Here is a 55,636-nt window from a genome sequence, read left to right on the forward strand (position 1 = left end):
CACCGTCTCGGCGGCAGTCCAGCAGCTGGAAAGCGGCGTCGGCACACGCCTGCTGCACCGCACCACACGCCGGGTCAGCCTGACCGCCGACGGCCTGCAACTGCTCGAACGCGCGCGCCAGCTGTTGCAGGAGTACGACGAGGTCGACCAGCTGTTCCAGACCCACCCGCAGCAGGTCAGCGGCCGCCTGGATGTCGACGTGCCCAGCCGCATCGCCCGGCGTCTGTTGATTCCCGCACTGCCGGAGTTCCTCCGCCAGTACCCCCGCCTGCAGCTCGGGCTGGGTTCCACCGACCGGCTCATCGACCCGGTGGGCGAAGGCGTGGATTGCGTGATCCGCTTCGGCCGGCTGAGCAACAGCAGCCTGGTGGTCAGGCCGCTGGGGCAAGTGTTGCTGGTGAACTGCGCAAGCCCCGCGTACCTCGCCGAGTACGGCCATCCGCAGCGCCCCGAAGAGCTGCACAACGGCCACCTGTGCATCGGCTACACGCCGCTGCCCGGCGGCCAGGCGCTGCCCTGGGAATACACCGCCGAAGGTCGCGAGCAGAGCTGCCAGCTGCCCAGCCGGGTCATCGTCAACAACGTGGAAAGCTATATCGCCAGCTGCTGCGCGGGGCTGGGGCTGATCCAGGTGCCACTGTTCGACGTGCAGCACCTGCTCGACGCCGGCGCGCTGGTGGAAGTGCTCGCCGAGCACCGCCCGGCGCCAATGCCGGTGTCGCTGCTCTACCCCAGCCGCCGCCAGCGCTCGCGACGCCTGGCGGTGTTCCTCGACTGGTTCACCGCGCAGATCGGGCCCTATCTGGCGCAGTGAGCCCGTAAAGGCGATGATCGCCAACCACGCCTGCCCTTCGGAGCCTCCCATGCCGTTGACCTTGCTGCTGCGCTGCCACGACCTGGACCTGACACGCGAGCACTACCGCGACACCCTCGGCTTCAGCGTCAGCGACTCCGCCGAAGGCACGCTGACCGTGCAACTGCAGGACTGCCGCCTGCTGTTCACCGCCCACGATCTATGGTCCGCCGCAGTCGGCAGCTCCGGCACGCTGTACTTCCAGATCGTCGACGTCGAAGGCTACTTCGAGCAGGTGAAGGACCACGCGCAGATCGCCTGGCCGCTGCAGGACATGCCCTACGGCTCCCGCGAGTTCGGCGTGCGCGACTGCAACGGCTACCACCTGGCGTTCGCCCAACTCGCCAACGCCTGAACCAACGCCACGCATTACTGCACTCCGTGCAGCGATGTCCTGCATCAGCCCCGGCTGGTGCACTGGAATCATGTCCCTAGACTGGTTGGCACCATCACCAGTCAGGGGACAACCATGATCGACCGCATATCCATCGAAGCCTTCGGCGGCCCGCAGGTGCTGCGCCTCGAACAGGCCGAGGTGCAACAGCCGGGGCCCGGCGAAGTGTGGCTGGAGCAGGCCGCCATCGGCGTCAATCCACTGGACCTGAGCCAGCGCTCCGGGGCAGTGAAGGTCACGCTGCCCTCCTCCCTCGGCCTGGAGGGTGCCGGCACGGTGGCCGCCATCGGCGCCGGGGTGAGCAACGTGCAGGTCGGCGACCGCGTCGCCTACGCCACCGGGCCTCTCGGCGCCTATGCCAGCGCGCGGCTCTACCCGGCGGAGCGCCTGGTCAGGCTGGCGGATTCGGTGAGCTTCGAAGACGCCGCCGCCGTGCTGTTCAAGGGCATTACCGCGCAATACCTGCTCAAGACCACCTGGCCGGTCGGGCCTGGCTCCCGCGTGCTGATCTATGGAGCCGCCGGCGCGTTGGGGCAGCTCATGGTGCCCTGGGCCAGGCACCTGGGCGCCTTCGTCATCGGCGTAGTGTCGAAGGCGCAGAGCGTCGAACGCGCCCGTGCAGCGGGCTGCAATGAAGTGCTGGTGTTCGATGCCGCGATGCTGGCCGAGCAGGTCCGAGAAATTACCGGCGGGGCGAAGGTCGACGTGGTCTACGACCCCATCGGCCGCGCGTCCTTCGAGGCCTCGCTGGACTGCCTGCGCCCGCGCGGCCTGCTGGTCAGCTTCGGCATGGCCTCCGGCGCGCCGCCGGCCGTGGAAGTCGCCACGCTCAACGCCAAGGGCTCGCTGTTCCTCACCCGCCCGTCGCTGGCCGCGCACACCGCCACGGCGGAGGAATACCAGCAGCGCGCGCAGGACGTCCTTCAAGCCGTCGCAAACGGTATCATCCAGCCTCGCATGTGGCGCCGTTACCCGCTGGCAGAGGTCGCCCAGGCCCACACCGATCTGCAGGAAGGCCGCTCCGAAGGGGCCATCGTCCTCACACCATGAATGATCCCCGCCGCCACGGCGGATTCGCCGAACCGGGAGCCCTATGGATCTGTTCGATAGTCGCCAGGCCGACGAACTCGCCACCCTCCTGGGGCTGGCCGAGCACGGCTCCTTCGCCGCCGCCGGGCGGGCGCTGCAACGCCACCCCTCGGTGCTGTCCAAGCGCCTCGGCGCCCTGGAACAGCGCCTGGGCGTGCGGCTGGTAGAGCGCACCACGCGCCAGCTGCGCTTCACCGACGAGGGCCAGCGGCTGGTGGAGCGGCTGCGCCAGGCCGCCGGCCTGATCGCCGAAGCGCAGGCCGAGGCAACCCGCAGCGCCGCCCAGGTGCAGGGGCGCCTGCGCATCGCGCTGCCGGCTGCCATGGGCCGCCAGTGGCTGAGCCCGATCCTCGCGCGCTTCGCCCTGGCGCATCCGCAGGTGACGCTGGAAGTGGAGTACGCCGAACGCTTCGTCGACATCGTCGCCGAAGGCTTCGATGCCGCCATCCGCATCGGCGAACTGGCCGACAGCCGCCTGCTCGCCCGGCGCCTATGCGACCTGCGGCGCATCCTCTGCGCGGCCCCGGATTACCTGGAGCGCCACGGCACGCCGCAGACCCCAGCGCAGCTCGCCGAACACAACTGCCTGGGCTTCACCGGCCTGCACTCCTGGCCCGACTGGAAGCTTGCGCGCAACGGCCGCCAGCACACGGTACGGGTGCGCGGCAGCCTCATCAGCAACGACAACGAGGCACTGCTCTGCGCCGCACGCCTGGGTGTGGGCATCCTCGCCGGCGGCGAGTGGCTGATGCGCCACGACCTCGACAGCGGCCGGCTGGTGCGGGTGCTGCCGGAGTGGCAACTGGACGCCGCCGGCGGCATCTACTTCGTCCGCCCTTCCGCCCGCCACGGTTCGGCCACCAGCGCAGCGTTCAAGGCCTGGATCGAAGAAGCGTTCGCCAGCGGTGCGCCCTGGGAGACCGAGGCACACAAGCTGGCCTGACCTCCACAACAAAGCTTTTCTATGCCGGGTGCGAAGATTTAATCGGTCGCGACCCTGCCCGCCCCTGTCGATCATGGCTCCTGCGCCGGCCTTGCGCCGGCTTCCCACTCGACAGGAGACTTCCATGCTCAACGGCAAGACGGCCCTCATCACCGGCGGCAACTCCGGCATCGGCCTGGCCACCGCCCGGCTGTTCCTCGAACACGGCGCCCGCGTCGTCATCACCGGCCGCGATGCTGCACGACTGGAGATCGCCCGCCAGGAACTTGGCCCGGAACTGCACACTCTGGTCTGCGACGTGCGCTCAAGCGAACAGCTACAGAACATGGCCGATGCAGTTCGCGAGCGCTTCGGCGCGCTGGACATCCTCTTCGCCAATGCCGGCGTCGCCTATGGAACTCCGCTGGCGAGCACCACCGAGGAGCAGTACGACGGGCTGATGGATATCAACGTCAAAGGCCTGTTCTTCTCCGTGCAGGCGGTCGAGCCGATCCTGCGCGACGGCGCCTCGATCATCCTCAACACCTCCTGGCTCAACCAGGTCGGTGCGCCCGGCCGCGCGCTGCTCTCGGCCTCCAAGGCAGCGGTGCGCTCCTTCGCCCGCACCTTGTCGGCGGAACTGCTGGAGCGGCGCATCCGCGTCAACGCGGTCAGCCCCGGCGCCATCGAAACGCCGATCCACCGCAGCCCCGGCCAGAGCGAAGCGGAGTTCCGCGCCTACGCCGAGCGGGTCGGCAAGCAGGCGCCCATCGGCCGCATGGGCCGCCCCGAGGAAATCGCCGCCGCGGTGCTGTTCCTCGCCAGCGACGCTTCCAGCTACATGCTCGGCGCAGAAGTAGTCGTCGATGGCGGCAGGGCCGAGCTGTGATTGTCGAACGGCTCAACGATGACCTCGGGCAACCGGCCATCCGCCATGGCGCCGCCCTGCCCTGGGTCGCCTCCCCGCAACCCGGCGTGGATCGCTTGCCGCTGTACCGCGTCGGCGGCGAGCACGCCCGCGCCACCAGCCTGGTGCGCTACGCACCGGGCAGCCGCTTCACGGCCCACGTCCACCCCGGCGGCGAGGAATTCCTGGTGCTGCAAGGCACCTTCGAGGACGAGCACGGCCGCTACCCGGCCGGCACCTACGTGCGCAATCCGCCCGGCAGCCGCCACACGCCGGGTTCGGCCGAGGGCTGCGTGATCTTCGTCCGGCTACGCCAGTTTCCCGAGCATGACCGCCAGCAGGTCGTCGTGCCGGCACTGCCAGCGGACGGCCAGCCGCTGTTCGAAAACACTGACGAGAAGGTCTGGCTGCAGGCCATCGAACCCGGCGGCCATTGGCGCCAGGCCAATCCGCGCGGGCTGGAAGTACTGGTGCTGCAGGGCTGGCTGACGCTGCAGGAGCAGCGCCTGCATCCCCTGAGCTGGTTGCGCCTGCCGCCCGGCACGCAGCTGAGCGGCGTGGCGGGCACACGGGGCGCCCGCCTGTGGGTCAAGGACGCGTCACCCGACCTGGGCTTCTGATCCCACCGCCCCGGCCTCGTCCAGCAGCCAGTCGCGGAACGCCCGCACCTTCGGCAGCTCGCCGCACTCGGGGCGATAGACCACGTAGTAGGCCTGGGTCAGCGGGCAATCCAGGCCCTTGTCGGCGAACGGGCGAATCAGCCGCCCGGCCGCCAGGTCATCGCGCACCATCACGCTGCGCGCCAGCGCCAGCCCCTGCCCGTCCATCGCCGCCTGCAGCACCGCCGCCGAGTTGTTGATGCGCAGGCCGTGGCTGGCCTTGATCTGCGGGTAGCCCGAAGCATCCAGCCACATGCGCCAGGTCGGGTAGTCCGGCTCGCTGGCCATCGACAGGTCATGGATCAGCGTGCAGCGCTCCAGCGCCTTGGCCGTCAACCTGCCGCCCTTGAGCAGCGGGAAGTCCGGCGCACACACCGGGAACATTACCTCGTCCATCAGCCGCACCGCCGTCAGCCCCGGCCATTTCCCGCCGCCATAGCGCACGCCGACATCGATGCGCTCGGCCTGGAAGTCCACCGAACGCGCGTTGGTGTCCAGCAGCACATCCAGCTCCGGATAGGCCTGCTGGAAGCGCTCGATGCGCGGCAACAGCCACTTGGCGGCAAAGGCCGGGCTCACGGTGACGGTCAGCCCGGCCTGCACGCCAGCGTCTTTCAGCCGCGCCAGCCCCACCGTCAGCCGCTCGAAGCCTTCGCGGATATCCGGTAATGCCGCGCGCGCCGCATCGGTCAGCACCAGCCGCGCGTTGCCGCTGCTGGCACGGGAGAACAGCGCGATGCCCAGCCAGGATTCGAGATTGCGCACCTGCTGGCCGACCGCCGCCGGGGTGACGTTCAGCTCCGCCGCCGCGGCGGAGAAGCTCTGGTGCCGCGCTGCCGCATCGAAGGCGCGCAGCGCGTTGAGATAGGCCGGAGTGGTCATGGATAGTTTTTCTATTCCGCCAGCGAAGAACATCTGCGTTGTTGGCGCCTCGGCCCGGTTCGACAATGCGCACCAGCCCAGGGCCATATTCAAGCCTGAAAGATAGCAGATACGCCACTTCAGGAAAGGCCCGGACGATCAACGACCGTTCTCATCCAAGAGAACAAGAGGACTCCCACCATGAATAGTTTTTCTAACAAGGTAGCGATCATCACCGGCGGCGGCTCGGGCATCGGCAAGGAAGTCGCGCGGCGACTGGTCGAAGCCGGCGCCAGCGTCGTCATCGGCGGCCGTGACGGCGCCAAGCTGCTCGAAGCCGCTGGCGAGATCGACCCCAGCGGCCAGCACGTGCGCACCCTCGCCGGCAGCATCGCCGACCCGGCCACCGCCCAGGCCCTGGTCGACCTGGCGCAGCGCGAGTTCGGCGGCGTCGACATCCTCATCAACAACGCCGGCATCTTCACGCCCAAGCCGTTCCTGGAAGTCAGCCCGCAGGAGTACGACGCCTTCCTCGATACCATCCTCAAGGGCAAGTTCTTCATGGCCCAGGCAGCGGCCAAGGCCATGCTGCAACGCGGCGGCGGCGCCATCGTGCAGACCGGTTCGCTGTGGGCCATCCAGGCCATCGGCGCCACCCCGTCGGCGGCCTACTCCGCCGCCAATGCCGGCGTACATGCGCTGACACGCAACCTGGCCATCGAGCTGGCCGGCTCGAACATCCGCATCAACACCGTGGCCCCGGCCGTGGTGGAGACCCCTGTCTACGGCACCTTCATGGATGCCGAGCAGGTCAAGCAGGTGCTGCCGACCTTCAACGCCTTCCACCCGCTGGGCCGCAACGGCCAGCCGGGCGACGTAGCGGCGGCGATTCTGTTCCTCGCCTCCGATGAGGCCTCGTGGATTACCGGCACCGTGCTGCCGGTGGATGGCGGCGTGACCGCCGGACGTCAGTGAAAAAAAGGAGCAACCACCATGATGAACTGGAACGACTACTTCACCAGCCTGATCGAGCGCGTCGGCGAGTTCGCCGGCCTGGCCCCGGCGGCCATGCGCGGCCTGAACACCCTGGGTAACCTGCCAGCCACCCACCTGGAGCCCAAGGTGCATGAGCTGATCGCCCTGTCGGTGGCCATCACCACCCGCTGCGATGGCTGCATCGCCACCCACGTGCAGGCGGCGCTCAAGCACGGTGCAACCCGCGAGGAGATCGCCGAAGCACTGGGTGTGGCCATCGCGCTGAACGCCGGCGCTGCGCTGACCTACACGGCGCGGGTGTTCGATGCCGTGGCGGCGTTCGACAAGCCCTGAAAATGCACCGGGCGCCGCCAGGCGCCCGGTCATCCATCGTCATATAGCGGAGAGCCCTGATGTCCTCGCGCAAGATCGCCATCGTCGGTGGCGGGCTGGCCGGCCTGTACGCCGCCTATCGCCTGCAACAGCTGGGTATCGACTGGGAGCTGTTCGAGGCGCGTGCGCGCCTGGGTGGGCGCATCCTGTCGACGCCTGCCGGCGGCATCGACCTCGGTCCGACCTGGTTCTGGCCCGACTGCCAGCCGCGCCTGCAGGCCCTGGCGGCCGAGCTTGGGCTGCCAACCTTCGCCCAGTACGAAGACGGTGATGCGCTGGTCGAGCGTTGGGGCGCCCCGGCGATCCGCCGCCCTGGCTATACCTCCGGCAACCTTTCGCTGCGCATCGAGGGCGGCACCGAACGCCTGGTTCAGGCACTGGCCGAGCGCTTGCCGGCGCAACATATTTTCCTGCAGAGCGAACTGCAACGGATCGAGCTGGATAATGGCGGCGCACATCTGCAATTTGCCGGCTCAGGCCCCCTGCCGCGTGGCTTTCGCGCCGTCTGGCTCGCCGTTCCACCGCGTCTGGTGGCGCGCGTGAATTTCGCTCCGGCATTGCCAGCGGAGGTGATGAAGCAGCTTGCCGAGGTACCGACCTGGATGGCCTCCCACGCCAAGTACGTGGCCCGCTATGCGCGGCCGTTCTGGCGTGAGTCGGGGCTCTCCGGTGATGCCTTCAGCGGCATCGGCCCGCTGGCCGAGGTGCATGACGCCGGCCACCTGGGTGGCGCAGCGCTGTTCGGCTTCCTCGGCCTGAGTGCCGCACAGCGTCGCGCGCTGGATGGCCCGGCGCTCATGGCGGCCTGCCGTGCGCAACTGGTCCGGCTGTTCGGCGAAGCGGCTGCGCATCCCCTCGATGAAAGCCTGCAGGACTGGGCGGCAGAACCACTGACCGCCACCGAGGACGACCAGATTCCGCCGCGCTGGCACGGCCAGCAGGACCTGGCCGGCCTGTTCGACGGCCATGCACAGCAACGCCTGCGCCTGATCGGCAGCGAAGCCGGCGGCGAGCAGGCCGGCTACATGGAAGGCGCGCTGCTGGCCGTCGAGCGTGCCGTCCAGGCGCTGCCGCCGGACTGATCGGCTCAGACGGTGACGACTATCTTGCCCACCTGCTGGTTGGCTTCGAGGAAGCGGTGCGCGTCCTGAATCCGCTCCAGCGGGAAGGTCCGCGCGATGATCGGGCTCAGCGCGCCGGACTCCAGGCCCTTGACGATGAACGCCTTGGCGCGCTCCAGCGCGGCCGGGTCGGCGACGATCTCGGCGTACAGGTAACCCTTCAGCGTCAGGCACTTGCCCAGCACGGTGAACAGCGGGAAAGGTGTCGGCTCCGGGCTCAGCGCGCCGTATTCGAGGAGAATGCCGCCACGCGCCATGGCCTGGGTGAGCACCTCGAAGCCGGGGCCGCCGATAGGGTCGAACACCACGCGGGCGCCCTGCCCGACGGTCAGCGCCATCACCTTCTCGACGATGTCCTCGTCGTCGCTGACGATCACGTGGGCGGCACCGGCATCGAGCAGCGCCTGTTTCTTCGCCTGGGTGCGGGTCACGGCGATGGCAGTGGCGCCGACCATGCGGGCAATCTGGAAGGCCGCCAGACCGACGCTGCTGGACGCCGCAGTGACCAGCACGAAGTCGCCCTTGGCCAGCTTGGCCTGCTCCACCAGCGCGCCCCAGGCGGTGACGTACTGCATCCAGGACGCGGCAGCCTGTTCGAAGCTGAGATTCTGCGGGTGCTTCACCACCAGGTAGGCCGGCACGTTGGCCACTTCGCCGTAGGTGCCCCAGCGGGCGATATCCAGCGGCGGGATCAGGCTCACCGCATCGCCGACCGCAACGCTCTTCACTGCACTGCCCACTGCGCTGACCACGCCGGAAGCTTCATAGCCCAGGCGACTGGGGAACTCGGCTTCCTGCAGGTAGGCGTGGCTGCGGAACATCACTTCGGCGCGATTCAGGCCGATGGCCCTGACCGCGATCTGCACCTCGTCCGCCGCCGGGGCGGGCACGTCCACCGCCTCCAGCTTCAGGACGCTGGCGTCACCGTATTCGTGGATTCTGACAATGCGGGCCATGGAAACCTCTCTTCGAAGCAAGAGCCAACGTGAAAGCGCTGGCCGGAATGGGAGTGTAGAAAGTCTTGCCGACGGTGCTCGACCGTCCGCGCCATGCAGGGCAATCCAGGCGCTGGCCAGACTGGCATCTGACGCCGGCCTCAAACAGGTCGACCCGCTTCTGCCGGGAGAACTGCCCACGCACGCTGGCCAGCCACCTCACGGGACGGCAGACTGGCCCCACAGAATCAAGGACCTCGCCATGGATTGCCCCATCCTGCGCACTGCGCGCCTGTTGCTGACGCCGATCGAGCTGGCAGACGCCGAACTCATCCAGCGCCTGTTCCCGCACTGGGAAGTGGTGCGCTACCTCGACCGCCGCGTGCCCTGGCCGTACCCGGACGACGGCGCGCTGGTCTATGTGCGCGACAGGGTGCTGCCGGCCATGGCCCGTGGCGAGGAATGGCACTGGATGATCCGCCTCGCCAGCGCCCCGGAGGACGCCATCGGCAACATCTCGCTGTTCGATCAGCCGGGCAATCATCGGGGCTTCTGGCTGGCGCCCGCGTGGCAGGGGTGCGGTTACATGAGCGAGGCCTGCGAGGCGGTCAGCCGCTTCTGGTTCGAAACGCTGCAGAAGCCGCTGATGCAGGTGCCCAAGGCTGTGCCCAACCAGGGTTCGCGGCGCATTTCCGAACGCGAAGGCATGCGCCTGGTGGGCCGCGACCAAGGCCACTTCGTCAGCGGCGTGCTGCCACGGGAAACCTGGGAGCTGACCCGCGAAGAGTGGCTGGCGCGCCATGCAGCCAACTGAGCAGGCCTGGCAGGGCGAGCTCTGGCTCGGCGCGGACTTCTGCCTGATCGCCGGTACCACCGGCCACGCGCGCGCCCACGCTCATTACGCACACCAATTGTTGATGGCCTGCGCAGGCGAGGTGAAAGCGCTGATCGACGAACAGCAACAGCAGGGTTCATTGCTGGTGATCGCCTCAAATCAGCGCCACGCGATCCTCGACAGTGATCAGCGCGTCGTCACCCTGTTTGCTGAACCGCTGGCGTTCGAGCTGGGCGATCTTGAGCGGCTCTGCCGGGAGGTCGGACCGGACCTGCAGAGCCTCGCATCGGGCCTGCGCGCGCTGCCACGCCGGCAGCTCGATCCGCGCCTGGAGAGAGCCCTGCAACGCATCCGCGCGCTGAACGACGGCGCCCTGCCCGCCCAGGCGTTGGCCGAGGCAGCCTCGCTATCGTTGAGCCAGCTGGAACGCTTGTTCAGCGGCACCCTTGGCCTGTCGGTGCGCCGCCTGGTGCTCTGGCAACGGCTGCGCCAGGCGCTGCGGCTGGCCATGGCCGGCGACAGCCTGACCAGCGCCGCCATCGCCGCGGGCTTTGCCGATTCCGCGCATTTCTCGCGGAGTGTGCGCAGTCAGTTCGGGATTCGGGCGGATCTGACGTTGCGTCAGCTGAAACTTCGACTGCTCGATTAGTTGAGATATCGGTGCCGGTGCGTGCGCACGCGCGGAAACATTCCGTAGGAGCGGACTCTGTCCGCGATGGGTTTCAGCGTGATGCGGGCCTATCGCGGACGAAGTCCGCTCCTACGCTCCCTTTCCACTCTACTGCCGGGTGATCAGCGCACACCAACGCCCGCGCGGCGAAGCGCCACCGGCAACGGCGCCGGCGGATGCACCACCTCCACACGACGGAACGGCTCGGCCAACTGATCGAAATACGCCAGCGGATAGTCGGGGCGATCGCCAATCCCCAGGTCATCCTCCGCCAGCACGTAGTCCGGCAGATACAGCGCAGTCCCCAGCAGACGGTCCCAGAAGCTGAAGAACAGCGCGAAATTCACATCCCCCGCCGTGCCGTACTTCAGGTGATGCAGGCGATGCAGCGGTGCCCAGGCGAACAGGTGGCGCAGCGCGCCGATGCGCATGTCGACGTTGCTGTGTTGCAGCAACAACTGGATGGCAATGGCGAACGCCAGCAGCGCGGCGACCTCCACCGGAATCCCCAGCAACAGCAACGGCAGAGTTCCGCCGAGGGCTTCGAGCATCTGGTGCAACGGATGCTTCATCAGCCCGTTGAAGCCATACATGCGGGTAACGCTGTGGTGCACCGCATGCAGGCGCCACAACAGCGCAGAGCGGTGGCTGGCGTAATGCACCAGGGTGATGCCGAGATCGGCGATCAGCAGCGCCGCCAGCAGTTGCAGCGCCAGCGGCCAATCGCTTGGCCACAGCCCGAAATGCGGCAGCCACAGGGCCAGCAGCGGAATCGCAGCGATGCCCAGCGCATTCAACGCCTCGTTGACCAAAGCATGGATGAAGTCGCGGGCGCCATCGCCGTGGCCGTCATTCCAGCCCGCGCGATAGGGCCAGAGTCGCTCGGCGAGGAAAGCCAGCAGGATCGCCAGCGGCAGCAGCGCCGGCAGGCACAACAGCGATACGCCTGCACCGACCAGGTACAGGGCCAGGCCGATGAAGCCGAAGGAGAACGCGGGGGCGTAGAGGTGTCGCATGGGGCAGCTCCAGTGCAGGAAGAGCCGCCAGTGTTCCCGCCGAGCCGTCAGTCGCGCTTGAACAATCCGCGCATTCAGCCCCGACATCGCGCGCGGATTTCCGCGCCCTCACGGAGAGCCTCAGCGACTCTTTGCAATCACCCCGACCATGTACTGGTTCAGGTCGCGCAGGTCATCGATGCTCCAGGCATGCGGCGGTATCTTCACACCGTTCTCGCGCAGGGTCCGGGGGATCAGGCTGCCGTTGGGGCGCAGCACCACCGAGGACACGATGACGCCTGGATACTCGCTCAGGCGCTTCCTGAACGCAGGCGTCGTGAGGTCGGGCGTGGGTGGGTTGCTCTTGCGCGCCAGCGGCCCGGTCGCCTTGATGTCCGCGCCGTGGCAGACCGCGCAGCGCTGGGTAAAGAGGGTCTTGCCGTTGAGGTTATCCGCGAGGGCCGGCGCTATCTGCGCCAGCGAGAGAATCCCGCTCAGAGCGATGAACAATGCTTTCACTTTCCTGCTTCCTTGCCGTGCCAATCAGTCCTGATTCAGTCAACGTCGCCAGGCACAGCCCAGCGCGCTGAGCGCCAGTATCGCAGCCGCGCCGGCATAGGCCCAGAGCGCCGGCACCTGCGGCAGCAGAACACCGGCCAGGATCGGCCCGAGCCCCGCGCCGATATCGCGCCACACCGCGTTGCCCGCCAGCGCCTGGATGCGCGCCTGCGGGTTGCGCTGCGCCACCAGCGTGACCACCAGCGGCAGTTGCAGCGCACGCAGCACCAGCACGAAGAAGGCACCGACGAACAGCCAGTAGCTGCCGAACATCAGCAGCGCCAGCGAGGTGGCCAGCGACAGCACGACCAGCATGCGCAACGCGCCGAAGCGGTCGGCCAGACGTCCGCCGAAGGGGCTGAAGAGCATCTCGCTGAGATACCGCACCGCCATCAGCACGCCCGCCACCAGCACGCCGGTGCCGCCCAGGTGGGTCTGCGCGTAGAGCGACAGGCCGAAGATGAACAGGCCGTCGAGGGTCACACCCTCGATGAAGGACCAGGTGGCAATGCTGTCCGGCAGGCGCAGGCGGCGGCCGCTGTTGCTGGGGATGTCGTGGCCCTTGTCCGGCAGCGCGCGGGCCCGCCAGAGGCCGCACAGGGCGCTGACGCAGAGGACGAAGAAGATGCTGCGCGGCCCCAGCGCCTGGGCCATCACCGCGCCCAGCGGGAGGAACAGCATCGGCCCGATGGACAGCGTCGCCCGCGAGCGCCCGGCACGCCGCGCTGCGCCCTGCGCCTCGGCGGTGGCGAGGGTCTGGGTACTCAGGTTGAACGTGGCGAAGCACAGGCCCCAGACCAGGCGCAGCACCAGCAGCGCGGCAAAGCCGGAAAGAGTCGCGTTGCCCAGCGCGCAGGCTGCCGCCGCGAAGGCCGCAAGGCTGCACGCGGCGCGGTCGCCGTGGCGGCCGTAGAAGCGCACCACCCAGCCGTAGCCGACGATGCGCACCAGCCGGTTGGCCGCCAGCAGGATGCCGGCTTCCACCAGGGTCACGCCGAAATCGGCGGCGTACATCGGCAGCAGCAGGTACAGCAGCACGTCGCTGGGCAGGCACAGGCTGAGCACCTGGGCGGAGTTGCGCGAATCTCGGTCGGCTCGCTGCAGGGCAGGCGCGGAAGCGGACGACATGACAGCCTCGTGACAACGACGGGGGCCGCAGGATAACCCGCGCCCCGCCCCGCAGGACAAGCCTTACGCCAGTGCCGGCAGCTGTGCTATTGCGCGAGCGAGCGCAGGAAGGAGGCGATCACCTGGCTGCTGCGGCGCTCGGCGAGGTAGTACAGGTAGGTCTCGGTGCACACCGGGTCGCCGCTGATGCGGATGGTCTTCAGGCGCGGGTCGGCGATGTATTCCGCCTCGGACACCACGCCGATGCCGATGCCGCGGATCGCCGCCTCGCGCAGGGCTTCGCGGCTGCCGATCTCCATGGCGATGCGCGGCGTGACGTCGGCCTTGTCCAGCTCGCGCTCCAGCGCCACGCGGGTGGTCGAGCCCTGTTCGCGGCGCAGCAACGGCTGGCCCTGCAAGGCTTGCAGGCGGACTTCGGCGTGGCGCGCGAACGGGTGGTCGACATGGGCGAAGAGGATCACCGGGTGCCGCGCGTACAACTGCGCGACGAACGCCGGGTCGTCATGCAGGCCGGCCAGCACGCCGACATCGGTGACGTAGTTTTCCAGGTCGGCGAGCACCGACGCGGAGTTGCCGATGCGGATCGCCACATCGATCTGCGGGTAGTCGCGGCGGTACAGGTCGACCATCTCGATCACATGGAACGGCCCCACCGCGCCGACCTTCAGCTGCCCGCGGTTGAGCTGGCCGGAATCGCGCAGCAGGTTGGTCGCCTCGGATTCGAGCATCGACATCTGCTGGGCGATGGGCAGCAACGCGCGGCCCACGGCGGTCAGCTCGATGCGCCGGCCGCGGCGGTGGAACAGCTCGACGTTGAACTCGCGCTCCAGGCCCTGGATCTGCGTGGTCGCGGTCGGCTGGCTGAGGCCGATGGCCCTGGCCCCGGCGCTGAAGCTGGCGTGGCGCGCCACGGCGAGGAAGGTGCGCAGGCGGGCGGTGGACATCCATAGCTCCTGTCAATGGATTAGTGCTTTAACCCATATTGATTTGATGGCGTGACTGTCACATGACAGCCCTAGCTTTGGCGCTACCGAACACAACCTCCGGGTAACGCCATGACTTCGCTGACCAGACTGTTCCGCTTCGCCGTGCTGCCGCTCGCCTTCGCCTCTGCCCTGGCCTCCACCGCCCAGGCGCAGGATGCCCTCACCGTCGGCCTGATCCCCTCCGAGGATTCCCAGGCCATGATCAAGAGCAGCCAACTGGTCCTCGACCAGCTGCAGGAACGCCTGGGCATGCCGGTGAAGCCCTTCGTGGCCACCGACTACAACGGCGTGATCGAAGCACTGCGCGCCGGCAAGCTCGACGTTGCCTACCTCGGCCCGTTCTCCTACGTGCTGGCGCACCAGGTGGCCGGCGCCGACGCCTTTGCCGTGGCGGTGACCAAGAAGACCGGCACCAGCGCCTACCACAGCCTGATCATCGCCCGTCAGGACAGCGGCATCCGCAGCCTGGACGACCTCAAGGGCCACACCTTCGCCTTCGTCGACCCCAGCTCGGCCTCCGGCCATCTGTTCCCCAAGGCTGGCCTGGAGCAGTCCGGGCATGACCCGAAGGCGCTGTTCTCGCGGGTGATCTTCTCCGGCTCCCACGACGCCAGCATCCTCGCCGTGGCGAACCGCAAGGTGGACGCTGCCGCCGTGGCCGACCGCATCCTCGCCGGTGCGATCAGCACGGGCCAGGTCAAGCAGGACGATATCCAGGTCGTGTGGAAGTCCGACGACATCCCCGAATCGCCCATGGTCTGGCGCAAGAACCTCGACCCGGAACTGCAGCAGAAACTGGTCGCCGCGTTCGCCTCGATCAAGGACGTACCGTGGGGCGACCAGGGCCTGCTCAATGGCTTCCAGCCCACCAACGACGCCGCCTACAACGTCGTGCGCGACACCGCCAAGGTGCTCGATCTCGACCTGCGGAGCCTGAAATGATCCGTGTCACCCAGCTGACCAAGGGCTACGGCGACAATCCGGTGCTGCGCGGGATCGACCTGCGCATCGAAGCCGGCGAGTTCGTGGTGATCCTCGGTCAGTCCGGCGCCGGCAAGTCCACCCTGCTGCGCTGCATGAACCGCCTGGCCCAGGCCGACGGCGGCGAATTGCAGGTGGCCGGCGTCGACGCCATGCAGGCGCGCGACCAGCGCGAACTGCGCCGGCGGGTGGCGATGATCTTCCAGCACCACAACGTGGTGCCGCGCCTGTCGGTGCTGAAGAACGTACTCACCGGGCGCCTGGGCTGCGTCGGCACCCTCGCCTCGGTGCTGCAGCTGTTCAGCCGCGACGACGTCGCCCTGGCCCGCGAATGCCTGCGCCGGGTGGAGCTGGAGCACAAGGCCGAGGCGCGCACCGATTCGCTCTCCGGTGGGCAGATGCAGCGCGTCGGCATCGCCCGCGCGCTGGCCCAGCGGCCGCAGGTGATCCTCGCCGACGAACCGGTGGCCAGCCTCGATCCGAAGACCGCGCAACTGGTCATGCACTACCTGCGCGAAGCCACCCGCAAGCTGGGCATCACCGTGGTGTGCAACCTGCACCAGGTGGACCTGGCGCGGGAATTCGGCGACCGCATCGTCGGCCTGGCCAACGGCCGCCTGGTGTTCGACGGCAGCCGCGAACAACTGGATGACGCTGCCCTGCAGCGCATCTACCAGCAACGCCCGAACAGCGAGGCAACCGCCTACCAGGCAGCCGCCCGCGCGGTCTACGCCAGCGAAACAGGAGCCGGAGCATGAACCTGCGCAGCCACCACTGGATGGTCGAAACCCCGCAAACCAAGCGCGGCTGGCTGACCACCGGCGCCGCCGTGCTGGCGGTGCTCTACCTGCTGCACTGGAGCGCCGAGGGCGCACAACTGAGCTGGAGCGAACTGGCCAGCGGCCTGCCGCAGATCGGCGACTTCCTCAGCCGCTCGCTGCCACCCGACATGAGCATCCTGCCGAGCCTCTGGGGCCCGGCGCTGGAAACCTTGCAGATCGCCCTCTGGGGCACCCTGCTGGGCATCGTGCTGGCCGTGCCGCTGGGCTTTCTCGCTGCGCGCAACCTGCACGGCAACCGCTGGCTGTACCTCGCCACGCGCCAGTTGCTCAATGTCATCCGCAGCATCAACGAACTGATCCTTGCCCTGGTGTTCGTTTCCGCCGTGGGCCTGGGCCCCTTCCCCGGCGTGCTGGCCCTGGCGCTGCACGGCGTGGGCATGCTCGGCAAGTTCTTCGCCGAGAGCATCGAGGAGATCGACCAGGGCCCCATCGAGGCGCTGCAGGCCACCGGTGCGCGGCCGTTGCAGGTGATCGTCTTCGGCGTGCTGCCGCAGGTGATCACCGCGTGGATCGCCGTGGTGCTCTACCGCTTCGAGGTCAACCTGCGCTCGGCCACCGTGCTCGGCATGGTCGGTGCCGGCGGCCTGGGCTTCGAGCTGGTCAGCAGCCTGAAGCTGTTCAAGTACCAGGAGACCGCCACCTGCATCGTCGTCATCACCGTCATGGTGGTGCTCGCCGACCTGCTCTCCAACCGCTTGCGCCACGCCATCCAGGGCAACGGGCGGCACTGACCGCTCACGCCCCAACCTTCTTTCCTTCTGCCCCAACCTCCTGCCGCGTGTGCCTTCCGGGTGCGCGCCGGGCAGGCGCACGCCCGGATTTTGCCCAAGATGCCCGCACCCGCCGTTATCGGTCTGGCCGATGCCCACCTGCGATCAATCGATTGGAACGAAACCGACGAGGCCCCGAGCATGGCCGCAAGTTCAAACAACAACAAGGAACTGCCCATGCCTGCCCGATTCCATAATCCGGTCGCCACCGTTTTCGGCGGCGGCAGCCTGGACCGCATCGCCGACCTGTGCGAAGGCAAGGTCGCCCTGGTGACCTTCCCCGAAGCCGCGCAACTGGGGCTGATCGACCGCGTCCGCAGCCTGCTCGGCGAGCGCCTCGCCTACGTCATCGACGACGTGCAGCCCAACCCCGACGTGGCCTGGCTGCGCGATGTGCATGAGCGCTTCTGGCGCGAAGCGGCCGACTGCAGCACCGTCTTCGCCCTGGGCGGCGGCAGCGCCATCGACACCGCCAAGGCGCTGATCGTCGGCACCGCTTCCGGGCACTTCGACGAACTGCTCGACCTGCTGGCCGCCGGCAAACCCTTCGCTCCGGCGCGCAGCAAGACGCTGATCGCCGCGCCGACCACCGCCGGCACCGGCAGCGAAGTCACGCCCTGGGCGACCATCTGGGACGCACAACAGCAGAAGAAGTATTCCCTGCACCTGGACTGCACCTGGCCCAAGATCGCGCTGATCGACCCGGACCTGATGCTCAGCGTGCCCGCCGGGGTGACAGTTTCCACCGGGCTGGACGCCCTGTCCCACGCGCTGGAATCGATCTGGAACCACAACGCCAACCCGATCTCCGACACCTTCGCCCTCTCCGCCATCGAGGACATCCTCGACTGCCTGCCCCGCCTGCAGCAGGACCTTTCCAACCGCGAGTTGCGCTCGCGCATGGCGCTGGCTGCACTGAAGGCCGGCATGGCCTTCTCCAACACCAAGACCGCGCTGGCCCACTCCATCTCCTACGAGATGACCCTGCGCCACGGCCTGCCCCACGGCATCGCCTGCTCCTTCACCCTGCCGCTGGTGCTGGGCCTGGCCTGGGGCCGCGACGCCGACCGCGACCGCACCCTGCAACGGGTGTTCGGCAGCGATCTGGCCGGCGCGCAGAAGCAGTTGCGTGAATTCCTCCATCGCCTCGGGGTCAAGACCGAGTTCGGCGACTACGGCGTGACTGCCGCCGAAGCCGAAGCGATGATCGACTTCGCCATGCAGGGTGCCCGCGGCCGCAACTTCATCGGCTCGCAGGCTGCCTGACGCCGCTCCTCACCGGGCGGCCCTGGCGGTCGCCTTTTCCTGTTGCACCGAAGAAGAGTGCCGACACGCCGAGCCTTGCGCCGGCGCGAGCGAACAAGAAGGAAAACCACCATGAACCGTGCCCAAACTCTGTCTGGCTCAGTTTCCACCGTTACCCCCTTCCGAATGGCCCAGTGGCGCATGCTGCTGGCCGCGATGTTCTGCTACCTGTTCTTCTACACCGGTCGCCAGACCTTCGGCTTCGCCATCCCCGGCATCCAGGCCGAATTCGGCCTGAGCAAGGAAACCCTCGGCTGGGCCTCCAGCGCCATGCTGTGGATGTACGCCATCGGCCAGGCCATCAACGGCAACCTCGCCGACAAGTTCGGCGGCCGGCGCATCATGAGCCTCGGCGCGGCGCTGTCCTGCGCGGCCAACTGGGTCACCAGCTTCGCCGGCGGCTTCGGCAGCCTGATCCTGCCGTGGGGCATCAACGGCTACTTCCAGGCCCTGGGCTGGGCGCCGGGCAGCCGCCTGCTGTCGAACTGGTGGAGCGCCGCCGAGCGCGGCAAGGTCTACGGCTTCTACGTGTTCGCCGCCGGCTGCGCGTCGGTGCTGTCCTACGTCACCTCGGTGATAGTGATCGACGTGATGCACCTGGAGTGGCGCTGGATCTTCCGCCTGCCGGTACTGCTGATGCTCGCCGGTGGCATCGTGTTCTACCTGGTGGCCCGCGAGCGCCCGCAGGACATGGGCTTCGAGCCACTGGCCGACACCGGCGTGGCCAACGCCGAGGACCGCGCCAGCGAAGCCGCCCACGGCGAGGAAGAAACCTCGACGCAGCGTTATCTCGCCGTACTGAAGAACCCGCGCCTGCTGGTGGCGGCGCTGTCGCTGGGCTTCCAGAACGCCGCGCGCTACGGGCTGATTGTCTGGGTGCCGGTGCACTTCCTCGGCGCCGACTGGCAGAAGGGCCAGAGCTTCATCGACCCGAAGTGGATCACCATCGCCCTGCCGGTCGGCATGGCCGTGGGCGCGCTGAGCAACGGCTGGGTCTCCGACCGCCTGTTCGGCAGCAAGCGCTACCGCGCGATCATGCTCTACATGGTACTGGGCGCCCTCACCAGCCTGTGGATGTGGAGCTTGCCAGCACACAGCGGCATCGGCCTGCTCGCGCTGTTCCTCTGCGGCTTCTTCGTCTACGGCCCGGCGTCGAGCTTCTGGGCGCTCTGCCCGGACCTGGTAGGCGCCCGTCGCGCCGGCACCGCCACCGGGATCATGAACTTCTCCTCCTACCTCTTTGCGGGTCTGGCCGAACCCCTGATCGGTCGCATGCTGGATACGACCGGCAATACTTCACTGATCTTCATCGTGGTCACCACGGCCTGCGTATGCAGCGCGGTGGTCGCCCTGTTCGTCCGCCGCTGAGGGCACGGCCATGCGGCAAGCCCTCGTGCCAGACGCCTCCCATAAAAAGAGAAGCCATGTACCAGTACCACAAGTGGTTGCGCTCCTTTCACGCCGTGGCCCGCACCGGCAGCTTCACCCAGGCCGCGGCGCTGCTGAGCGTCGGCCAGCCGACCATCAGCGAGCAGGTCAGCGGCCTGGAGAAGCGCTTCTCGGTCGAGCTGTTCCACCGGCGCGGCCGCTTCATCGAGCTGAGCCCGGCCGGGGAGCAGCTCTACGCCATCACCCAGGGCCTGTTCGGCCAGGAGGACGAAGCCTTGCAACTGCTGCAGAGCTTCCAGCAGCGCAAGCAGGGCATGTTGCGCATCGGCGCGGTGTCGCCGCCGATTGCCATGAGCCTGACCTACTCGCTGATGCAGCGTTACCCGCACATCGATCTGGAGACCTCGTTCACCAGCGAGGCCGGCACCCTGGAGCGGCTGTACAACTTCGACATCGACGTGGCGATCCTTGCCCTCTCCGAGTTCGACCAACGCCTGAGCACGCAGCTCTACCGCACTTGCCCGATCCTCGCGGTGGTGCGCGACGACCACCCCTGGGCGCAGCAGGAATCGGTCAGCGTGCAGGAGATCGCCAAAGAGCGCGTAGTGCTACGCGAGCCGGCCTCGCGTACTCGCCAACTGGTCGAGGAAGGCTGCCGCCGGCACGGCGTGGAGCTGGACTGCGCGATGCAGCTGAACAGCCGCGAGGCCATCGTCCACGCGGTGGTGCACGGCATCGGCGTGGGCTTCGTCTCCTCGGTGGAATACGCCGACCGACCGGGCACGCGCTCCATCGCCTTCGCCGAGGATCCGTTCCACATCAGCTACTTCCTGTGCTGCCTGGGCATTCGCCGCAAGCGGCCGATCATCGCCGAGTTGTTCGACTCCACGGCCTGATCCTCACCCCTAACAACCCCTGACACCGCGAGCCTGCCACCACGCCGGGCGGGCCGCGCTCATCTTCGATTCCACAAATAATCCCCTTACAGGAGCACCACCATGCACTACCAGCAACCCAAGCAACTGCAAGCCGCCATCCTCGACTGGGCCGGCACCGTGGTCGACTTCGGCTCCTTCGCGCCGACGCAGATCTTCGTCGAGGCCTTCGCCGAGTTCGGCGTGCAAGTCAGCCTGGAAGAAGCCCGCGGCCCGATGGGCATGGGCAAGTGGGACCACATCCGCACCCTGTGCGACCTCCCCGCCATCGGCGAACGCTACCGCGCCGCCTTCGGCCACCTGCCTACCGACGACGACGTCACTGCCATCTACGAGCGCTTCATGCCGCTGCAGATCGAGAAGATCGCCGAGCATTCGGCGCTGATTCCCGGTGCACTGGAGGCCATCGCCACCCTGCGCAAGGGTGGCCTGAAGATCGGCTCCTGCTCCGGCTATCCGGCGGTGGTGATGGAGAAGGTCGTGGCACTGGCCAAGACCAACGGCTATGTCGCCGACCATGTGGTGGCGACCGATGAAGTGCCGAACGGCCGCCCGCACCCGGCACAAGCCCTCGCCAACGTTATCGCCCTGGGAATCAACGACGTCGCCGCCTGCGTGAAGGTCGACGACACCTGGCCGGGCATCCTCGAAGGCCGCAGCGCCGGCATGTGGACCGTGGCGCTGACCTGCTCGGGCAACGCCCTCGGCCTGACCTATGAACAGTACCAGGCACTGCCGGCCGCGAAGCTGGACCAGGAACGCCGCCGCATCGGCCAGATGCTCGAAGGCTCCCGCCCGCACTACCTGATCGACACCATCGCCGAACTGCCGGCAGTGATCGCCGATATCAATGCGCGCCTCGCGCGCGGAGAAATGCCCCAGGCCAGCTGATCAATCACCAACTGACCTCGACGTAGGATGGCGTGGAGCGCAGCGATACCCATCACACCCGTGCACCATCGCCAGCATGGGTATCGCTCCGCTCCACCCATCCTACAGGGCGCTTCCCGGTCATCATCGGCGCGCTGATCAACAACCGGCCGCCCCCGACGCAGGATGGCGTGGAGCGCAGTCCGTAGGGCGCATAACGCGCCAGCGTTATCCGCCGCCGTCGCATCGGCGGATAACCCGTTCCGGGTTATGCGCCCTACGTAACTGGTGGGACTCCCTGTAGGAGCGGAGCTTCTCCGCGAAATCCCGGCGCAGCCGGGACAGCCAGCGCAAGGAGCACCGGCCTGGCGGCCGGATCGCGGACAAGGTCCGCTCCTACCTGGAAAATCCTGTGCCGACCTCAGCCCTCTCCCTCGCCCTGGCTGCGCGCCCCGCTCCGAAGGGAGAGGGAGCCGCCCGGTATGGCCGGGAGGCACGGAGTTCCGCCTGATGCCGTACAGTCCCCTCTCCCTTCAGGGAGAGGGTTAGGGAGAGGGAACCCCCCGGCAAGGATTTTCAGAAGAAGACAGTTGCTCCTACAGGGACGTGCCTCGCGCGATGCGATGGTGCCGACTGAAGCTGCAGCCCCCTCTCCCGCTTGAGGAGCGGCGCGTGCAGCCAGGGTCAGGGGCACCGGCTCTAATGCCGCGAATACGGCGGATATTTATCCCCTGGCACACGCCGCTGGCCCTGCGGATCGGGGCCATCCGTGGGGATGTGTGGCGGATGCGGCGGGTCGATCTGCGGGTCGGCGAGATCCGGGGAGTCCGGATCGAAACCCAGCTCCGGGTCGATCTGCCGCGAACCACCCAGCGGCCCCTGGCGCTGCGGGTAGCCGGGCAACCCGCGCTTGTCACCGGGGCCGGAGCGATTCGGCCAGCGCTCCGGCGCGATGGTCGGGCGCTGTCTGATTTCACCGTGGCCTTTCATGCTCACCTCCAGCGGTTTTATCCATGACCTGGCGGTGGACGCACAACCACCGTGAAGGTTTCAGTCGATCGCCAGACGGTGCTGCCCTCCCGCCGATGCCAGCCAACATCAGCCAACGCGGCACATGGATGCGGCGCGTCTGATCTTCAGCTTCAACTTTTCCCAATCCTGACGCCTGACGTTTCCTTCAGCCCCAATCACCGGCTACCCCGAATACAAGGAAGAACCTCGGCGGAAAGATGGAGCGACCTTTCTGATTTCCGTCAGACAAGCCGCGAACTTGAGCATTCCCACGTAAGAATCAGTAGTTGCCGACTGACCTGGGCGAACCACGACTGCCAGCATCCCCTCCCTGCACAGCCGGAATCTGCCGGCCTCCCCGAGTCCGGGCCACGAGCCCGCCGCCATCGAGCCCGGCTCGACGCGCCGGGGAGCGAGCAAGGAGATCTTTCATGCTGGACCTCAACGACCTGTACTACTTCTCCACCCTCGCCGAGCGCGGCAGCGTGACCGGCGCTGCTCAATCCCTGGGTATCCCCAAGGGCACTCTCAGCCGTCGCCTCAAGGCCCTGGAAACCCAACTGAACCTGCGCCTGATCGACCGCACCACACGACGCTTCGCCCTCACCGAGGCCGGCCGCAGCCTGGTCGGCTATGCACAGAGCGTCGTCGAGCAGGCCACCAATGCCGAATCCCACCTGCGCAGCCTCGGCGAACGGCCCTGCGGCGTAGTGCGCATGACCTGCCCGCAAGGCGTGCTGCGCATACTGCTGACCTCCCTGCTGCCCGAGTTCCTGGCGCGATTCCCGCAGGTCAGCGTCGAGGTGGTCGCCAGCGGGCGTCATAGCGAACTGATCGCCGAGGGGTTCGATATCGGCCTGCGCTCCCACGAACACGAGCTGGAAGACTCGTCGCTGGTCGCCCGGCGCCTGGCCACCCTGCCCATCGTCCTGGTAGCTCGGCCCGGCTATATCGACGCCACGACGGTGCTCGGGCCCGCTGAAATCCAGGGGCTGGACGGCCTGTGCCTGCAAACCCATGACGGGCCGTCCGTCTGGACGCTGCACAGCCAGAGCGGCGAGCGCACGACTCTGCAGCTGAACCCACGGCTCACCTCGGATGACTCCGCTCTGCTCAAGGAGGCCGCCATTGCCGGCCAGGGCGTCGCGGTGCTGCCACTCTTCACCTGCCTCGCGGAACTGGAGCTGGGGCAGCTGGAGCGCGTGCTGCCCGACTGGCACCTGGCACGCCGCTCGCTCAGCCTGATATTGCCCTCCTCGCGCGGCCTGATGCCCGCCGTCCGCGCGCTCGCCGACTTCCTTATCGAGCGCATCCCCAGCGCCATCCACTGTGCCCCCGGCTCGACCCACTGAGCCTGCGCTGATCCTCCCAGTGGCCTCGGCGCTCGCCAAAGCCACTCGCGCACTCGGATAAAAGCGAAGCCCCGGCGCAGAGAGTTTCGTTCGCGAAACTCTGCATTCCACAGCCTCCTCTTCTCCGCCCCGCCCGGCCCCAGCACAGTCAGCGCTCCCGTTTCAGGAGCAGCACCCGATGACCACTCCCCTGCAGGGCGACAAGGCCCGTCCACGCATCGACGTCCATGCACACCTCTGGTACGACGACTACCTCGACCTGGTGGAGCAATACGGCAACGTCGCCGCCGTGAAGACCAACCGCGCCTCCGGCGCAGGCCCGGCCCCGGAGCAGCTCGCCAGGCGTTTCGCGCAGATGGACGAGGCCGGCATCGACCTGCAGGTATTGTCCGTCACCCCGTCGGCGCCCCACTTCGCCCACCGCGAGAAGGCCATCGAAGCCGCGCGCCTGGCCAATGACCATTACGCCCGCCTCGTGGCCGAGTATCCGCAGCGCTTCCGCGCCTTCGCCGCCGTGCCCCTGCCGCATATCCAGGACGCCATCGCCGAAACCACCCGCGCCCTGGACGAGCTGGGCCTGTGCGGCGTCGCCATCACCACCAGCATTCTCGGCATGGGCCTGGACGACCCGCGGCTGGAACCCTTCTACGCCGAACTCGACCGTCGCGGCACGCTGCTCTACGTGCACTCTGCCGGGGTCTGCTGCGGCTCCGAGCTGATCAGCGGCAGCCGCATGGCCTGGAGCGTCGGCGCGCCCATCGAGGACACCGTGGCGCTGGTCCAGCTGATCCTCAAGGGCATCCCTAGCCGCTACCCGAACATCCGCATCATTGCCTCACACCTGGGCGGCGCCCTGCCGATGTTCCTGCCCCGGCTGGACCACAAGTACCAGGTGGAATCGCCCGACACCCCGGAACTGCCCAGCAAGGCCGCCCGGCGCCTGTGGTACGACACCGTCTCCCACGACAGCCCCACGGCGCTGCGCGCAGCCGCCGAAGCGCTGGGCGCCGACCGGCTGCTGCTGGGCTCCGACTACCCCTACCAGAGCGGCGACTACCTGAACCGCGCCGTGGCCTACATCCCCGAGACCCTGCCAGCCGCGCAGGCCGAAGCGGTGCTCCACGACAACGCCGCACGGCTGCTGCGCATGAAGCCCTGAGCAAGCGCCGCCGGAGCCCGTCACAGACAGGTTCCGGCGGCGTTTCCGCGATGAAACATTGCATTCCACAAGCGTGGCTTCTCCCTCCCCGGACCCGACAGCAGACTGCGCTCTCAATTTCTGGAGCTACCCCATGATCCGCAAACTGATTCGCCCATGCGCCATCGCGCTGGCCGTCGCCGCACTGAACATCGGTGCAATCACTCCCGCCATCGCTGTCGAGGCCGCCATGATTCCAGCTCAAGTTGCTGCCACCAAAATGCTCGACCGCAAGGACACCGTCCTGCTGCTGGTCGACCACCAGATGGGCCTGTTCACCGGCGTCCGCGACATCCAGGTCGACGAACTCAAGCGCAACGTCGTGACCCTGGCCAAGGCGGCACAGGCACTCGACATCCCCATCGTGATCACCAACACCATGCCCGATGGCGCCTGGGGCCCGGCCATCCCGGAACTGCGCGCGGCGCTGCCGAACGCCAAGATCATCGTCCGCACGGAAATCAACGCCTGGGACAACAAGGAAGTCGCCGAGGCCGTCCGCAAGACCGGCCGCAAGCAGGTCCTGGTCGCCGGTGTCTCCACCGAAGTCTGCGCCGCCTTCCCGGCGCTCTCGGCCAAGGCCGAAGGCTTCGACACCCGCGTCGTGCTGGATGCCTCCGGCACCTTCAACGACACCAAGCGCACCGTCGCCCTGAGCCGCCTGGCCATGGCCGGCGTACCGATCACCGACGTCGCCACCTCGGCGGTGGAACTGCTGCACAGCAACACTGACCCCAAGGCCGGTGAGGTCTACGGCATCCTCAACATTCCGTTCGCCACCCTGCTGTACCAGCTCGAAGGCGCCAAGGCCGAACAGGTCAAGGCCGAGCTGAGCAAGGCCAAGTAAGACGGCAACCACCTCCTGCCGGACAGGAAAAGGGCGACCCACGGGTCGCCCTTTTTCTATTTCCCTGGCGGACAACTGAAAAGGCCACCCAAAAGGGTGGCCTTTGCAAATCGGGCGTGACGATCAGCCCGGCATCTCCAGGGTTCCGAACTCACCGTTGCGGTAGGCCTCAATACGCTCCGCCATCTGTTCCTGGGTGTTCATCACGAACGGCCCGTATTTCACCAGCGGCTCCTTCAATGCCTCGCCGGCGAGCAGGGCGAAGTGCGCATCGCCACGCGCCTCGCTCATCAACCGCGCGGCTGCCTCGGCGCCACAACCCAGCGACTGCCCCGCCTGCAGCACCACTTCGCGCTCCCCCTGGCGCACCACGAGGCTGCCCGAGACCACGCAGATCATCGCGTTCCAGCCCGCCGCCAGGTCATGGCTGAGGTGCTGGCCGGCATCAAGGTAAGCATCCAGCAGGGTGAATGGACGCGGCAGCAGGGCGGGCGAACGCAGCCCGTGGGTTTCGCCAGCCACCACACGGACGCGGCAGCCCTCGGTGCGCAGTTCAGGCATGTCCTCGGCGTTCACATGCACCGCATAGGGCTCGTCGAACTTCATCGCCGCCGGCAGGTTCACGAAAATCTGCAGGGCGTGCACATGGGGGCTGTCGTCGCCCTCGGGCTGCTCGGTATGCACCGCACCGCGCCCGGCAGCGAACCAGTGCAGGTCGCCGGGGCGGATCGGCCCGAAGTTGCCCAGCGAGTCGTAGTTGTAGTGCACGCCACGGGTGTCCTCGAAGACGTAGGTCACCGCCGAGATGCCCGCGTGGGGGTGCGGCTCGAAGGTCGGCGAGGTCATGTGGAAATGATCGACCATCACCACCGGGTCGATCAGGCCGCTGAACTTGTCCTCGCTGAAATGCCGGGCGGTGAAGCCCTTGCCGAGCTTCATGGGACGGCCTTCGACGGCGGCCGAAAGGGTGGCCGCCGAGCTTGGCTGTCGGTCGCTGCCGGGCTGTGTGGAATTCATGGATCGCCTCCGGGGCTGAACAGATGCATAGGGTGGATTCCGGGCCGGGCATACGCTCGGCGCAATCTTCGTCGGCGACCCTATGCCGCCCGAGCACCGGCCGATAGCCAGGAAAACGCGCCACAGTGTTGCGCTGCGGAAACGGCGGCGGCCGCCCTGCGAGGAAATGAAGGTGCGCCGCGGAAAACACCCGACCGGTTCACGAAGTCGCCAGAAAGGACGGTCAGTGCGGGTGGCGGAGAAACGATATTTCCCACTCCCCATTAGCCTTGCGGGCCTACAAGCGCCGTCTCTAGCCTTTGTCTGCCGCAGTGCATCGCGGATGGGTGTAGGAACCCAGTTTTTAGAGCTAGAACAGCGGTAGCACTGTGGTCACGATTCACAGCAGTTGTCTGGTGAACTCGTGTTTCTATGGCGGCCGTGTAAGGAGGCTTCGGCCTGCCCGTTTTGGCTCTTGATGGGTTTCCTACCCTTGCACGGTCCGCCTCTCTACCTGTAGGAAGGTCGATTGGCGGCTACTTGGTCAATGGAACAAGAGAGCCGATATGCACTACCCCCCTTTCTCCCCCGAGCACCACCCTTTATCACGCCACTCTTCAGCCCTCCCCACGGAGGTGCCCCATGCGTGAATTCCTCCCCGTCCCCCTCACCGGCCAGTTCGGCGAGGAAGTCCTCTTCATCAACTCCCTGGCTCCGGCCGAACACCTGCGCGAAGCCGCCCTGCGCCGCCTGACGGCGGTCGAGGACTTGCTCCAACTGATCGAAGACGACCACGACAGCGGCCTGATCCGCGCGACCGCGCGCCTCGCCTCCGCCCTCGCCCCGCTGGTCAGCGAAGCGCGCCAGCTCTATGAACTGGCGCTGGAGCGGCCCGGCTACAAGGCGGGGCCGACCGAACGATGAACATCGACCAGGCGCTCGTTCACTACGACGCCGCGATGCGCGCCATCGAGTCGATGCGCCCGCTGCTGCGGCAACACCACGATCCCCTGCTGCTGAGCCTGCTGGCCAACGTGCAGGACAACCTGGAGAACGGCTTCTGGCTGGCCCACCTGCGGGTGCTGAGCAACATCCGGGAAATCCCGGCGACGCCCTATTGCCGGCGCATCCCGCTGACCCGCATGCAAGCCGGCAATCTCGACCTGCTGCGCGCCGGCATGCTCGAAGCGCAGAACAGCCTGGCTCCGGACGATCGCTCGGCCCCCTGGAATGCCCTGTTCAATGCCCGCCAGCGGCGTAGCGTGGGTGCCGAGCGGCAGTGCTTCGAGGCGGGCTACCTGATCCGTTTCTTCCAGTTGCTGCAGGAGGCTCGGCACGGCGTGCCGCAATGGTCGTTCGGCGCCCGCTGGATCACCCCGAGCCGCCGCCGGCACGGCTTTGGACCATGATTCGCCGGGCCGGCACACGGGGCCGGCCCGGCGAGCGCCACGCTACTTCTTCGCGGTCAGGGTGCTGTAGCTGGTGATCAGGTTGCGGTAGTCGGGGATGTGGTTGGAGAACAGCGCGGCGAGGCCTTCGATGTCGTTGCGCCAGTCGCGGTGCAGCTCACAGGCCACGCCGAACCAGGTCATCATCTGCGCCCCGGCGGCTTCCATGCGGCGCCAGGCAGCGTCGCGGGTGACCTCGTTGAAGGTGCCGGAGGCGTCGGCGACCACGAACACATCGAAACCCTCCTCCAGCGCCGACAACGCCGGGAAGGCCACGCAGACCTCGGTGACCACGCCGGCGAGGATCAGCTGCTTCTTGCCGGTGGCCTTGACCGCCTTGACGAAGTCCTCGTTGTCCCAGGCGTTGATGTTGCCGGGCCGGGCGATGTAGGGCGCGTCGGGGAACAGGTCTTTCAGCTCGGGCACCAGCGGGCCGTTGGGGCCGCTCTCGAAGCTGGTGGTGAGGATGGTGGGCAGCTTGAAGTACTTGGCCAGATCGGCCAGGGCGAGGACGTTGTTCTTGAACTTGTCCGGTTCGATGTCGCGGACCAGCGAGAGCAGGCCGGCCTGGTGGTCGACCAGCAGCACGGCGGCCTGGGTCTTGTCGAGACGGACGTAGGGCTTCCTCATGGCGCTTTCTCCTTGGATTGGCTCCTGTGGAAGGCTCCCAGGGCAGGAAGCCCGAAGGTGGCGCCCGGCACATGGCACCGGGCCGCTGCTGAGTCAGCGTGACTGCGCGCTCGCTCCCGTAGCGTCCGCCCTGCTGAAAAGGTCGAACGAAACGGCAGGAATCAAGCGTAGGCCATGGAAGCAGGTACGCCCGTACAGAAACTTCGCACTTACTCCGCAGGCACCGGTCCACCCTGCAGCACTTTCGAGTCGGGAACGAGTCGGGAAGATGACGGCCGATTCCTCAGAAATCCCCTACATACCTTTCCGCGACCGATCCTTACCATTTGTCGACAAAGTTTCAGTAACCAGTTCATCTGGTTGGGAATCTTCACGTAATGTCTAAGCTGAAATCTGTTGGAAGAACGTCGAGGAGCCACACCCATGGCTAAGAACCTGAAAGAGCGTGCAACGGTCATCTGCCGCCTCGACGACAAGATCCTCTTCGTGCGCAAGCCCAAGTCGAAATGGAACCTCCCCGGCGGCCGCATCGAGGCCGACGAACGCCCCGGCCAGGCCGCCACCCGCGAGCTGATCGAGGAAACCGGGCTGGCCATTGAGCAGATGAACTACGTGGCGCCGCTGGAGCTGTACCAGACGCTGCACTACGTGTTCGAGACGCCGGTCGACCCGGCGCAGCAACCCACCCCGCTGAACGAGATCGCCGATTGCCGCTGGTTCGCTCTGGAAGACATCGAGCGCCGCCGGATCAACAAGTCGGCGCGCCGCCTGCTGCGCAACTGCCTCCCCAAGGCAGGATGAACAAGGCAGGCTGACGCCGGTCGTCGATGCAGGTATCTTCAGCGCCTTCTGACTGAAAGCTCCTACATGAGTCCTTTTCCCATGCTTCGCACCGCGCTGCTTTTCTCCCTCACGCTCTGCTCCAGCCTTGCCCTCGCCCAGGTCGAGGTGAAACAGGTACAGAGCGCCAAGGTCGGCGCGGTACTGGCAGTGAAGATCAACGAGGACATCGCACCGGGCGACTACGAGCGGCTGTTCAAGGGCCTGCTGGCCAACCCCGGCAAATACGCACGCAAGGTGGCGCTGCTGGACAGCATCGGCGGCAGCGCGGCGGAAGCGATCAAGATGGGGCGTCTGCTGCGTGAATCCGGCTTCGAGACGCTGGTGCCGACCAACAATGTCTGCCAGGGCTCCTGCGTCTACCTGCTGGCGGCCGGCAAGCGCAAGACGGTGCGCGGCTATGTCGGCCTGCATCGGCCCTACTACCCTGCCGGCGATTCCTCGCAGGCCAGTGGCGGTTACGACGCACGCCGTTACCTGCGGGAAATGAATGTGCCGGTTGAACTGGCCGACACCATGCAGAGCATCGATCCACGCAGCATGCGCGTTCTCACTCCGGCGGAACTGCAGCGCTACGGTTTGTCCGCCGCGACGGCGCAGGTCAGCCCGCGTACTACCGCGTCGGCCAGCGATCCGCGTCCAGATAGCCCAGCAACTGAGTTGCAGTTCTACCGTCGCTGAGCACGAACAGCGAGGAGGCGTAGTCGGGGGTGGCCGGGTCGGTCACGCTCACCGAGTGCTCCAGGTCCTCGATGCATTCGCTGTGGGTCACCAGGATCAGGTTGCGGTGCGCAACCTTGTGCTCCAGCGCCTTCTGCAACATCGCCCCCTGACAGTCATACAGCCACGGCTGCTCCACCGGCGTCTGGTCGAACATCGACTCGGCCGTCTGCGCCGCACGCAGCTGATCGCTGCTGAGAACGTCGGCGTTGCCCAGACCGAGGGCGGCAAAGCCCTGACCCAGCTCATGCGCGCTCCGGCTGCCACGCACGGTGATGCCTTCGGCGGACGCCAGGCAGGGTGAGCTGGAGCGGTCGCAACGTTCGGCGTGGCGCACCAGCACGATCAGGTCGCCCTGCTGCCAGTGTTCGCGCAGCTGTTGCTGGAGCGCCGTATTGCCCTGCAGGTTCTCGGGGCGCGAGGAGTCCAGCGGCAGGAAACCACTGAGCAGGCCGATCAGGGGCAGGATCGCTACCAGTGGCAAGAGGCGCCGGGACATCGAGCTGAGGGACTGGGGAATCGGCATGGGGCTCCGCCGTACTGCAATGGAATACATCGTTCGTCCATTCCTGGCCTGCGCGGGGCAGGAGGCCCGACCCATCCCTGGGGTTTCCATCGCACTGCGGGTTGTCAGATGGCGGGCGAGCAAACCCTATCGCCAGAATCGTGAAGATCCCGTTATGAATTGCTGAAGAATCCGTACAAGGCGGATTGACCGTCCGTCGCCCTGTCGCACCGGAGTCGCGAGTTGGCGCATCGCTGCGGACTTTGCGTCATCGGACTGTGGTAGAAACAAGGCACAGTGCCATCAGGGGTCAGTCATGCCGTACGACACCGTCAGCGAAAATCCCGTCTACCAGACCTTGCTCGAATCCACCCGCGCCATCCCGTGGAAGATCGACTGGAAAACCATGACCTTCGCCTACATCGGCCCGCAGATCGAAGAGCTGCTGGGCTGGAGCCAGGCCAGTTGGGTCAGCGCCAACGACTGGGCGGACCGCATGCACGCGGAAGACCGCGAGCGGGTGGTGAACTTCTGCATCTCGCAGTCCCGCGAGGGCACCGACCACGAGGCGGATTACCGCGCGCTGACCACCACCGGCGAGTACGTGTGGATCCGCGATGTGGTGCACGTGGTGCGCGACGACAAGGGCGAGGTGGATTCGCTGGTGGGCTTCATGTTCGACATCAGCGAACGCAAGCGCGCCGAGGAGCAGCTGATCATGCTGCAGCGCCAGCTGGAGGAGTACTCCTACAAGGACGGCCTGACCGGCGTGGCCAACCGGCGCATGTTCGATTCGGTGCTGGATACCGAATGGGGCAGCGCCCAGCGCAGCGGTCAGCCGCTGTCCCTGGTGCTGCTGGATATCGACTATTTCAAGCAGTTCAACGACCACTATGGGCACATCCGTGGCGACGATTGCCTGCGCATCGTCGGCAAGGCCCTGGCGTTTGCCCTGCACCGCCCGCGGGACTTCATCGCGCGCTTTGGCGGCGAGGAGTTCGTGCTGGTGCTGCCGGAAACCGACAGCGAGGCCGCCCAGCAGATCGCCGAGCGTTGCCGCGACGCGCTGCGCGAGCAACGCATCGTCCATGAGAAGTCCGGGGTTTCCGACCTTCTGACCATCAGCCTGGGGGTCGGTACTGCCGTGCCCTCCTCCAACGACCGCCCGCTGGACTTCGTCGCCGCGGTGGACCGCCTGCTCTACCGGGCCAAGCAGGCCGGCCGCGACCGCCTGGTGGCGGCGCAGTGGCAGCGGGGGGATGACTTGCGACGTGACGCAGTGCGATGAACGAAAGTTAAATCGGTGGCCGGGCATGGAAGCCCAGGTAAAGCCCCTTCAATTGCTGCGGTAGGCAATTCCAATAGGGATGCGCCAGCTCACCGGGGACCTGCCAGAAAAGATTCTCCACCAGGGAAACATCGATGCAGTTGCGGACTTCATCACTGCCCAACTCGAACTGCACATCGACGTAATTGAACAGTTCAGAGCAACGTTCGAGAAGTTGGTGGCGTTGCATCAAGGCACAGAGGCTATTCGCGAGACTGCCAAACCATGAGTAGGCGAAGGCGATATCCACCTCCCCCCACAGTCGAACATGCTCTCGATCGGCGCGCTCTGCCAGATCGGGAAACCGCCGCCGAATCTCGACGTAAAACGCCTCTACTGTTTGCATCGCCTTGTCGTCCCCTTCGATCAAGAGCTGGATCTTAGTGTTGTTTTAGTTCAGCTGCGACGTCCTGACTCGACCAACCGGGCAGGCACGGGCGCCAGAGCTGTCTAAGCTCTATAGCCACACGCGCGTGCCGGCGGCAGCGCGGCGGCCTCACAAGGGTTGCCGCCCGCTGCGCCAACCCCATGGAACACCTGGCCCGGAGCCGGCATTGCGTAGAGCCGACCCCGTAACCAGGACCCCTGACCATGCACGATATCGACCCCGTCGAAACCCAGGAATGGCTGGACGCGCTGGAATCCGTACTGGAAAAAGAAGGCGAAGAGCGCGCCCACTACCTGATGACTCGCTTAGGCGAGCTGGCCAGTCGTACCGGCACGCAGCTGCCCTACGCCATCACCACGCCCTACCGCAACACCATCCCCGTCAGCCATGAGGCGCGCATGCCGGGCGACCTGTTCATGGAGCGGCGCATCCGCTCGCTGGTGCGCTGGAATGCGCTGGCGATGGTGATGCGCGCCAACCACAAGGACCCGTCGCTGGGCGGGCACATCTCCACCTTCGCTTCCTCGGCAACGCTCTACGACATCGGCTTCAACTACTTCTTCAACGGCCCGACCGAGGAGCACGCCGGCGACCTGATCTACTTCCAGGGCCATGCCTCGCCGGGCTTCTATGCCCGCGCCTACATCGAGGGCCTGCTCACCGACGAGCAACTGGAGAACTTCCGCCAGGAGGTGGACGGCAAGGGCATCTCCTCCTACCCGCACCCGCGCCTGATGCCGAAGTTCTGGCAGTTCCCCACCGTGTCCATGGGCCTGGGGCCGATCCAGGCGATCTACCAGGCGCGCTTCATGAAGTACCTGGAGAGCCGCGGCTTCATTCCCGCCGGCAAGCAGAAGGTCTGGTGCTTCCTGGGCGACGGCGAGACCGACGAGCCGGAGTCCCTGGGCGCGATTTCCCTGGCCGGGCGCGAGAAGCTCGACAACCTGATCTTCGTGGTGAACTGCAACCTGCAGCGCCTGGACGGCCCGGTGCGCGGCAACGGCAAGATCATCCAGGAGCTGGAGGGCGTGTTCCGCGGCGCCAACTGGAACGTGATCAAGGTGATCTGGGGGCGCATGTGGGACCCGCTGTTCGCCAAGGATACCGCCGGCCTGATGCAGGCGCGGATGGACGAGGCGGTGGACGGCGACTACCAGAACTACAAGGCCAAGGACGGTGCCTTCGTCCGCGAGCACTTCTTCGGCGCACGGCCCGAGCTGCTGGAGATGGTCAAGGACCTCTCCGACGAGGAAATCTGGAAGCTCAACCGTGGCGGCCACGATCCGTACAAGGTCTATGCCGCCTACCACGCAGCGGTGAACCACAGCGGCCAGCCCAGCGTGGTGCTGGCCAAGACCATCAAGGGCTACGGCACCGGCACCGGCGAGGCGAAGAACATCGCCCATAACATCCACGAGATCGACGTCGACAGCCTGCGCGCCTTCCGCGACCGCTTCGACATCCCGATCAAGGACGCGGACCTGGCCAAGCTGCCCTTCTACCGCCCCGACGAGGGCAGCGCCGAGGCGCGCTACCTGAAGGAACGGCGCGCCGCCCTGGGCGGCTTCATGCCCCATCGCCACGGCAACAGCCAGCGCATCCCGGCACCGCCGCTGGAGGCGCTGAAGGCGTTGCTGGACGGCTCCGGCGACCGCGAGATTTCCACCACCATGGCCTTCGTGCGGATCATCTCGCAGCTGGTCAAGGACAAGGAGCTGGGCCAGCGCATCGTGCCGATCATCCCCGACGAGGCACGCACCTTCGGCATGGAAGGCATGTTCCGCCAGCTCGGCATCTATTCCTCGGTGGGCCAGCTGTACGAGCCGGTCGACAAGGAACAGCTGATGTTCTATCGCGAGGACAAGAAGGGCCAGATCCTCGAAGAGGGCATCACCGAGGCCGGCGCCATGTCGTCGTTCATCGCCGCCGGCACGGCGTACAGCAACTACCGCCAGCCGATGCTGCCGTTCTACATCTTCTATTCGATGTTCGGCTTCCAGCGCATCGGCGACCTGGCCTGGGCAGCCGGTGACAGCCTGACGCGCGGCTTCATGCTCGGTGGCACCGCCGGGCGCACCACGCTCAATGGCGAGGGCCTGCAGCACGAAGACGGCCACAGCCACGTGCTGGCCTCGGTCATCCCCAACTGCCGCACCTACGACCCGACCTACTCCTACGAACTGGCGGTGATCATCCAGGAAGGCGTGCGGCAGATGATGGAAGAGCAGCAGGAGGTCTTCTACTACATCACCGTGATGAACGAGAACTACCCTCACCCGCCGCTGCCCAAGGGCGTCGAGGCGGGCATCATCAAGGGCATGTACCTGCTCGACGAGGACAAGAAGGCGGCTGCGCACCATGTGCAGCTGCTCGGCTCGGGGACCATCCTGCGCGAGGTGGAAGCGGCGGCGAAAATCCTCCGTGAGGACTTCTCCATCGGCGCGGATATCTGGTCGGTACCCAGCTTCAACGAACTGCGCCGCGACGGCCTCGCGGTGGAGCGCTGGAACCGCCTGCATCCGGGGCAGAAGCCACGGCCCAGCTACGTCGAGCAGTGCCTGGGCGGACGGCGCGGGCCGGTGATCGCTTCCACCGACTACATGAAGGTCTACGCCGACCAGATTCGCCAGTGGGTGCCGACCAAGGAATACAAGGTGCTGGGCACCGACGGCTTCGGCCGCAGCGACACCCGCGCCAAGCTGCGCCACTTCTTCGAGGTGGACCGCCACTGGGTGGTGCTCGCCGCGCTGGAGGCCCTGGCCGATCGCGGTGACATCGAGCCGAAGGTGGTGGCCGAGGCCATCGCCAGGTTCGGCCTCGACCCGGAAAAACCCAACCCGCTGGACTGCTGAGGAGAGGCACCGTGAGCGAGACCATTCGCGTACCCGACATCGGCAACGGCCAGGGCGAAGTCATCGAACTGCTGGTCAAGGTCGGCGACCGTATCGAAGCCGAGCAGAGCCTGCTGACCCTGGAATCCGACAAGGCCAGCATGGAGATTCCCGCACCCAAGGCCGGCGTGGTGAAAGCCATCAAGGTGAAGGTCGGCGACACCCTCAAGGAAGGTGACGAAATCCTTGAGCTGGAGGCCGAGGGCGGCGCTGCCGAGCCCAAGGCCGAAGCCAAGGCCGAGGAGCCCGCCAAGCCTGTTGCCGAAGCGCCCAAGACGGCTGCCGCGCCGGCGCCTTCCGGTGGCGGCGGCGTGGAAACCATCAAGGTGCCGGACATCGGCAATGGCCAGGGCGAGATCATCGAGCTGATGGTCAAGGTCGGCGACCGCATCGAGGCCGACCAGAGCCTGCTGACGCTGGAGTCCGACAAGGCCAGCATGGAGATTCCCGCGCCCAAGGCGGGCGTGGTGAAGGCGATCAAGGTGAAGATCGGCGACACCCTCAAGGAAGGTGACGACATCCTTGAACTGGAAACCGAGGGCGGTACTGCGCCGGCCAGCACGCCAGTCGCGGCGGCGCCCGCCTCCTCTCCGGCTCCTGCGAAGGAAGAGAAGCCAGCGCCCGCCCCGGCTGCCAGCGGCGGCGTCGAGACCATCCGCGTGCCGGATATCGGCAACGGCCAGGGCAACGTCATCGAACTGATGGTCAAGGTGGGTGACTCCATCGAGGCCGACCAGAGCCTGCTGACGCTGGAATCCGACAAGGCCAGCATGGAGATTCCCGCGCCCAAGGCCGGGGTGGTGAAGGCTATCAAGGTGAAGATCGGCGACACCCTCAAGGAAGGCGACGAGATACTCGACCTGGAAGTCGCCGGCACGGCTCCTGCACCGGCCGCCGCCAAGGAGTCAGCCCCTGCGCCGGCGGCGAAAGCCGAACCGGAAAAAGCGCCGGAAGCAGCCCCGGTCGGGGCACCCAGCCGCGACGGCACCAAGGTACATGCCGGCCCCGCCGTGCGCATGGTCGCCCGCGAGTTCGGCGTCGATCTCGCCCAGGTCACCGGCACCGGGCCGAAGGGCCGCATCCTCAAGGAAGACGTGCAGGCCTTCGTGAAGGAGCAGCTGCAACGCAGCAAGTCCGGCGCGGGTGCAACTGGCGGCGCCGGCATCCCGCCGATCCCGGAAATCGACTTCAGCAAGTTCGGCGACGTGGAAGAAGTGGCGATGACCCGGCTGATGCAGGTCGGCGCCAGCAACCTGCACCGCAGCTGGCTGAACGTGCCCCACGTGACGCAGTTCGAGTCCGCCGACATCACCGAGGCCGAAGCCTTCCGCATCGCGCAGAAGGCGGCGGCGGAAAAGGCCGGGACCAAGCTGACCATCCTGCCGATCCTGCTCAAGGCCTGCGCCCACCTGCTGCGCGAGCTGCCGGACTTCAACAGCTCGCTGGCCCCCAGCGGCAAGGCGCTGATCCGCAAGCAGTACGTGCACATCGGCTTCGCCGTGGACACGCCGGACGGCCTGCTGGTGCCGGTGATCCGCGACGTCGACAAGAAGGGTCTGCTGCAACTGGCCCTGGAAGCCGCCGAGCTGGCGGAGAAGGCGCGCACCAAGAAGCTTTCTGCCGATGCGATGCAGGGTGCCTGCTTCACCATCTCCAGCCTCGGGCACATCGGTGGCACCGGCTTCACGCCGATCGTCAATGCGCCGGAAGTGGCGATCCTCGGCGTGAGCAAGGCGGCGATACAGCCGGTGTGGGACGGCAAGGCCTTCCAGCCACGGCTGATGCTGCCGTTGTCATTGTCCTATGACCACCGGGTGATCAACGGGGCGGCGGCGGCGCGCTTTACCCGCAGGCTGGGTGAGGTGCTGGGGGATATTCGAAGTCTGTTGCTCTGAGAAACCAACACTCCGCTTGCCTCAACTGCCCCGCCATCCCGGCGGGGTTCTTTTATCCGCACCATGTCATCCACAACGTCGAAACAACAGTGCGCAAGAAGATAAATATCTTGATCAAAATCAATTGATTAGAAAAGAAATAAAATAGGAAAAAACGCATCTGCAGATGCCTGGAGACTGCTTATTTTTCTGGAGTCACTCCCAAAGAATCCCGGCGTTCTTTTTCAAGAGAGCGCGCTGCCGCTCCTGTGGCAACGCCTGCCAACACACTCTTTGGGATCCATCACCAGAAATGAAAAACAAACAGAAGTTCTTCAGGAACAGAATCTCCCTCGCCATCTCCATGGCTGCAGCTCTGCCTTGCCTGCAATTGATGGCAGAGGACACACGCACGGCTTCGAACTCTCAGGGCCTACCGATCTTCCAGGTCAATTTCTTCGACACGACCGATGGTCAATTCATGCCAGGTGATAGCGATAGTGCTGCGGGAATGACGTCCACCTGGAACCTGGACGAACAGCAGAAGAGCCAGGTGATGGATGCCATGAAGTACTGGGCAAATGTCATTACCCCTGCTCCCGGTATCAGGCCTGCAATATTGAACGTGGGGACCTTCAATACCGACGATAACGCCGCAGGTTCCAGCGGCGATGGCCCGGATGTCGGTGGCCACATCATCACGCAACTCGAAGCAGCCCTGACCGGCCGAGATCCCGGCGCGCTTAAATTCGGCGCCGACGGCTACTTCGTCCTGGGCAAGATGGGGTTCAGTACTCAGGCCTCCATTCCCTCGCAGATTCCCCTGCATGCAGAGCCCGACCTGACAGCCACCGCACTGCACGAACTGGCCCACGGCCTGGGGCTAACCAACACGACCCACGAAATCACGGAAAGCACCGATCCTTCCAACCCCACCTATACCCCCCAGTTCGACGACAAACTCAATGCCTGGGCCATCGGGCTGCGAGACGACAATGGCAACCCGGCGCACGCCGGGCAGACCATCCTTTGCACGGGCTGCGCGAATCCGTACAGCGCAGATGCCTTCGATGTTCGCAAGGACCAGGGCTATTTCACCGGCGAACACGTCAGCGAAGTCCTGGCCGGCGCCATGCCCGGCGTGCCGGTGAAGATCCTCGGCACAGACGGTAGCGTCGATGACGACTACATGAGCCACAGCGAGCTGAAGAACAGCCTGATGAGCCACCAGCAAATCCGCAACTATGTCACCTTCATGGAAGCGGAGCTGGCGGTACTGCAGGACCTGGGTTTCACCATCGACCGGCGCAATTTCTTCGGCTATTCGGTGTATGGCGACAACCTGACCCTGGTCAACCAGAACGGTTATTTCCAGCGCAACGCCGAGGGCACTGCCTACCTGGCAGGTCAGGCCAACACCACGACCCAAGGCCTGGGCCTCCACGTCTACGGGAGCCATAACCAGATCCACCAGGCAGCGGATCTTCTGGCCAACGGTGCGGGCGCCGCTGGCATTCGGGTGGACGGCGTCGGCAACACCCTGACCATCGATCCGAGTACCACGGTCCATGCTGATGGCCTGAACGGCCGTGGCGTGCTGTTCACCTACGGCAGCAATCACAACTTCGTGCAGCGCGGTGAAGTACAGGCATTGGGCGAAGGCGGTATCGGCGCCGAATTCAATTTCGGCAACAACCTCCTGGGTAACGACTCCGGCTTCTACTCCTCCTTCAATGCAGCGTATGCGGACCTGCAAGGAGCATTAGTCAACAACGTCGATATCAGCGGCCGTCTGGCAGGCGCCGACGCAGCTATTTCCATTGCCAGCAACGCCGCCGTGAGAAACATCAACTTCCTCAACGGCGCCAAGGTGCATGGCGACATCCGCTCCGACTACGTTATCAACTATGGGGACGGAACCCCCTTCCTGACCCAGCTCACCTTCGGCAACCTGGCCGACGATAATGGCCGCGCCCTCGCTGCTGCCGATCCGAACTTCAAGTTCAGCTTCGACGACGACATCGACGGCGTCGCCAGCTTCGCCATCAAAGCCGTAGGTGGCACGACTACGCTGAATGGTTCGAACACCATCTACAGCGTGGACGTGGCCGAAGGCGCCACCCTCGGCGGCAGCGGTAACTTCACCCTGAACAAGGCCGGTACCTTCGTGAACGCCGGCACCGTCGCCCCCGACGGCACCATGGCCATCAAGGGCGATTACACCCAGGCCGCCAGCGGCAAGCTGCTGATCGATGTCGATGCCAAGGGCCAGCACGACACCCTTACCGTCAGCGGCAAGGCCAAGCTCGATGGCCAACTGAGCGTGACGCCGGAGCGCGGCTGGTATGCCCCAAGCTGGAAGCTCAACACCGCCAGCCTGCTGAAAGCCGGTTCCACCGAAGGCGCCTTCAGCCAGGTCAATGCCGACTTCGATTCGCCGACCCTGACACTGCTCAGCACCCCCCTCGCCAACGGCAGCTACAACCTGAGCCTGACCCGCGCCGCCGACGCCTACAGCCAATATGCGCAGGACCGCAACGGCGAGCGTGTGGGCGAGGCCCTGTCGAGCATCGCCCCGCTCGCCGGCAGCGACCTGCACAAGCTCTACACCACCCTGGACTTCTCCGCCGCCGACGGCAGCACCATCGCCACGGCGCTGGACCAGCTCTCGCCGTCCGCCTACAGCGCTATGGTCGCCAGTTCCGTGCAACGCGAGCAGCAGGTGGCCGATGCGATCAGCAAGCGTGAACCGGGCAAACTCGCCCTGGGCCAGTGGCAGACCTTCATCCAGCCCTTCGGCGGCAACACCCGGCAGAACGGCGACAGCCACAGCGTCGGTTACACCGGCAACAGCTACGGTGTGATCTTCGGTGCCGAAACCGTGGCCTCCGCCGAAGGCGCCCTGGTGGTCGGCCTGCACGGTGCCGCCAGCAAGCAGACGGTCAGCCTCAAGGACCCGCTGAGTGGCGATGGCAACACCACCGCCCTGGAGCTGGGCGTGCACGCGCGCTACGCGCTGGACCCGATGGTCGGCCCCTACATGCTCGGCAGTGCCCGCGTTGGCTACGAAGAAGGCGAGCTCAAGCGCAAGCTGAACTTCGCTGACTACTCGACGCAGAACAAGGCCGACTGGAACGGCACCAGCGCATCGGTCGTCGGTGGCGGCGGTTATCGCTTCATGGTGAACGAGAACGTCAGCGTCGGCCCGATCGCCACCCTGACCTACACCAGCCTGTGGCGCGACAGCACCCACGAAAAAGGCGCCGACGGCACCACCCTGAAGCTGGATTCGCAGCAGTTCGATTCGCTGCGTTCGAGCATCGGCCTCAGCAGCGCCATGGCCTTCCCGCTGGGCGCTGGCCAGGCGATCAAGGCCGAGGCGCAGATCACCTGGAACCACGAGTTGCTGGATACCGATGTGCTGCAGGACGCGACCTTCGCCAACTACCCGGCGACCGGTTTCAACAGCAAGAACACTGCATTCGGCCGCGACTCCATGGGCCTGGGCGGCAGCGTGCGCTACCAGTTGAGCAAGGACATCGACATCGGCGCGGGCGTCTCCAGCGACCTGTTCCGCACCGGCTACAACGCGGTGTCGGGCAACCTGTCGCTGGACTGGCGTTTCTGATCCACCCTCCCCGCACCCTGGTGCGGGGAACACAGTTCCTTTGGTGTTTTGCCGCCCTTTTCGGGCGGCATTTTTTATTCCGCCCGTTTACATCCGATCCAGCGGAATCCGCAGGTAACGCACGCCGTTGGCCTCGGCTGGCGGCAACTCGCCGCCGCGCATGTTCACCTGGATAGACGGCCAGATCAGCGCCGGCGCGTTGAGCGAGGCATCGCGCTCGTTGCGCATGCTGACGAAGGCGTCTTCCCCTACCCCGTCATGCACGTGAATGTTGGTCTCGCGCTCACGGGCCACGGTCGTCTCGTGCTGATGCTCGTCCCGCCCAGGCGCCAGGTAGTCATGGCACATGAACAGCCGCGTCTGCCCCGGCAGAGTGAAGAGCCGCTGAATGGAGCGGAACAGCTGGCGCGCATCGCCGCCGGGGAAGTCGCAGCGCGCCGTGCCGTAGTCAGGCATGAATAGGGTATCGCCGACGAACGCGGCATCGCCGATCAGGTAGGTCATGCAGGCCGGCGTATGGCCGGGCGTATGCAGCGCCTGGGCCGGCAGTTCGCCGATGCTGAAGTGCTCGCCGTCTTCGAACAGGTGGTCGAACTGGCTGCCGTCGCAGGGGAACTCCTCGCCCAGGTTGAACAGACCGGCAAAGGTGCGCTGCACCTGGGCGATGCTCGCGCCGATGGCCAGCTTGCCGCCCAGCTCGCCCTTGAGCCAGGCGGACGCAGACAGGTGATCGGCATGCAGGTGAGTCTCCAGCAGCCACTCTACCGTCAGCGCCTGCTCGCGCACGTAGTCGAGGATGCGCCGGGCGCTGGCATTGCCGATGCGGCCGGCCGCGGCATCGTAGTCCAGTACCGGGTCGACGATGGCGCAGCGCCCGGTGCTGTGGTCCGCCACCACGTAGCTGTAGGTGGACGTGGCCGGGTCGAAGAAGTGCTGGATCTGTGCAGTCATGCCGGGCTCCCTTCTGCTGCCCCGACGCCGATGGTTTTCTCGTAGCGCCAGGCGTCGCTGCCATCCTCGTAGAAGCCGGCGGACCGGCCGAAACACCGGTAGCCGCGCCGCTCGTACAGGCCGATGGCGACCGCGTTGTCGATGCGGACTTCCAGCCGCAGCCGCGTGCAATCTCGCTGGACGGCCAGCGCCTCGATGTGCTCCAGCAATCCGCTGCCCACGCCCTGACCTCGTGCCTGCGCGGAAATCGCCAGGGAGTATAGGCGCGCGACAGCGGCACCCCGGCGCAACAGCAGCAGGGCGTAGCCCAGCAAGGCTCCGTTGCGCTCGGCGACCAGCAATGCGGCACTGGGAGCCGCGAGCAACTGGCGAAAGCTGCGTTCGCTCATGCGGTCCTGCGCGAAGCACTCCTCTTCCAGGTGCAACAGGGCCGGCAAATCGGTGCGCTCGGCAAGGCGGTATAACAACGACATGGGTTCTCCGTAAAACTTTCGTAATGGTTCGGGACATTCCGGAAAGTTGCTGCTTAATAGAAACACGGCAACTTTCAAACAGGTCCGTCAGCAATGTCTTCGTTACACACTAACTTCCATGAAAAGTTCAGCGCAAGTTCCCTCCAGCCCATCACCGAGCCCGCTGCGGAGCTACCTTCAGCCCACTCCAGCCAGGTCCTGATCATTGTCGAGCGCAAGGAAGACTGGGCTTCGTATATCCCCAGCGAGGATATGCTGAGCGCACGGGAATATCTGGAGGACTCACGCCAGTTCGATGCGGGAAAACGCTTTCAGGTAATCAACCTGTGCCGAAATTACAAATACCTCGGCCATGGTTATTACTGTTCCCTGCTTGCCGAAGCGCGCGGGCACAAGGTGATTCCTTCGGTGCGTACCATCAGCGAACTGGCGAAGAAATCCCTCTATGGGCTGGCTCTGGACGGCCTGGAGAAGACCCTGGAAAAAGCCCTCGACCAGCACCCCTGCGCCAGCACCGACGGCTTCACCCTGCGCCTGTACTTCGGCCGCACCGACCTTGAGCCGCTGCAGCCCATCGCCCGCCAGCTGTTCGAGGCCTTCCCCTGTCCGATCCTGCTGGTGGACTTCCGCCGCACCGATGCCTGGCACATCGCTGGCGTGCGCCCCGGCGCGCTGCACAAGCTGCGGGAGAACCAGGAGGACCAGTTCGCCGACGCCCTCGACCGCTTCAGCCGCCGCGTCTGGCGCCAGCCCAACTCGCGGCGCCTGGCGCGCTACGACCTGGCCATCCTGCACAACCCGACCGAGAGCCTGCCGCCGTCCAACGCCCGCGCGCTGGAGAACTTCGTCCGCGTCGGCCGGCAACTGGGCATCGACGTCGAGCTGATCGAGAAGAAGGACTACGCACGGCTGGCGGAGTACGACGCGCTGCTGATCCGCGAGACCACCAGTGTCGACGACCACACCTACCGCTTCGCCAAGAAGGCCGAGAGCGAGGGGCTGATCGTGATGGACGACCCGGCGTCGATCCTTCGCTGCACCAACAAGGTCTACCTGACCGACCTGCTGCGCGGCCAGGGCCTGGGCATGCCGGACACGGAAATCCTCTACAAGGACAACCCCCAGGAGCTGGAGCGCGTCGGCGCGCGGCTGGGCTTCCCGCTGGTGCTGAAGATTCCCGACGGCTGCTTCTCCCGCGGCGTCTACAAGGTCGAGGACGCCCAGCAACTGCGCAGTGTCAGCGCCGAGCTGTTCGAGCATTCGGTACTGCTGCTCGCCCAGGAGTACCTCTACACCGAGTACGACTGGCGCATCGGCATCCTCAACCGCAAGCCGGTGTTCGCCTGCCAGTACTTCATGTCTCGCGGGCACTGGCAGATCGTCGAGCACAAGGCCGGCGGCGAGGTGATCGGCGAGTGCCGCACGCTGCCGGTGGAAAGCGCGCCGCCCGCCGTGGTGGAACTGGCGCTGAAGACCGCCAGCCTGATCGGCGACGGCCTGTATGGCGTGGACCTCAAGGAGGCGAACGGCGAGGTGGTGGTGATCGAAGTGAACGACAACCCCAACCTCGACGCCGGCATCGAAGACGCCTGCCTCAAGGACGACCTCTACCGCCAGGTGCTGGAGGAATTCATCCGCCGCCTGGAACTCAAGCGGCGCGGCCAGGCGCTGTGATCCGCCCCCTCAAGGAGAACCCCATGGAAGCCACCCACATCGGCCTGAGCATCCTGATCGCCATCGTCGTGTTCGGCACCGCGATCAACTACTTCGACCGCCGCATGAAGCCGCGCGAGGTGCGCGAGCAGGCCCGGCGCAAGGCTCAGCCGAAGCGCACGCAGTAGATCGGCGGCAGGTTCATCGACAGGCACTGCCAATGGTCACCGCCGTTCTCCGACAGCCATAGCCCACCGGTGGTGGAGCCCATCGCCAGGCAGGCGCCATCGTCGTCCACCGCCAGGCCGTGGCGATACACCAGGTCGAAAGCCGCGCCCTGGGGCAAGCCGCTGTCGAGCACCTCGAAACTGGCGCCACCGTCGCGGGTGCGGGTGACAACGAAACGGGCGTCCACCGGAATCCGGCAGATGTCCTTCACGGCGGGGACGAACCAGGCGGTGTCCGGCCGGGTCGGGTGGACAGCGACGGCGAAACCGAAGCTCGACGGCTCGACCTGCACATCGCTCCAGCGCGCGCCGCCGTCGGTGGAGGTGAAGATGCCATTGTGGTGCTGCACCCACAGGCGCTGCGGCTGCGCGGGGCACTGCACCAGGCGGTGCGGGTCCTGGATGGCGCCCTCCTCACGCAGCTCCGGCGGCATGTAGTCGGCGTACATGCCGCTGGTGGTAACGCGCCAGTTGGCCCCGCCATCGTCGCTCTGCCACACGCCGCCGCAGGACACGGCGACGGTCAGGTGCTGGCTGTCGCGCGGGTCGACGCTGACCGAGTGGATGCCCGGCCAGTCGTAGCCACCGCCCATCCAGCGCGAGCGCTCGGGGCGGTCCCAGAGCGGGCGATTGAGCTCCCAGCTATCGCCGCCATCCTCGCTGCGGAACAGGCCGCCGGGGATGGTCCCGGCCCAGAGTACGCCGGGCTCGGCAGCGCCACCGGTCTCCAGGCACCAGATCTGCTGCAGGACCCAGGGCGCCGACGGGGCTTCCCCCTCCTGGGGCGCGGGCAGCGGGTCAGGCTGCGGCGGGTAGGTCGGCACGGCGATCTCCTGCCAGTCTTCACCGCTGCGCTGGCGCCACAACTTGCAGCCGAAGTGGCCGAGGTTGAGGGCGGCGTAGAGGGTCTCGTCGCGCGGGTCGGCAAGCACCGTGCTCAGCGGTTCACCGATGAAATCACGGCGGGTTTCCTGCCAGCCGTCCGCGCCACGCTGAAAGGTGAAAAGCCCCTTGCGGGTCGCCACCAGCAATCGATCATCCATCCTGCTCTCCTGAAATACCGCTTGCTGCTCATCCGCCGCTCAGGGCCTGGACCACGTAGACCTCGCTGTCCGCCGCCAGCGCATCGCTGAGGCGCGCCCGGTCACGCAGGCGCAGGCCGTCGATGAAGATCGTCAGGTGCCGGCGCAGCCCACCCTGGTCGTCGAGCAGGTAGCCGCGCAGTTTCGGCGCTTCGACGAATACCGCTTCCAGCGCGCCGGCGAGGGTCACGGCAGGCAATTCCCGCTCCTCGATGGGAACGTGACGCTGGATCGACGGGGCGAAGACGATGCGGCACATGGACGGGCCCGTGACGGACGCTGATTGCACCAGTCTAGGGCAGACACGGCAGGCGCTCCGGGCGCTTCGACGAGGTGCGCGAACCAGAACGAAAAGGCTCTGGGACGGCCTTCGCGATGATCGTCAGCGGGCATTCAGTTTCGAATTGGCAAAACCAAACGTCGTGAAAATCACATTTAACAAACCCATACGCCGTGCGAGTCTGCGGTAATCGTCAGCCAAAACCTTCGACATGCACCTGCTCGTTTCGCCCGCACCGCTGGAACCCGTCGCCGCCCGCAAGGCCGGCAGCGTCGTCCGCCTGCCGCGCAAACATGCCCGCTGGCTCGAACTGCAACCGCTGACCCTGCCTCTGGAACTGGCCTTCTGGGCGCTCTGGCATTGCCGCCACGCGCGCCCGCCGGACTCCATCTCTCGCTGATCGGGCGCCATCGCCCGGATTCCTTCGACGGAACTACGCTCAGGAGTGGCATACGCCACTCTCGAACAAGACGTAGCCCGTTGCATCGCTTGCCTGCCTTCAATCCCGTGCCCTTCGGCGCGGCCCTGGCCTGCAGGTCGTCAGCGCATCCGCGTGGATGCTAACGAGAGCCCCATGAATTTCGCCTCCGTGCAAGAAGCCCAGGATTTCCTGGCCCAGAACTCCGATATCGAGATGGTCGAGCTGTTCATCCTCGACGCCAACGGCGTGCCACGCGGCAAGCTGCTGCACCGCGAGGAGCTGCTCGCCGTGTACCAGTCCGGCCGGCCGCTGCCCAGCACCATCCTCGGCCTCACCGTGCACGGCGAGGATGTGGAGGATTCCGGGCTTGTCTGGGACGTCGGCGATATCGACTGCCGCGCCTATCCGCTGCCCGGCAGCCTGGTACGCCTGCCCTGGCGGCAGATTCCCACGGCGGCAGTGCAGGTCAGCATGCACCCTGAAGAGGGCAAGCCGGCGGATATCGCCGACCCGCGCCACGTGCTGATCCGGGTGATCGACGGGCTCAAGGCCGATGGCTTCCATCCGGTGATGGCCTGCGAGCTGGAGTTCTACCTGCTGGACGCCAAGCGCGACGCCAACGGCCGCCCGCAACCGGCGCTGGACTCCGACGGCGGCCGTCCGCGTGCTACCCAGGTGTACGGCCTGCGCGAACTGGAGCAGATCGAGCCCTTCCTCGCCGACCTTTATGCCGCGTGCAAGGCCCAGGGCATTCCGGCGCGCACGGCCATCTCCGAATACGCGCCGGGCCAGGTGGAAATCACCCTGGAGCACGGCGACGCGCTGGTCGCCATGGACCAGGCCGTGCGCTACAAGCGCCTGGTCAAAGGCGTGGCGCACAAGCACGGCATGCAGGCGTGCTTCATGGCCAAGCCGTTCGACGACCTGGCCGGCACCGGCATGCACATGCACGTGTCGCTGGCCGATGCCGAAGGCAACAATCTGTTCGCCAGTGAAGACCCGGCGGGCACCCCGCTGCTGCGCCAGTCCGTGGGTGGCATGCTGAAAAGCCTGCTCGACTCGCTGCTGCTGTTCTGCCCCAACGCCAACTCCTACCGCCGTTTCCAGGCCAACAGCTACGCACCGCTGGCGCCGACCTGGGGCTGCGACAACCGCACCGTGAGCCTGCGCGTACCCGGAGGTCCGGCCAATACCCGCCACGTGGAGCACCGTATCTGCGGCGCCGACGCCAACCCCTATCTCGCCGCCGCGGCCATCCTCGCCGGCATCCATCGCGGTATCCGCGAGGAGATCGACCCGGGCGCACCGGTGGAAGGCAACGGCTATGCCCAGGCCAAGGAACTGCTGCCCACCGACTGGCTTACTTCGCTGCGCGCGCTGGAACGTTCCAGCTGGGCGCGCGATGCCCTGGGCCACGAATTCCTCGGCGTCTACCTGAAGGTCAAGCAGGCCGAGTACCGCCAGTTCATGGGCGAGGTCGGCGAGCAGGACTGGCGCTGGTATCTGACGCAGGCGTGAGGGCGCTCTGTTGAGTCGTGGACTCACGAGCCCCTCACCCCAGCCCTCTCCCAGAGGGAGAGGGAGCCGAATGTGCCGAGATGAGCTTTTCGCTCACTGAGGCACCCGGCGACAACCAGACATCAAGGCTTGCTCCGATCAGCCTCCTCTCCCTCTGGGAGAGGGTGAGGGAAGCAGGCGAAACGAACGAACAAGGAAGGAACACCGTAATGAACGCCGCTGTTAACCCCGCCACTCCCGCCCCCGAGCGCGCGAAGTCCTACTACTCCGCGAGCCTCAACGAAGAGACCAGCTACCCCACGCTGCAAGGCGAGGTGAACGTCGACATCGCCATCATCGGCGGCGGCTTCACCGGCGTCGCCACCGCCGTGGAGCTGGCCGAGCGCGGCTACAAGGTCGCCATCGTCGAGACCAACAAGGTCGGCTGGGGCGCCAGCGGGCGCAACGGCGGGCAGGTTACCGGCAGCCTCTCCGGCGACTCCGCCATGGAGAAGCAGATGCGCCAGTGGCTGGGCGACGATGTCGACGACTTCATCTGGCACCTGCGCTGGCGCGGCCACGAGATCATCAAGAGCCGCGTGGAGAAGTACGGCATCCCGTGCGACCTGAAATTCGGCCACCTGCACGCGGCGATGAAGCAGTCGCACATGGACGAGCTGAAGGCCACCTTCGACGACGCCAAGCGCCGTGGCATGGGCGATGAGATCAGCCTGCTGGACGGCGCCGGCGTGCGCGCGCACCTGGAGAGCGACCTCTACTGCGGCGCCATCAAGAACACCCGCAACATGCACCTGCACCCGCTCAACCTGTGCATCGGCGAAGCCAAGGCCGCCGCCAGCCTGGGCGCGCTGATCTTCGAGCACTCCGAGGTGCTCGACATCATCCACGGCCCGCGTCCGGCAGTGGTCACTTCGGGTGGGCGGATCAACGCAGCCCAGGTGATGCTGGCCGGCGACGTCTACCACAAGCTGGAGCGCAAGCAGCTCAAGGGCATGATCTTCCCGGCCATGGGCGGCATCGTCACCACCAAGCCGCTGGGCGAACTGGCCAAGCGCATCAACCCGCAGGACCTGGCGGTCTACGATTGTCGCTTCGTGCTCGACTACTACCGCATGACCGGCGACGGCCGCCTGCTGTTCGGCGGCGGCGCCAACTATTCGGGCCGCGATTCGCGCGACATCGCCGGCGAGCTGCGCCCGTGCATCGAGCGCACCTTCCCGGCGCTCAAGGGCGTGGACATCGAGTTCCAGTGGAGCTGCGCCATGGGTATCGTGATGAACCGCATCCCGCAGCTGGGCAAGCTGTCGGAGAACGTCTGGTACTGCCAGGGCTACTCCGGCCACGGCGTGGCGACCACCCACATCATGGGCGAGATCATGGCCACGGCGATGAGCGGCGACCTGGAGAAGTTCGACACCTTCGCCCAGTGCAAGCACATCCGCGTGCCCATGGGCGACGTGTTCGGCAACCCGATGCTGGCGGCGGGCATGTGGTACTACCAGATGATGGAGAAGCTGCGCTGATAACCAGCGCTCCCCTGTAGGAGCGGGCCATGCCCGCGATCCGCCGGCAGGGCCGGCGTTCAAGACGGTTTTCAACCTGGCTGGAAACTCCGGCACCAGCCTGTAGGAGCGCCCCATGGGCGCCATCGCGGGCATGGCCCGCTCCTACACGACAACTCTGGCGATGGGCGGTTCGCGAGCAAGTTCGCTCCTACAGACGGTGCTATAGCGTGGCTACGGAGTACGCCGCGGGGGATTTCGCGGACAAGGTCCGCTCCTACGCAAAGCCACGCCTCGCCGCTCTTGTCTCGTTTCTAGCTCTAAAGACTTCCACGGAAACATCCGAGCACTCCGACTGCCCCGTTCAGGAGGCCTCGTTGAAGCGGAGTTTCAGGGGTTGAGCGACATGGATGTCGCGAGAGCTGCGATGGGCCAGGGACGGCCCTTCGCAGCGTGCCCCTGAAACTGCGCTTCAACGAGGGAATTTTTCGCCTAAGCGAAAAACCGGATGTCCGGGGCAAGACCTTTGCCTCCTTTGGGTCGTTTGCCAAAGGAGGTCGCCCGAGGGGGCGAAACAGGAAGTCCAGGCGCCCACCGAAGCGACGCGGAAATACGCGAGCTGACGCAGCACGGAGCAAAGGTCAAACGTCGGCCCTGCCGACGGATCGCGGGCATGGCCCGCTCCTACAGGGGACTTCGGCGATCWAGGGGAACGCCCATCCTCCGCCCGTACCCGCAGCCACTCGACACCACCGCCCCGCTCAGGGATAAAGGCTCCACTTCGAAAATGGAGTGAGCCATGCGTTTCCCCTCGATGACCGCCCTGCGCGTGCTGGACGCCGTCGCCCGCCTGGGCAGCCTGTCCGGCGCCGCCAGCGAGCTGAGCCTGACCCGCAGCGCCGTCAGCCACCAGCTGCACAGCCTCGAAGACTGCCTGGGCATCCCGCTCACCGAGCGGGTCGGCCGCGGCATCGCGCTGACCTACCACGGCGAATGCTTCGCCCGCGAGACCCAGCGCGCCCTGGCGATCCTCAACGAGGCGCGGCGCTTCGCCAATGCCGAGGAAGTCTCCGGGCGCCTGTGCGTGAGCTGCACGCCGGGCTTCGCCACCTACTGGCTGTGCCACCAGATCGGCAAGTTCCAGCGCGCCCACCCGCAGGTGGAACTGAACCTCGTCTCGCCACGAGTGCCCGACGACGTCAGCGACCGCGACGTCGACCTGTTCATTGCCTACGGCGTGGGTGACTGGACCGACCTGCATGTGGACCTGATCGCCACCCTGGACACCTTCCCGGTATGCAGCCCGTCGCTGATCAACTCGGTGGGCGGCCTCGATTCGCCGGAAGACCTCGCCAGCCTGCCCTTCCTGCACATGGTCGACCACTCCGACTGGCTGCTGTGGACGGCCGCCGCCGGGGTGAAGAACCTCAACGTACGCAACGGCATCGTCTTCTCCGACGCCCACCTGGTGCAGTCGGCGGCCATCGCCGGCCAGGGCGTGGCCATGGGCGATGCGCTGGTCAGCGGCGATGCCATGGCCAAGGGGCAACTGGTGCGGCTGTTCAACGTCGCCATCGAGCCACCCAACCGCTACTACTTCGTTACCGACCCGGCCAAGTCCGAACGCCCCGACGTACGGGCCTTCAAGGCCTGGATGAAGGCCGAACTGCGGATGTCCGAGCAGTTCCGCCACAGCGGCCGCAGCGCCGTCATTGGTGAATGATTTCGAACAATGAGGGCGAAAAAACGCGATTGAAGCGGAGAGAGATTTGACAATACTGCATTAAAAAAAGGCCGCTGATTTTTACCCCGATCCTCACCCGGCGGCCGCTCGAACAAGAACAAGAAATCGAGGTAAGTGCAGTGGAGCGACAGCCCCAACTACGTGCCATCGGCATCGGCAAGAGCTACGGCAGTTTCAACGCGCTGGACAACGTGTCCATCGACATCCAGCAGGGCGAGTTCCTCACCCTCCTCGGGCCTTCGGGCTCCGGCAAGACCACCTTCCTGATGATCCTCGCCGGCTTCCAGGACCCGTCCCGCGGCAAGCTCGAAGAGGGCGGCGCCGACATCACCCGACGCCCCGCCGAGAAGCGCAACTTCGGCATGGTGTTCCAGGGCTACGCCCTGTTCCCGCACATGAGCATCGAGGACAACGTCGCCTTCCCGCTGAAGATCCGTGGGGTGAAGGCCGAGGAACGCAACCGCCGCGTACGCCACATGCTCGACGTGGTCGGCCTCGGCGAGCACCTGGGCAAGCGCCCCGGCGAGCTTTCCGGCGGCCAGCAGCAACGCGTGGCCATCGCCCGCGCGCTGGTGTTCGAGCCGGACATGCTGCTGCTCGACGAACCCCTCTCGGCGCTGGACAAGAACCTGCGCGAGCAGCTGCAGGCCGAACTGCAGCGTATCCATCGCCAGGTCGGCACCACCTTCGTCTTCGTCACCCACGACCAGAACGAAGCCCTCGCCCTGTCCACCCGCATCGCCATCTTCAACCGCGGCCAACTGGCCCAGGTCGACGACCCGCAGACCATCTACAACCAGCCCAGCAACCGCTTCGTCGCCGAATTCCTCGGCAAGATGAACCTGTTCCCGCTGAGCCAGGTGGGCCGCGCCGGCGAACTGGCCTGCGGGCGCTTCGGCGAGGCCGAGCTGCGCGCCAGCTACTCCAACGCCATGCAGGCCGAGGCGCCGCTGCTGGCGGTGCGCCCGGAACACATGCAGCTGCACAGCGCACCGCCGCAGGTCAGCGGCCACAACGTGGTGCAGGCGGTACTCACCGCCAAGACCTACCAGGGCGCCAGCACCGAGCTGTGCCTGGGTGCCGGCAGCGAGGGCAAGCAACCGATGAGCCTGGCCGTGCACGCTGACCACCAGGCCTCGCGCCTGGAACAGGGCGCCAAGGTCTGGCTGAGCTGGCCCATCGAGAAAAGCCTGCTGATCGCCTGAGTCGCCGAACGCGTTCGTCCCCTATTTGCTTTCCCACCTGATCGGGAGCTGCCTCCATGTTCAATCCGAAAGAGTTCAATCCGCACCAGCAAGACTGCATCGAAGTCCTCATCGAAAAGACCCGCCGCGGGCAGATCGACCGCCGCACCTTCCTCAAGGGCATGGGCCTGATGGCCGCCCTGCCGCTGGCCCTGCGTAACGGCGTGAGCTTCGCCGCCGGCGACAAGCCACTGGTGGTGGTGAACTGGGGCGGCGACGCCATCAAGGCGTTCGGCAAGGCCTGGACCGAGGGCTTCTCCAAGGCCACCGGGATCCCGGTGAAGATCGACGGCAGCGGCCCCACCGAGGGCGCCATCCGTACCCAGCTGTCCAGCGGCCGGGTGAGCTGGGACGTGGTCGACGCGGAAAGCTCGATCCTGCAGAACCTGGGCAAGGAAGGCCTGGTGCAGCCCATCGACTACAACGTCGTGTCCAAGGACAAGGTGCTGCCCGGCTTCGCCTACGAATACGGCATCGCCGACTACATGCTCAGCTACGTGATCGCCTACGACAGCGAGCGTTTCGGCGACAAGGCGCCGAAGACCTGGGCCGACTTCTGGGACGTGAAGACCTTCCCCGGCAAGCGCACCCTCTACAAGTGGATGAACGGCATGCTGGAGGCGGCGCTGCTGGCCGACGGTGTGGCGCCGGACAAGCTCTACCCGCTGGACGTGCCGCGCGCGATGAAGAAGATCGACGAGCTCAAGCCCCACGTGCTGGCCTTCTGGGGCTCGGGCGCAGAGACCCAGCAGCTGCTGATCGAGGGCGAAGTGTCCATGGGCGCGATCTGGAACACCCGCGCCCAGGTGATCACCGAAGACAGCGAAGACCGCATCAAGTGGACCTTCGACAACGCCCTGCTGGGCTGCAGCAACTGGGGCGTGCTCAAGGGCAACCCGGCCGGCACCGAAGCGGCCATGAAGTTCATCGCCTACGCCCAGGACCCGCAGTCCCAGGTGGAGCTGTTCAAGATGTTCGGCAACGGCCCGGCCAACCCCGCCGCCGCCGCGCTGATCCCGGACGACCGCAAGCACCTGAACTGCACCGACCCGGCCAACCTGCCCAAGCAGGTGATGCTCAGCCACGAGTGGTACACCGACCACTACGCGGCGACCCTGGAGCAGTACCTGACCCACATTTCCAAGTGACGCGGAGCGCAGGTCATGGCCGATAACGCCCCCTCGCGGCTCAAGCTGGGCGCCCTGCTGCTGCCGCTGCCGGTGGTTCTGATCGTGTTCTACGTACTGCCCTTCCTCGGCGTGCTCGGCTGGAGCGTGACCCTGCCGGAGCCGGGGATCGAGCAGTACCAGCGGATCATGACGGACCCGGCGATCCACGACGTGCTCTGGCGGACCTTCCGCCTGTGCACCACGGTCAGCGTGGTTTCCCTGCTGATCGCCTACCTGATGGCCTACTGCTGGGTCTACAGCCCGCCGCGCTGGCAGCGGGTGGTGGAAATCTGCGTGTTCATCCCGTTCTGGCTATCAGTGCTGGTGCGCGCGTTCGGCTGGCTGATCGCCCTGCGCAGCAACGGCCTGCTCAACGAGTGGCTGCAATACCTGGGGATCACCAGCGAGCCCTTGCAGCTCACCCGCAACGAGACGGGCGTGGTGATCGGCATGGTGCACTTCATGGTGCCCTTCGCGCTGTTCCCGCTGGTGTCGACCATGCGCCGCCTCGACCCGCGCGTGCTGCTGGCCGCACGCGGCCTGGGCGCCGGGCAGATGCGCACCTTCTGGAGCATCTTCGTGCCGCAGACCATCCCCGGCATCCTCGGCGCCTTCATCATCGTCTTCGTGTTCTGCCTGGGCTTCTTCATCACTCCGGCGATCCTCGGCGGCGGGCAGACCGTGATGGTGGCCGAGTACGTCTACCTGCAGATGTTCCAGACCAGCAACTGGGGCCTGGGCGCCGCGCTCTCGGTGGTGCTGCTGGCGCTGGTCAGCGGGATGATCTGGGCGCTGCTGCGCATGACCCGCGTCGACAAGCTGGTCGGCTGAGGACTCAACGATGAACGCACACGAAACCAAAGCCCCTAGCCGCCTGCTGGCGACCATGGCGATGATCTTCATGGTCTTCCCGCTGCTGGCGGTGATCCCGGTGTCCTTCACCAGCAAGCGCTTCCTGTCGATGCCCAACGGCAACTGGTCGCTGCGCCATTACCAGGCGCTGCTGGACAGCCCCGAATGGCTCTCGGCAATCGGCCAGAGCCTGATCGTGGCCACCGCCACCTGCATCATCGCCACCGCGCTGGCGGTGAGCTTCAGCCTCGGTATCTGGTACCTGCGCTCACGCCTGGCGACCCTGCTGATCGGCCTGGTGCTGCTGCCCATGGCGATCCCGCCGATGATTTCGGCGATGGTCCTGTACTTCATGGAAACCAAGGTCAGCCAGTTCGCCCCGGGCATCGGCTACGACACCCTGGTCGGCCTGACCATCGCGCACATCGTGATGGTCGTGCCCTACGGCGTGGTGACCATGCTGGTGGCGCTGAGCCAACTGGACCGGCGCATCGAACTGGCCGCGCGCAACCTCGGCGCGAGCCTGGGCCAGACCACCTTCATGGTGGTGCTGCCGAACCTCAAGCTGGGCGTGGCGAGCACGGCGCTGCTTTGCTTCGCGCTGAGCTGGGAGGAGATCGCGGTGACCCTGTTCGTCACCAGTACCGAGGTGAACACGTTGCCGCGGCAGATCTGGTCCGGCCTGCGTGACAACATCGACCCGGCCGTGGCCGCCATCTCCGTGGTGCTGATCGCCCTGACCTTCGTCGCGCTGATCGGCCGGATGATCGCCCAGCGCATCGCCGCGCGACCGGTCGGCAGCTGAGAAGCGACCTTGTAGGAGCGAGGGGGACGCCATCGTTATTGCTCGCGAACAGAGCTCCCGGCTGCTCCGGCGCTGGGCGGTTCGCGAGCAAGCTCGCTCCTACGAAATGCAATTTCTCCCTTCCGCATCGCAGAGAATTATCCCGCTCGGTAGGAGCGGACTCCGTCCGCGATCGCGCACCGGCTACTCCCGGCAAGAATGGAGCAGCGACAAGACATCGCGGACAGAGTCCGCTCCTACGCACCATTCAACACCGGCGGGCGGATCACTCCGTCTTCTTGCGAGTCCAGTTGAGAGGCCGCGTCGCAGAGGAATATCCCGCTCGGTAGGAGCGGACTCCGTCCGCGATCGCCCACCGGCTGCTCCCGGCAAGAAAGGAGCGGCGACAAGACATCGCGGACAGAGTCCGCTCCTACGCGCCACCCGAAATCGGCAGGGTTATCACTCCGCCTTCTTGCGAATCCAGTAAAGGTAGGTCCCCGCCTCTTCCTGCTGTTCCACCAGCTCGTGGCCGAGAAAGACGCAGAACTTGGGGATGTCGCGGCGAGTGGAAGGGTCGGTGGCGATGACCTTGAGCAGGCCGCCGGCCGGCAGGTCGCGCACCTTGTTGTGCAGCATCATGACCGGCTCGGGGCAGTTCAGGCCGGTGGCGTCGAGAATCGCATCGACAGGCTGGGACATCACGTC

Annotated in this window: 54 protein-coding genes and 1 pseudogene (1 of these 55 running past the window's edge); 39 read left to right on the forward strand and 16 right to left on the reverse strand. The window is 66.3% G+C overall.

The window, feature by feature from the left end:
• The 6 genes from QO207_RS20555 to QO207_RS20580 form a co-directional block, all read left to right on the forward strand.
• A protein-coding gene (locus QO207_RS20555) for a LysR family transcriptional regulator (RefSeq protein WP_301534166.1) crosses the window boundary here: on the forward strand, positions 1–814 show its 3' portion. Its footprint begins 92 nt before the window's first position; only the last 814 of its 906 coding nucleotides appear in the window; its start codon lies off the left edge, out of view; the stop codon is at positions 812–814.
• 49 nt (positions 815–863) lie between these two features.
• Entirely contained in the window at positions 864–1,208 is a 345-nt protein-coding gene (locus tag QO207_RS20560) for a VOC family protein (protein WP_301534167.1), read from the forward strand.
• A gap of 114 nt (positions 1,209–1,322) precedes the next feature.
• Positions 1,323–2,297 carry a quinone oxidoreductase gene (locus QO207_RS20565; RefSeq protein WP_301534168.1) on the forward strand — a complete coding sequence of 325 codons (975 nt, stop codon included), beginning with the start codon at positions 1,323–1,325 and terminating at the stop codon, positions 2,295–2,297.
• Between the two features lie 43 nt (positions 2,298–2,340).
• A complete protein-coding gene (locus QO207_RS20570; protein WP_301534169.1) occupies positions 2,341–3,279 on the forward strand; it encodes a LysR family transcriptional regulator in 939 nt (312 codons plus the stop codon).
• Between the two features lie 124 nt (positions 3,280–3,403).
• Positions 3,404–4,147 (forward strand): SDR family oxidoreductase, encoded by a 744-nt coding sequence (locus tag QO207_RS20575; RefSeq protein WP_301534170.1) that lies wholly within the window; start codon positions 3,404–3,406, stop codon positions 4,145–4,147.
• Entirely contained in the window at positions 4,144–4,785 is a 642-nt protein-coding gene (locus QO207_RS20580; protein ID WP_301534171.1) for a cupin domain-containing protein, read from the forward strand. The genes QO207_RS20575 and QO207_RS20580 overlap by 4 nt, the downstream gene beginning before the upstream one ends.
• On the opposite strand, the gene gcvA is transcribed toward QO207_RS20580, so the two are convergent.
• Positions 4,765–5,706, reverse strand: a complete 942-nt coding sequence (gene gcvA / locus QO207_RS20585) for a transcriptional regulator GcvA (RefSeq protein ID WP_301534172.1) — start codon at positions 5,704–5,706, stop codon at positions 4,765–4,767. The genes QO207_RS20580 and gcvA overlap by 21 nt on opposite strands.
• A 180-nt stretch (positions 5,707–5,886) precedes the next feature.
• On the opposite strand from gcvA, the gene QO207_RS20590 reads away from it, so the two are divergent.
• The 3 genes from QO207_RS20590 to QO207_RS20600 are packed head-to-tail and all read left to right on the forward strand — an operon-like array spanning position 5,887 to position 8,135.
• Positions 5,887–6,660, forward strand: coding sequence for an SDR family NAD(P)-dependent oxidoreductase (locus QO207_RS20590; RefSeq protein ID WP_301534173.1), 774 nt, complete (start codon positions 5,887–5,889; stop codon positions 6,658–6,660).
• An 18-nt stretch (positions 6,661–6,678) separates the two neighbouring features.
• Complete coding sequence (locus QO207_RS20595; RefSeq protein WP_301534174.1) at positions 6,679–7,014, forward strand: carboxymuconolactone decarboxylase family protein; 336 nt, start codon at positions 6,679–6,681, stop codon at positions 7,012–7,014.
• Positions 7,015–7,073: 59 nt separating this feature from the next.
• A complete protein-coding gene (locus QO207_RS20600; protein WP_301534175.1) occupies positions 7,074–8,135 on the forward strand; it encodes an FAD-dependent oxidoreductase in 1,062 nt (353 codons plus the stop codon).
• A 5-nt stretch (positions 8,136–8,140) separates the two neighbouring features.
• On the opposite strand, the gene QO207_RS20605 is transcribed toward QO207_RS20600, so the two are convergent.
• Positions 8,141–9,130 (reverse strand): zinc-dependent alcohol dehydrogenase family protein, encoded by a 990-nt coding sequence (locus QO207_RS20605; protein WP_301534176.1) that lies wholly within the window; start codon positions 9,128–9,130, stop codon positions 8,141–8,143.
• A gap of 241 nt (positions 9,131–9,371) precedes the next feature.
• Here QO207_RS20605 and QO207_RS20610 point away from each other — a divergent pair, with 241 nt between their 5' ends.
• Positions 9,372–9,923 (forward strand): GNAT family N-acetyltransferase, encoded by a 552-nt coding sequence (locus QO207_RS20610; protein WP_301534177.1) that lies wholly within the window; start codon positions 9,372–9,374, stop codon positions 9,921–9,923.
• Entirely contained in the window at positions 9,910–10,593 is a 684-nt protein-coding gene (locus QO207_RS20615; RefSeq protein ID WP_301534178.1) for a helix-turn-helix domain-containing protein, read from the forward strand. The genes QO207_RS20610 and QO207_RS20615 overlap by 14 nt, the downstream gene beginning before the upstream one ends.
• 143 nt (positions 10,594–10,736) lie before the next feature.
• Here the strand turns inward: QO207_RS20615 and QO207_RS20620 are convergent, their stop codons facing one another.
• The 4 genes from QO207_RS20620 to QO207_RS20635 all read right to left on the reverse strand — a co-directional run bounded on the left by QO207_RS20620 (position 10,737) and on the right by QO207_RS20635 (position 14,239).
• Positions 10,737–11,630 (reverse strand): sterol desaturase family protein, encoded by an 894-nt coding sequence (locus QO207_RS20620; RefSeq protein WP_301534179.1) that lies wholly within the window; start codon positions 11,628–11,630, stop codon positions 10,737–10,739.
• 120 nt (positions 11,631–11,750) lie between these two features.
• Complete coding sequence (locus tag QO207_RS20625) at positions 11,751–12,128, reverse strand: cytochrome c (protein WP_301534180.1); 378 nt, start codon at positions 12,126–12,128, stop codon at positions 11,751–11,753.
• A gap of 39 nt (positions 12,129–12,167) precedes the next feature.
• A complete protein-coding gene (locus QO207_RS20630) occupies positions 12,168–13,295 on the reverse strand; it encodes an MFS transporter (RefSeq protein WP_301534181.1) in 1,128 nt (375 codons plus the stop codon).
• Positions 13,296–13,381: 86 nt separating this feature from the next.
• Positions 13,382–14,239: a LysR substrate-binding domain-containing protein gene (locus QO207_RS20635; RefSeq protein ID WP_301534182.1), complete on the reverse strand. Its 858-nt coding sequence runs from the start codon at positions 14,237–14,239 to the stop codon at positions 13,382–13,384.
• Positions 14,240–14,350: 111 nt separating this feature from the next.
• Between QO207_RS20635 and phnD the strand changes: the two genes are divergently transcribed.
• The 7 genes from phnD (at position 14,351) to phnX (ending at position 21,394) form a co-directional block, all read left to right on the forward strand.
• On the forward strand, positions 14,351–15,223 hold the full coding sequence (gene phnD, locus QO207_RS20640) for a phosphonate ABC transporter substrate-binding protein (RefSeq protein ID WP_301534183.1): 873 nt from the start codon (positions 14,351–14,353) through the stop codon (positions 15,221–15,223).
• Positions 15,220–16,020, forward strand: a complete 801-nt coding sequence (gene phnC / locus QO207_RS20645) for a phosphonate ABC transporter ATP-binding protein (protein ID WP_301534184.1) — start codon at positions 15,220–15,222, stop codon at positions 16,018–16,020. Before phnD ends, phnC begins: the two co-directional genes overlap by 4 nt.
• The gene (gene phnE, locus QO207_RS20650; protein WP_301534185.1) at positions 16,017–16,835 is read left to right on the forward strand and encodes a phosphonate ABC transporter, permease protein PhnE; all 819 of its coding nucleotides are present in this window, start codon (positions 16,017–16,019) and stop codon (positions 16,833–16,835) included. The genes phnC and phnE overlap by 4 nt, the downstream gene beginning before the upstream one ends.
• Before the next feature lie 216 nt (positions 16,836–17,051).
• Positions 17,052–18,140 (forward strand): iron-containing alcohol dehydrogenase PsrA, encoded by a 1,089-nt coding sequence (gene psrA, locus QO207_RS20655; protein ID WP_301534186.1) that lies wholly within the window; start codon positions 17,052–17,054, stop codon positions 18,138–18,140.
• Positions 18,141–18,251: 111 nt separating this feature from the next.
• Positions 18,252–19,547 carry an MFS transporter gene (locus QO207_RS20660; RefSeq protein WP_301534187.1) on the forward strand — a complete coding sequence of 432 codons (1,296 nt, stop codon included), beginning with the start codon at positions 18,252–18,254 and terminating at the stop codon, positions 19,545–19,547.
• 56 nt (positions 19,548–19,603) lie between these two features.
• Positions 19,604–20,464, forward strand: coding sequence for a LysR substrate-binding domain-containing protein (locus QO207_RS20665; protein WP_192432974.1), 861 nt, complete (start codon positions 19,604–19,606; stop codon positions 20,462–20,464).
• A gap of 102 nt (positions 20,465–20,566) precedes the next feature.
• On the forward strand, positions 20,567–21,394 hold the full coding sequence (gene phnX / locus QO207_RS20670) for a phosphonoacetaldehyde hydrolase (RefSeq protein ID WP_301534188.1): 828 nt from the start codon (positions 20,567–20,569) through the stop codon (positions 21,392–21,394).
• Positions 21,395–22,072: 678 nt separating this feature from the next.
• Here the strand turns inward: phnX and QO207_RS20675 are convergent.
• Complete coding sequence (locus tag QO207_RS20675; RefSeq protein WP_301534189.1) at positions 22,073–22,363, reverse strand: DUF6021 family protein; 291 nt, start codon at positions 22,361–22,363, stop codon at positions 22,073–22,075.
• A gap of 452 nt (positions 22,364–22,815) precedes the next feature.
• On the opposite strand from QO207_RS20675, the gene QO207_RS20680 reads away from it, so the two are divergent.
• The 3 genes from QO207_RS20680 (at position 22,816) to QO207_RS20690 (ending at position 25,781) form a co-directional block, all read left to right on the forward strand.
• The gene (locus tag QO207_RS20680) at positions 22,816–23,736 is read left to right on the forward strand and encodes a LysR family transcriptional regulator (protein ID WP_301534190.1); all 921 of its coding nucleotides are present in this window, start codon (positions 22,816–22,818) and stop codon (positions 23,734–23,736) included.
• A 178-nt stretch (positions 23,737–23,914) separates the two neighbouring features.
• On the forward strand, positions 23,915–24,895 hold the full coding sequence (locus tag QO207_RS20685; protein WP_301534191.1) for an amidohydrolase family protein: 981 nt from the start codon (positions 23,915–23,917) through the stop codon (positions 24,893–24,895).
• Positions 24,896–25,028: 133 nt separating this feature from the next.
• Positions 25,029–25,781 (forward strand): isochorismatase family protein, encoded by a 753-nt coding sequence (locus QO207_RS20690; protein ID WP_301534192.1) that lies wholly within the window; start codon positions 25,029–25,031, stop codon positions 25,779–25,781.
• 123 nt (positions 25,782–25,904) lie between these two features.
• On the opposite strand, the gene QO207_RS20695 is transcribed toward QO207_RS20690, so the two are convergent.
• Entirely contained in the window at positions 25,905–26,798 is an 894-nt protein-coding gene (locus QO207_RS20695) for a pirin family protein (protein ID WP_301534193.1), read from the reverse strand.
• Positions 26,799–27,419: 621 nt separating this feature from the next.
• On the opposite strand from QO207_RS20695, the gene QO207_RS20700 reads away from it, so the two are divergent.
• Both QO207_RS20700 and QO207_RS20705 read left to right on the forward strand, forming a co-directional pair.
• Positions 27,420–27,701, forward strand: coding sequence for a hypothetical protein (locus QO207_RS20700; RefSeq protein ID WP_301534194.1), 282 nt, complete (start codon positions 27,420–27,422; stop codon positions 27,699–27,701).
• The gene (locus tag QO207_RS20705; RefSeq protein ID WP_301534195.1) at positions 27,698–28,186 is read left to right on the forward strand and encodes a hypothetical protein; all 489 of its coding nucleotides are present in this window, start codon (positions 27,698–27,700) and stop codon (positions 28,184–28,186) included. The genes QO207_RS20700 and QO207_RS20705 overlap by 4 nt, the downstream gene beginning before the upstream one ends.
• Positions 28,187–28,228: 42 nt before the next feature.
• On the opposite strand, the gene ycaC is transcribed toward QO207_RS20705, so the two are convergent.
• Positions 28,229–28,855: an isochorismate family cysteine hydrolase YcaC gene (gene ycaC / locus QO207_RS20710; protein WP_301534196.1), complete on the reverse strand. Its 627-nt coding sequence runs from the start codon at positions 28,853–28,855 to the stop codon at positions 28,229–28,231.
• A gap of 423 nt (positions 28,856–29,278) precedes the next feature.
• Between ycaC and QO207_RS20715 the strand changes: the two genes are divergently transcribed.
• Both QO207_RS20715 and QO207_RS20720 read left to right on the forward strand, forming a co-directional pair.
• Positions 29,279–29,656, forward strand: coding sequence for an NUDIX hydrolase (locus tag QO207_RS20715; RefSeq protein WP_301534197.1), 378 nt, complete (start codon positions 29,279–29,281; stop codon positions 29,654–29,656).
• 81 nt (positions 29,657–29,737) lie between these two features.
• Positions 29,738–30,280: pseudogene (locus QO207_RS20720) on the forward strand (hypothetical protein); the annotation flags it as partial.
• Between the two features lie 28 nt (positions 30,281–30,308).
• Here QO207_RS20720 and QO207_RS20725 read toward each other — a convergent pair.
• Positions 30,309–30,941 (reverse strand): histidine phosphatase family protein, encoded by a 633-nt coding sequence (locus tag QO207_RS20725; protein ID WP_301534198.1) that lies wholly within the window; start codon positions 30,939–30,941, stop codon positions 30,309–30,311.
• A 295-nt stretch (positions 30,942–31,236) separates the two neighbouring features.
• On the opposite strand from QO207_RS20725, the gene QO207_RS20730 reads away from it, so the two are divergent.
• Positions 31,237–32,208, forward strand: coding sequence for a sensor domain-containing diguanylate cyclase (locus QO207_RS20730; RefSeq protein WP_301534199.1), 972 nt, complete (start codon positions 31,237–31,239; stop codon positions 32,206–32,208).
• Between the two features lie 7 nt (positions 32,209–32,215).
• On the opposite strand, the gene QO207_RS20735 is transcribed toward QO207_RS20730, so the two are convergent.
• Entirely contained in the window at positions 32,216–32,617 is a 402-nt protein-coding gene (locus QO207_RS20735; protein WP_301534200.1) for a hypothetical protein, read from the reverse strand.
• Positions 32,618–32,838: 221 nt separating this feature from the next.
• On the opposite strand from QO207_RS20735, the gene aceE reads away from it, so the two are divergent.
• The 3 genes from aceE to QO207_RS20750 all read left to right on the forward strand — a co-directional run bounded on the left by aceE (position 32,839) and on the right by QO207_RS20750 (position 41,028).
• Positions 32,839–35,487 carry a pyruvate dehydrogenase (acetyl-transferring), homodimeric type gene (gene aceE, locus QO207_RS20740; RefSeq protein WP_301534201.1) on the forward strand — a complete coding sequence of 883 codons (2,649 nt, stop codon included), beginning with the start codon at positions 32,839–32,841 and terminating at the stop codon, positions 35,485–35,487.
• 11 nt (positions 35,488–35,498) lie between these two features.
• Positions 35,499–37,421, forward strand: coding sequence for a dihydrolipoyllysine-residue acetyltransferase (aceF, locus tag QO207_RS20745; protein ID WP_301534202.1), 1,923 nt, complete (start codon positions 35,499–35,501; stop codon positions 37,419–37,421).
• A 490-nt stretch (positions 37,422–37,911) separates the two neighbouring features.
• Positions 37,912–41,028: an autotransporter domain-containing protein gene (locus QO207_RS20750; protein ID WP_301534203.1), complete on the forward strand. Its 3,117-nt coding sequence runs from the start codon at positions 37,912–37,914 to the stop codon at positions 41,026–41,028.
• Between the two features lie 87 nt (positions 41,029–41,115).
• Here QO207_RS20750 and QO207_RS20755 read toward each other — a convergent pair whose 3' ends face one another.
• Together QO207_RS20755 and QO207_RS20760 are read right to left on the reverse strand one after the other, a co-directional pair.
• Positions 41,116–41,979 carry an MBL fold metallo-hydrolase gene (locus tag QO207_RS20755; protein ID WP_301534204.1) on the reverse strand — a complete coding sequence of 288 codons (864 nt, stop codon included), beginning with the start codon at positions 41,977–41,979 and terminating at the stop codon, positions 41,116–41,118.
• Entirely contained in the window at positions 41,976–42,452 is a 477-nt protein-coding gene (locus QO207_RS20760) for an N-acetyltransferase (RefSeq protein WP_301534205.1), read from the reverse strand. Before QO207_RS20760 ends, QO207_RS20755 begins: the two co-directional genes overlap by 4 nt.
• A 93-nt stretch (positions 42,453–42,545) precedes the next feature.
• Here QO207_RS20760 and QO207_RS20765 point away from each other — a divergent pair, with 93 nt between their 5' ends.
• Entirely contained in the window at positions 42,546–44,126 is a 1,581-nt protein-coding gene (locus tag QO207_RS20765) for a RimK family protein (RefSeq protein ID WP_301534206.1), read from the forward strand.
• A 23-nt stretch (positions 44,127–44,149) separates the two neighbouring features.
• Positions 44,150–44,293: a hypothetical protein gene (locus QO207_RS20770; RefSeq protein ID WP_301534207.1), complete on the forward strand. Its 144-nt coding sequence runs from the start codon at positions 44,150–44,152 to the stop codon at positions 44,291–44,293.
• Here the strand turns inward: QO207_RS20770 and QO207_RS20775 are convergent.
• On the reverse strand, positions 44,272–45,375 hold the full coding sequence (locus QO207_RS20775; RefSeq protein WP_301534208.1) for an exo-alpha-sialidase: 1,104 nt from the start codon (positions 45,373–45,375) through the stop codon (positions 44,272–44,274). The genes QO207_RS20770 and QO207_RS20775 overlap by 22 nt on opposite strands.
• 28 nt (positions 45,376–45,403) lie before the next feature.
• Positions 45,404–45,673 (reverse strand): MoaD/ThiS family protein, encoded by a 270-nt coding sequence (locus tag QO207_RS20780; RefSeq protein WP_192404720.1) that lies wholly within the window; start codon positions 45,671–45,673, stop codon positions 45,404–45,406.
• 232 nt (positions 45,674–45,905) lie between these two features.
• Here QO207_RS20780 and QO207_RS20785 point away from each other — a divergent pair, with 232 nt between their 5' ends.
• From QO207_RS20785 to QO207_RS20820, 8 genes are all read left to right on the forward strand, one after another.
• On the forward strand, positions 45,906–46,094 hold the full coding sequence (locus QO207_RS20785; RefSeq protein ID WP_301534209.1) for a hypothetical protein: 189 nt from the start codon (positions 45,906–45,908) through the stop codon (positions 46,092–46,094).
• Between the two features lie 174 nt (positions 46,095–46,268).
• Positions 46,269–47,633, forward strand: a complete 1,365-nt coding sequence (locus QO207_RS20790; protein WP_301534210.1) for a glutamine synthetase family protein — start codon at positions 46,269–46,271, stop codon at positions 47,631–47,633.
• Positions 47,634–47,842: 209 nt separating this feature from the next.
• Entirely contained in the window at positions 47,843–49,156 is a 1,314-nt protein-coding gene (locus QO207_RS20795) for an FAD-binding oxidoreductase (protein ID WP_301534211.1), read from the forward strand.
• 778 nt (positions 49,157–49,934) lie between these two features.
• Positions 49,935–50,858, forward strand: a complete 924-nt coding sequence (locus QO207_RS20800; RefSeq protein ID WP_081518536.1) for a LysR substrate-binding domain-containing protein — start codon at positions 49,935–49,937, stop codon at positions 50,856–50,858.
• Positions 50,859–50,998: 140 nt separating this feature from the next.
• Complete coding sequence (locus QO207_RS20805; protein WP_301534212.1) at positions 50,999–52,084, forward strand: ABC transporter ATP-binding protein; 1,086 nt, start codon at positions 50,999–51,001, stop codon at positions 52,082–52,084.
• Positions 52,085–52,140: 56 nt separating this feature from the next.
• A complete protein-coding gene (locus QO207_RS20810; RefSeq protein ID WP_301534213.1) occupies positions 52,141–53,271 on the forward strand; it encodes an ABC transporter substrate-binding protein in 1,131 nt (376 codons plus the stop codon).
• Between the two features lie 15 nt (positions 53,272–53,286).
• Positions 53,287–54,123: an ABC transporter permease gene (locus QO207_RS20815; protein WP_301534214.1), complete on the forward strand. Its 837-nt coding sequence runs from the start codon at positions 53,287–53,289 to the stop codon at positions 54,121–54,123.
• 10 nt (positions 54,124–54,133) lie between these two features.
• Positions 54,134–54,949, forward strand: coding sequence for an ABC transporter permease (locus QO207_RS20820; RefSeq protein ID WP_301534215.1), 816 nt, complete (start codon positions 54,134–54,136; stop codon positions 54,947–54,949).
• 441 nt (positions 54,950–55,390) lie between these two features.
• Here QO207_RS20820 and tusA read toward each other — a convergent pair whose 3' ends face one another.
• Complete coding sequence (gene tusA, locus QO207_RS20825) at positions 55,391–55,630, reverse strand: sulfurtransferase TusA (RefSeq protein ID WP_015477744.1); 240 nt, start codon at positions 55,628–55,630, stop codon at positions 55,391–55,393.
• Between the last annotated feature and the right edge of the window lie 6 nt (positions 55,631–55,636).

Source organism: Pseudomonas sp. CAN1 (assembly GCF_030462585.1).
Classification (GTDB): Bacteria; Pseudomonadota; Gammaproteobacteria; order Pseudomonadales; family Pseudomonadaceae; genus Pseudomonas.

What these genes read in the sequence shown, in the direction of transcription:
- QO207_RS20560 (WP_301534167.1), top strand. Translation starts at nt 864, where the DNA reads ATGCCGTTGACCTTGCTGCTGCGCTGCCACGACCTGGACCTGACACGC.
- QO207_RS20565 (WP_301534168.1), top strand. Translation starts at nt 1,323, where the DNA reads ATGATCGACCGCATATCCATCGAAGCCTTCGGCGGCCCGCAGGTGCTG.
- QO207_RS20570 (WP_301534169.1), top strand. Translation starts at nt 2,341, where the DNA reads ATGGATCTGTTCGATAGTCGCCAGGCCGACGAACTCGCCACCCTCCTG.
- QO207_RS20575 (WP_301534170.1), top strand. Translation starts at nt 3,404, where the DNA reads ATGCTCAACGGCAAGACGGCCCTCATCACCGGCGGCAACTCCGGCATC.
- gcvA (WP_301534172.1), bottom strand. Translation starts at nt 5,706, where the DNA reads ATGACCACTCCGGCCTATCTCAACGCGCTGCGCGCCTTCGATGCGGCA.
- QO207_RS20590 (WP_301534173.1), top strand. Translation starts at nt 5,887, where the DNA reads ATGAATAGTTTTTCTAACAAGGTAGCGATCATCACCGGCGGCGGCTCG.
- QO207_RS20595 (WP_301534174.1), top strand. Translation starts at nt 6,679, where the DNA reads ATGATGAACTGGAACGACTACTTCACCAGCCTGATCGAGCGCGTCGGC.
- QO207_RS20600 (WP_301534175.1), top strand. Translation starts at nt 7,074, where the DNA reads ATGTCCTCGCGCAAGATCGCCATCGTCGGTGGCGGGCTGGCCGGCCTG.
- QO207_RS20605 (WP_301534176.1), bottom strand. Translation starts at nt 9,130, where the DNA reads ATGGCCCGCATTGTCAGAATCCACGAATACGGTGACGCCAGCGTCCTG.
- QO207_RS20610 (WP_301534177.1), top strand. Translation starts at nt 9,372, where the DNA reads ATGGATTGCCCCATCCTGCGCACTGCGCGCCTGTTGCTGACGCCGATC.
- QO207_RS20615 (WP_301534178.1), top strand. Translation starts at nt 9,910, where the DNA reads ATGCAGCCAACTGAGCAGGCCTGGCAGGGCGAGCTCTGGCTCGGCGCG.
- QO207_RS20620 (WP_301534179.1), bottom strand. Translation starts at nt 11,630, where the DNA reads ATGCGACACCTCTACGCCCCCGCGTTCTCCTTCGGCTTCATCGGCCTG.
- QO207_RS20630 (WP_301534181.1), bottom strand. Translation starts at nt 13,295, where the DNA reads ATGTCGTCCGCTTCCGCGCCTGCCCTGCAGCGAGCCGACCGAGATTCG.
- QO207_RS20635 (WP_301534182.1), bottom strand. Translation starts at nt 14,239, where the DNA reads ATGTCCACCGCCCGCCTGCGCACCTTCCTCGCCGTGGCGCGCCACGCC.
- phnD (WP_301534183.1), top strand. Translation starts at nt 14,351, where the DNA reads ATGACTTCGCTGACCAGACTGTTCCGCTTCGCCGTGCTGCCGCTCGCC.
- phnC (WP_301534184.1), top strand. Translation starts at nt 15,220, where the DNA reads ATGATCCGTGTCACCCAGCTGACCAAGGGCTACGGCGACAATCCGGTG.
- phnE (WP_301534185.1), top strand. Translation starts at nt 16,017, where the DNA reads ATGAACCTGCGCAGCCACCACTGGATGGTCGAAACCCCGCAAACCAAG.
- psrA (WP_301534186.1), top strand. Translation starts at nt 17,052, where the DNA reads ATGCCTGCCCGATTCCATAATCCGGTCGCCACCGTTTTCGGCGGCGGC.
- QO207_RS20660 (WP_301534187.1), top strand. Translation starts at nt 18,252, where the DNA reads ATGAACCGTGCCCAAACTCTGTCTGGCTCAGTTTCCACCGTTACCCCC.
- QO207_RS20665 (WP_192432974.1), top strand. Translation starts at nt 19,604, where the DNA reads ATGTACCAGTACCACAAGTGGTTGCGCTCCTTTCACGCCGTGGCCCGC.
- phnX (WP_301534188.1), top strand. Translation starts at nt 20,567, where the DNA reads ATGCACTACCAGCAACCCAAGCAACTGCAAGCCGCCATCCTCGACTGG.
- QO207_RS20675 (WP_301534189.1), bottom strand. Translation starts at nt 22,363, where the DNA reads ATGAAAGGCCACGGTGAAATCAGACAGCGCCCGACCATCGCGCCGGAG.
- QO207_RS20680 (WP_301534190.1), top strand. Translation starts at nt 22,816, where the DNA reads ATGCTGGACCTCAACGACCTGTACTACTTCTCCACCCTCGCCGAGCGC.
- QO207_RS20685 (WP_301534191.1), top strand. Translation starts at nt 23,915, where the DNA reads ATGACCACTCCCCTGCAGGGCGACAAGGCCCGTCCACGCATCGACGTC.
- QO207_RS20690 (WP_301534192.1), top strand. Translation starts at nt 25,029, where the DNA reads ATGATCCGCAAACTGATTCGCCCATGCGCCATCGCGCTGGCCGTCGCC.
- QO207_RS20695 (WP_301534193.1), bottom strand. Translation starts at nt 26,798, where the DNA reads ATGAATTCCACACAGCCCGGCAGCGACCGACAGCCAAGCTCGGCGGCC.
- QO207_RS20700 (WP_301534194.1), top strand. Translation starts at nt 27,420, where the DNA reads ATGCGTGAATTCCTCCCCGTCCCCCTCACCGGCCAGTTCGGCGAGGAA.
- QO207_RS20705 (WP_301534195.1), top strand. Translation starts at nt 27,698, where the DNA reads ATGAACATCGACCAGGCGCTCGTTCACTACGACGCCGCGATGCGCGCC.
- ycaC (WP_301534196.1), bottom strand. Translation starts at nt 28,855, where the DNA reads ATGAGGAAGCCCTACGTCCGTCTCGACAAGACCCAGGCCGCCGTGCTG.
- QO207_RS20715 (WP_301534197.1), top strand. Translation starts at nt 29,279, where the DNA reads ATGGCTAAGAACCTGAAAGAGCGTGCAACGGTCATCTGCCGCCTCGAC.
- QO207_RS20725 (WP_301534198.1), bottom strand. Translation starts at nt 30,941, where the DNA reads ATGCCGATTCCCCAGTCCCTCAGCTCGATGTCCCGGCGCCTCTTGCCA.
- QO207_RS20730 (WP_301534199.1), top strand. Translation starts at nt 31,237, where the DNA reads ATGCCGTACGACACCGTCAGCGAAAATCCCGTCTACCAGACCTTGCTC.
- aceE (WP_301534201.1), top strand. Translation starts at nt 32,839, where the DNA reads ATGCACGATATCGACCCCGTCGAAACCCAGGAATGGCTGGACGCGCTG.
- QO207_RS20750 (WP_301534203.1), top strand. Translation starts at nt 37,912, where the DNA reads ATGACGTCCACCTGGAACCTGGACGAACAGCAGAAGAGCCAGGTGATG.
- QO207_RS20755 (WP_301534204.1), bottom strand. Translation starts at nt 41,979, where the DNA reads ATGACTGCACAGATCCAGCACTTCTTCGACCCGGCCACGTCCACCTAC.
- QO207_RS20760 (WP_301534205.1), bottom strand. Translation starts at nt 42,452, where the DNA reads ATGTCGTTGTTATACCGCCTTGCCGAGCGCACCGATTTGCCGGCCCTG.
- QO207_RS20765 (WP_301534206.1), top strand. Translation starts at nt 42,546, where the DNA reads ATGTCTTCGTTACACACTAACTTCCATGAAAAGTTCAGCGCAAGTTCC.
- QO207_RS20770 (WP_301534207.1), top strand. Translation starts at nt 44,150, where the DNA reads ATGGAAGCCACCCACATCGGCCTGAGCATCCTGATCGCCATCGTCGTG.
- QO207_RS20775 (WP_301534208.1), bottom strand. Translation starts at nt 45,375, where the DNA reads ATGGATGATCGATTGCTGGTGGCGACCCGCAAGGGGCTTTTCACCTTT.
- QO207_RS20780 (WP_192404720.1), bottom strand. Translation starts at nt 45,673, where the DNA reads ATGTGCCGCATCGTCTTCGCCCCGTCGATCCAGCGTCACGTTCCCATC.
- QO207_RS20785 (WP_301534209.1), top strand. Translation starts at nt 45,906, where the DNA reads ATGCACCTGCTCGTTTCGCCCGCACCGCTGGAACCCGTCGCCGCCCGC.
- QO207_RS20790 (WP_301534210.1), top strand. Translation starts at nt 46,269, where the DNA reads ATGAATTTCGCCTCCGTGCAAGAAGCCCAGGATTTCCTGGCCCAGAAC.
- QO207_RS20795 (WP_301534211.1), top strand. Translation starts at nt 47,843, where the DNA reads ATGAACGCCGCTGTTAACCCCGCCACTCCCGCCCCCGAGCGCGCGAAG.
- QO207_RS20800 (WP_081518536.1), top strand. Translation starts at nt 49,935, where the DNA reads ATGCGTTTCCCCTCGATGACCGCCCTGCGCGTGCTGGACGCCGTCGCC.
- QO207_RS20810 (WP_301534213.1), top strand. Translation starts at nt 52,141, where the DNA reads ATGTTCAATCCGAAAGAGTTCAATCCGCACCAGCAAGACTGCATCGAA.
- QO207_RS20815 (WP_301534214.1), top strand. Translation starts at nt 53,287, where the DNA reads ATGGCCGATAACGCCCCCTCGCGGCTCAAGCTGGGCGCCCTGCTGCTG.
- QO207_RS20820 (WP_301534215.1), top strand. Translation starts at nt 54,134, where the DNA reads ATGAACGCACACGAAACCAAAGCCCCTAGCCGCCTGCTGGCGACCATG.
- tusA (WP_015477744.1), bottom strand. Translation starts at nt 55,630, where the DNA reads ATGTCCCAGCCTGTCGATGCGATTCTCGACGCCACCGGCCTGAACTGC.